Annotated in this window: 58 protein-coding genes, 1 riboswitch and 1 other annotated feature (1 of these 60 only partly in view); of the genes, 17 read left to right on the forward strand and 41 right to left on the reverse strand. The window is 44.9% G+C overall.

Going from position 1 to position 56,220, the window contains the following annotated elements:
• The 4 genes from ACQCVE_RS07635 to pepV all read right to left on the reverse strand — a co-directional run.
• A protein-coding gene (locus tag ACQCVE_RS07635; RefSeq protein ID WP_426862326.1) for an acyl-CoA dehydrogenase crosses the window boundary here: on the reverse strand, positions 1–591 show its 5' portion. It extends 636 nt beyond the left edge of the window; only the first 591 of its 1,227 coding nucleotides appear in the window; it begins with the start codon at positions 589–591; the stop codon falls past the left edge of the window.
• A gap of 162 nt (positions 592–753) precedes the next feature.
• On the reverse strand, positions 754–1,215 hold the full coding sequence (locus ACQCVE_RS07640; protein ID WP_426862374.1) for a GNAT family N-acetyltransferase: 462 nt from the start codon (positions 1,213–1,215) through the stop codon (positions 754–756).
• 166 nt (positions 1,216–1,381) lie between these two features.
• On the reverse strand, positions 1,382–3,394 hold the full coding sequence (locus ACQCVE_RS07645) for a penicillin-binding transpeptidase domain-containing protein (protein WP_426862328.1): 2,013 nt from the start codon (positions 3,392–3,394) through the stop codon (positions 1,382–1,384).
• Positions 3,395–3,537: 143 nt separating this feature from the next.
• Positions 3,538–4,926, reverse strand: coding sequence for a dipeptidase PepV (gene pepV / locus ACQCVE_RS07650; protein WP_426862330.1), 1,389 nt, complete (start codon positions 4,924–4,926; stop codon positions 3,538–3,540).
• A gap of 175 nt (positions 4,927–5,101) precedes the next feature.
• On the opposite strand from pepV, the gene ACQCVE_RS07655 reads away from it, so the two are divergent.
• Together ACQCVE_RS07655 and ACQCVE_RS07660 are read left to right on the forward strand one after the other, a co-directional pair.
• Positions 5,102–6,400: an NCS2 family permease gene (locus ACQCVE_RS07655; protein WP_426843474.1), complete on the forward strand. Its 1,299-nt coding sequence runs from the start codon at positions 5,102–5,104 to the stop codon at positions 6,398–6,400.
• 350 nt (positions 6,401–6,750) lie between these two features.
• Positions 6,751–6,972 (forward strand): DeoR family transcriptional regulator, encoded by a 222-nt coding sequence (locus ACQCVE_RS07660; RefSeq protein ID WP_426843473.1) that lies wholly within the window; start codon positions 6,751–6,753, stop codon positions 6,970–6,972.
• A gap of 113 nt (positions 6,973–7,085) precedes the next feature.
• On the opposite strand, the gene ACQCVE_RS07665 is transcribed toward ACQCVE_RS07660, so the two are convergent.
• Positions 7,086–7,814: a pseudouridine synthase gene (locus ACQCVE_RS07665; RefSeq protein ID WP_426862331.1), complete on the reverse strand. Its 729-nt coding sequence runs from the start codon at positions 7,812–7,814 to the stop codon at positions 7,086–7,088.
• Positions 7,815–7,846: 32 nt separating this feature from the next.
• On the reverse strand, positions 7,847–9,472 hold the full coding sequence (locus tag ACQCVE_RS07670) for a putative polysaccharide biosynthesis protein (protein WP_426862332.1): 1,626 nt from the start codon (positions 9,470–9,472) through the stop codon (positions 7,847–7,849).
• A 152-nt stretch (positions 9,473–9,624) separates the two neighbouring features.
• On the opposite strand from ACQCVE_RS07670, the gene ACQCVE_RS07675 reads away from it, so the two are divergent.
• Positions 9,625–10,908, forward strand: coding sequence for an NAD(P)/FAD-dependent oxidoreductase (locus ACQCVE_RS07675; RefSeq protein WP_426862334.1), 1,284 nt, complete (start codon positions 9,625–9,627; stop codon positions 10,906–10,908).
• A gap of 70 nt (positions 10,909–10,978) precedes the next feature.
• On the opposite strand, the gene ACQCVE_RS07680 is transcribed toward ACQCVE_RS07675, so the two are convergent.
• From ACQCVE_RS07680 to ACQCVE_RS07695, 4 genes are all read right to left on the reverse strand, one after another.
• Positions 10,979–11,158 (reverse strand): sporulation protein Cse60, encoded by a 180-nt coding sequence (locus ACQCVE_RS07680; protein ID WP_426843469.1) that lies wholly within the window; start codon positions 11,156–11,158, stop codon positions 10,979–10,981.
• A gap of 4 nt (positions 11,159–11,162) precedes the next feature.
• Positions 11,163–11,399, reverse strand: a complete 237-nt coding sequence (locus ACQCVE_RS07685) for a DUF2553 family protein (RefSeq protein WP_426843468.1) — start codon at positions 11,397–11,399, stop codon at positions 11,163–11,165.
• 281 nt (positions 11,400–11,680) lie between these two features.
• Complete coding sequence (locus tag ACQCVE_RS07690; RefSeq protein ID WP_426862335.1) at positions 11,681–11,896, reverse strand: hypothetical protein; 216 nt, start codon at positions 11,894–11,896, stop codon at positions 11,681–11,683.
• 163 nt (positions 11,897–12,059) lie between these two features.
• Complete coding sequence (locus ACQCVE_RS07695) at positions 12,060–12,368, reverse strand: rhodanese-like domain-containing protein (RefSeq protein ID WP_426843466.1); 309 nt, start codon at positions 12,366–12,368, stop codon at positions 12,060–12,062.
• 130 nt (positions 12,369–12,498) lie between these two features.
• On the opposite strand from ACQCVE_RS07695, the gene ACQCVE_RS07700 reads away from it, so the two are divergent.
• Positions 12,499–12,732 carry a hypothetical protein gene (locus ACQCVE_RS07700; RefSeq protein ID WP_426843465.1) on the forward strand — a complete coding sequence of 78 codons (234 nt, stop codon included), beginning with the start codon at positions 12,499–12,501 and terminating at the stop codon, positions 12,730–12,732.
• A gap of 55 nt (positions 12,733–12,787) precedes the next feature.
• Here ACQCVE_RS07700 and leuS read toward each other — a convergent pair whose 3' ends face one another.
• The 11 genes from leuS to ACQCVE_RS07755 form a co-directional block, all read right to left on the reverse strand.
• Positions 12,788–15,202, reverse strand: a complete 2,415-nt coding sequence (gene leuS / locus ACQCVE_RS07705; protein WP_426862336.1) for a leucine--tRNA ligase — start codon at positions 15,200–15,202, stop codon at positions 12,788–12,790.
• Between the two features lie 75 nt (positions 15,203–15,277).
• Positions 15,278–15,496, reverse strand: a binding site (T-box leader).
• 87 nt (positions 15,497–15,583) lie between these two features.
• Positions 15,584–15,916, reverse strand: coding sequence for a DUF4257 domain-containing protein (locus ACQCVE_RS07710; RefSeq protein WP_426862338.1), 333 nt, complete (start codon positions 15,914–15,916; stop codon positions 15,584–15,586).
• Between the two features lie 207 nt (positions 15,917–16,123).
• Positions 16,124–17,323: an MDR family MFS transporter gene (locus ACQCVE_RS07715; RefSeq protein WP_426843463.1), complete on the reverse strand. Its 1,200-nt coding sequence runs from the start codon at positions 17,321–17,323 to the stop codon at positions 16,124–16,126.
• A gap of 565 nt (positions 17,324–17,888) precedes the next feature.
• Positions 17,889–19,199, reverse strand: a complete 1,311-nt coding sequence (locus tag ACQCVE_RS07720) for an ABC transporter permease (RefSeq protein ID WP_426862340.1) — start codon at positions 19,197–19,199, stop codon at positions 17,889–17,891.
• On the reverse strand, positions 19,189–19,887 hold the full coding sequence (locus ACQCVE_RS07725) for an ABC transporter ATP-binding protein (RefSeq protein ID WP_426843461.1): 699 nt from the start codon (positions 19,885–19,887) through the stop codon (positions 19,189–19,191). The genes ACQCVE_RS07720 and ACQCVE_RS07725 overlap by 11 nt, the downstream gene beginning before the upstream one ends.
• A gap of 15 nt (positions 19,888–19,902) precedes the next feature.
• Positions 19,903–20,847, reverse strand: a complete 945-nt coding sequence (locus ACQCVE_RS07730) for an ABC transporter permease subunit (protein ID WP_426862342.1) — start codon at positions 20,845–20,847, stop codon at positions 19,903–19,905.
• A complete protein-coding gene (locus ACQCVE_RS07735) occupies positions 20,841–21,719 on the reverse strand; it encodes an ABC transporter ATP-binding protein (RefSeq protein WP_426843459.1) in 879 nt (292 codons plus the stop codon). Before ACQCVE_RS07735 ends, ACQCVE_RS07730 begins: the two co-directional genes overlap by 7 nt.
• Entirely contained in the window at positions 21,712–22,101 is a 390-nt protein-coding gene (locus ACQCVE_RS07740; protein WP_426862344.1) for a GntR family transcriptional regulator, read from the reverse strand. The genes ACQCVE_RS07735 and ACQCVE_RS07740 overlap by 8 nt, the downstream gene beginning before the upstream one ends.
• A gap of 505 nt (positions 22,102–22,606) precedes the next feature.
• The gene (locus ACQCVE_RS07745; RefSeq protein WP_426843457.1) at positions 22,607–22,780 is read right to left on the reverse strand and encodes a hypothetical protein; all 174 of its coding nucleotides are present in this window, start codon (positions 22,778–22,780) and stop codon (positions 22,607–22,609) included.
• A gap of 60 nt (positions 22,781–22,840) precedes the next feature.
• Positions 22,841–23,002 carry a glycogen biosynthesis protein GlgD gene (locus tag ACQCVE_RS07750; protein ID WP_426843456.1) on the reverse strand — a complete coding sequence of 54 codons (162 nt, stop codon included), beginning with the start codon at positions 23,000–23,002 and terminating at the stop codon, positions 22,841–22,843.
• A 12-nt stretch (positions 23,003–23,014) separates the two neighbouring features.
• Entirely contained in the window at positions 23,015–23,278 is a 264-nt protein-coding gene (locus tag ACQCVE_RS07755; protein WP_426843455.1) for a YtzC family protein, read from the reverse strand.
• Between the two features lie 143 nt (positions 23,279–23,421).
• Between ACQCVE_RS07755 and ACQCVE_RS07760 the strand changes: the two genes are divergently transcribed.
• Entirely contained in the window at positions 23,422–24,387 is a 966-nt protein-coding gene (locus ACQCVE_RS07760; RefSeq protein ID WP_426843454.1) for a TIGR01212 family radical SAM protein, read from the forward strand.
• A complete protein-coding gene (locus ACQCVE_RS07765; protein WP_426862345.1) occupies positions 24,384–24,956 on the forward strand; it encodes a class I SAM-dependent methyltransferase in 573 nt (190 codons plus the stop codon). The genes ACQCVE_RS07760 and ACQCVE_RS07765 overlap by 4 nt, the downstream gene beginning before the upstream one ends.
• Positions 24,957–25,105: 149 nt before the next feature.
• On the opposite strand, the gene ACQCVE_RS07770 is transcribed toward ACQCVE_RS07765, so the two are convergent.
• Together ACQCVE_RS07770 and ACQCVE_RS07775 are read right to left on the reverse strand one after the other, a co-directional pair.
• Complete coding sequence (locus ACQCVE_RS07770) at positions 25,106–26,182, reverse strand: tetraprenyl-beta-curcumene synthase family protein (protein ID WP_426843452.1); 1,077 nt, start codon at positions 26,180–26,182, stop codon at positions 25,106–25,108.
• Positions 26,179–26,991: an alpha/beta hydrolase gene (locus ACQCVE_RS07775; RefSeq protein WP_426862347.1), complete on the reverse strand. Its 813-nt coding sequence runs from the start codon at positions 26,989–26,991 to the stop codon at positions 26,179–26,181. Before ACQCVE_RS07775 ends, ACQCVE_RS07770 begins: the two co-directional genes overlap by 4 nt.
• A gap of 110 nt (positions 26,992–27,101) precedes the next feature.
• Between ACQCVE_RS07775 and ACQCVE_RS07780 the strand changes: the two genes are divergently transcribed.
• From ACQCVE_RS07780 to ACQCVE_RS07790, 3 genes are all read left to right on the forward strand, one after another.
• Positions 27,102–27,623, forward strand: a complete 522-nt coding sequence (locus ACQCVE_RS07780) for a gamma carbonic anhydrase family protein (RefSeq protein WP_426843450.1) — start codon at positions 27,102–27,104, stop codon at positions 27,621–27,623.
• Between the two features lie 281 nt (positions 27,624–27,904).
• A complete protein-coding gene (locus ACQCVE_RS07785; protein ID WP_426843449.1) occupies positions 27,905–28,465 on the forward strand; it encodes a phosphatase PAP2 family protein in 561 nt (186 codons plus the stop codon).
• A gap of 36 nt (positions 28,466–28,501) precedes the next feature.
• Positions 28,502–29,644 carry a glycosyltransferase family 4 protein gene (locus tag ACQCVE_RS07790; RefSeq protein WP_426843448.1) on the forward strand — a complete coding sequence of 381 codons (1,143 nt, stop codon included), beginning with the start codon at positions 28,502–28,504 and terminating at the stop codon, positions 29,642–29,644.
• 168 nt (positions 29,645–29,812) lie between these two features.
• Here ACQCVE_RS07790 and ACQCVE_RS07795 read toward each other — a convergent pair whose 3' ends face one another.
• The 10 genes from ACQCVE_RS07795 to metK form a co-directional block, all read right to left on the reverse strand.
• A complete protein-coding gene (locus ACQCVE_RS07795; protein WP_426843447.1) occupies positions 29,813–31,225 on the reverse strand; it encodes a dihydrolipoyl dehydrogenase family protein in 1,413 nt (470 codons plus the stop codon).
• Positions 31,226–31,237: 12 nt separating this feature from the next.
• Positions 31,238–31,819, reverse strand: coding sequence for a CDP-alcohol phosphatidyltransferase family protein (locus tag ACQCVE_RS07800; RefSeq protein ID WP_426843446.1), 582 nt, complete (start codon positions 31,817–31,819; stop codon positions 31,238–31,240).
• The gene (locus ACQCVE_RS07805; protein WP_426843445.1) at positions 31,812–32,474 is read right to left on the reverse strand and encodes a TVP38/TMEM64 family protein; all 663 of its coding nucleotides are present in this window, start codon (positions 32,472–32,474) and stop codon (positions 31,812–31,814) included. The genes ACQCVE_RS07800 and ACQCVE_RS07805 overlap by 8 nt, the downstream gene beginning before the upstream one ends.
• Entirely contained in the window at positions 32,471–33,406 is a 936-nt protein-coding gene (locus ACQCVE_RS07810; protein WP_426843444.1) for an ABC transporter ATP-binding protein, read from the reverse strand. The genes ACQCVE_RS07805 and ACQCVE_RS07810 overlap by 4 nt, the downstream gene beginning before the upstream one ends.
• A 4-nt stretch (positions 33,407–33,410) precedes the next feature.
• A complete protein-coding gene (locus ACQCVE_RS07815) occupies positions 33,411–35,063 on the reverse strand; it encodes an ABC transporter permease (protein WP_426862348.1) in 1,653 nt (550 codons plus the stop codon).
• Positions 35,044–36,276, reverse strand: coding sequence for an ABC transporter substrate-binding protein (locus tag ACQCVE_RS07820; RefSeq protein WP_426862349.1), 1,233 nt, complete (start codon positions 36,274–36,276; stop codon positions 35,044–35,046). Before ACQCVE_RS07820 ends, ACQCVE_RS07815 begins: the two co-directional genes overlap by 20 nt.
• 124 nt (positions 36,277–36,400) lie before the next feature.
• Entirely contained in the window at positions 36,401–37,567 is a 1,167-nt protein-coding gene (gene msrB / locus ACQCVE_RS07825) for a peptide-methionine (R)-S-oxide reductase MsrB (RefSeq protein WP_426843441.1), read from the reverse strand.
• 3 nt (positions 37,568–37,570) lie between these two features.
• Positions 37,571–38,614 (reverse strand): sensor histidine kinase, encoded by a 1,044-nt coding sequence (locus ACQCVE_RS07830; protein WP_426843440.1) that lies wholly within the window; start codon positions 38,612–38,614, stop codon positions 37,571–37,573.
• Positions 38,611–39,306 carry a response regulator transcription factor gene (locus tag ACQCVE_RS07835; RefSeq protein WP_426843439.1) on the reverse strand — a complete coding sequence of 232 codons (696 nt, stop codon included), beginning with the start codon at positions 39,304–39,306 and terminating at the stop codon, positions 38,611–38,613. Before ACQCVE_RS07835 ends, ACQCVE_RS07830 begins: the two co-directional genes overlap by 4 nt.
• A gap of 302 nt (positions 39,307–39,608) precedes the next feature.
• Complete coding sequence (gene metK, locus ACQCVE_RS07840) at positions 39,609–40,805, reverse strand: methionine adenosyltransferase (protein WP_426843438.1); 1,197 nt, start codon at positions 40,803–40,805, stop codon at positions 39,609–39,611.
• Between the two features lie 208 nt (positions 40,806–41,013).
• A riboswitch (SAM riboswitch) is annotated at positions 41,014–41,142 on the reverse strand.
• 564 nt (positions 41,143–41,706) lie between these two features.
• Here metK and pckA point away from each other — a divergent pair.
• Together pckA and ACQCVE_RS07850 are read left to right on the forward strand one after the other, a co-directional pair.
• The gene (pckA, locus tag ACQCVE_RS07845) at positions 41,707–43,293 is read left to right on the forward strand and encodes a phosphoenolpyruvate carboxykinase (ATP) (protein WP_426843437.1); all 1,587 of its coding nucleotides are present in this window, start codon (positions 41,707–41,709) and stop codon (positions 43,291–43,293) included.
• A 276-nt stretch (positions 43,294–43,569) separates the two neighbouring features.
• Positions 43,570–44,763: a dicarboxylate/amino acid:cation symporter gene (locus ACQCVE_RS07850; protein ID WP_426843436.1), complete on the forward strand. Its 1,194-nt coding sequence runs from the start codon at positions 43,570–43,572 to the stop codon at positions 44,761–44,763.
• Positions 44,764–45,348: 585 nt separating this feature from the next.
• Here the strand turns inward: ACQCVE_RS07850 and ACQCVE_RS07855 are convergent.
• From ACQCVE_RS07855 to ACQCVE_RS07865, 3 genes are all read right to left on the reverse strand, one after another.
• Positions 45,349–47,820 (reverse strand): heparinase II/III domain-containing protein, encoded by a 2,472-nt coding sequence (locus ACQCVE_RS07855; protein WP_426843435.1) that lies wholly within the window; start codon positions 47,818–47,820, stop codon positions 45,349–45,351.
• 117 nt (positions 47,821–47,937) lie between these two features.
• Positions 47,938–48,180 carry a DUF2584 domain-containing protein gene (locus tag ACQCVE_RS07860; protein WP_426843434.1) on the reverse strand — a complete coding sequence of 81 codons (243 nt, stop codon included), beginning with the start codon at positions 48,178–48,180 and terminating at the stop codon, positions 47,938–47,940.
• An 82-nt stretch (positions 48,181–48,262) separates the two neighbouring features.
• Entirely contained in the window at positions 48,263–49,051 is a 789-nt protein-coding gene (locus tag ACQCVE_RS07865) for an alpha/beta hydrolase family protein (RefSeq protein ID WP_426843433.1), read from the reverse strand.
• 136 nt (positions 49,052–49,187) lie between these two features.
• On the opposite strand from ACQCVE_RS07865, the gene ACQCVE_RS07870 reads away from it, so the two are divergent.
• From ACQCVE_RS07870 to ACQCVE_RS07880, 3 genes are read left to right on the forward strand one after another with little or no spacing between them, the layout of a single operon-like run.
• On the forward strand, positions 49,188–50,177 hold the full coding sequence (locus ACQCVE_RS07870) for an ABC transporter substrate-binding protein (protein WP_426843432.1): 990 nt from the start codon (positions 49,188–49,190) through the stop codon (positions 50,175–50,177).
• Between the two features lie 12 nt (positions 50,178–50,189).
• Positions 50,190–50,963 (forward strand): ABC transporter ATP-binding protein, encoded by a 774-nt coding sequence (locus ACQCVE_RS07875; protein WP_426843431.1) that lies wholly within the window; start codon positions 50,190–50,192, stop codon positions 50,961–50,963.
• Positions 50,908–51,762, forward strand: coding sequence for an ABC transporter permease (locus ACQCVE_RS07880; RefSeq protein WP_426843793.1), 855 nt, complete (start codon positions 50,908–50,910; stop codon positions 51,760–51,762). Before ACQCVE_RS07875 ends, ACQCVE_RS07880 begins: the two co-directional genes overlap by 56 nt.
• A 28-nt stretch (positions 51,763–51,790) precedes the next feature.
• Here the strand turns inward: ACQCVE_RS07880 and ytkD are convergent, their stop codons facing one another.
• From ytkD to ACQCVE_RS07895, 3 genes are all read right to left on the reverse strand, one after another.
• Complete coding sequence (ytkD, locus tag ACQCVE_RS07885) at positions 51,791–52,264, reverse strand: RNA deprotection pyrophosphohydrolase (RefSeq protein WP_426843430.1); 474 nt, start codon at positions 52,262–52,264, stop codon at positions 51,791–51,793.
• A 68-nt stretch (positions 52,265–52,332) separates the two neighbouring features.
• Entirely contained in the window at positions 52,333–52,668 is a 336-nt protein-coding gene (locus ACQCVE_RS07890; protein ID WP_426843429.1) for a hydrolase, read from the reverse strand.
• A 63-nt stretch (positions 52,669–52,731) separates the two neighbouring features.
• A complete protein-coding gene (locus ACQCVE_RS07895) occupies positions 52,732–53,109 on the reverse strand; it encodes a phage holin family protein (RefSeq protein WP_426843428.1) in 378 nt (125 codons plus the stop codon).
• Between the two features lie 142 nt (positions 53,110–53,251).
• Here ACQCVE_RS07895 and ACQCVE_RS07900 point away from each other — a divergent pair, with 142 nt between their 5' ends.
• Positions 53,252–53,452 carry a hypothetical protein gene (locus tag ACQCVE_RS07900; RefSeq protein WP_426843426.1) on the forward strand — a complete coding sequence of 67 codons (201 nt, stop codon included), beginning with the start codon at positions 53,252–53,254 and terminating at the stop codon, positions 53,450–53,452.
• A gap of 84 nt (positions 53,453–53,536) precedes the next feature.
• Here the strand turns inward: ACQCVE_RS07900 and ACQCVE_RS07905 are convergent, their stop codons facing one another.
• The gene (locus tag ACQCVE_RS07905; protein WP_426843425.1) at positions 53,537–53,977 is read right to left on the reverse strand and encodes a Dps family protein; all 441 of its coding nucleotides are present in this window, start codon (positions 53,975–53,977) and stop codon (positions 53,537–53,539) included.
• A 131-nt stretch (positions 53,978–54,108) separates the two neighbouring features.
• Between ACQCVE_RS07905 and ytzI the strand changes: the two genes are divergently transcribed.
• Together ytzI and ACQCVE_RS07915 are read left to right on the forward strand one after the other, a co-directional pair.
• Complete coding sequence (ytzI, locus tag ACQCVE_RS07910; protein WP_426843424.1) at positions 54,109–54,267, forward strand: YtzI protein; 159 nt, start codon at positions 54,109–54,111, stop codon at positions 54,265–54,267.
• 332 nt (positions 54,268–54,599) lie between these two features.
• Positions 54,600–54,743, forward strand: a complete 144-nt coding sequence (locus ACQCVE_RS07915; protein WP_426843423.1) for a lmo0937 family membrane protein — start codon at positions 54,600–54,602, stop codon at positions 54,741–54,743.
• Between the two features lie 321 nt (positions 54,744–55,064).
• Here ACQCVE_RS07915 and ACQCVE_RS07920 read toward each other — a convergent pair whose 3' ends face one another.
• Positions 55,065–56,003 carry a manganese-dependent inorganic pyrophosphatase gene (locus tag ACQCVE_RS07920; protein ID WP_426843421.1) on the reverse strand — a complete coding sequence of 313 codons (939 nt, stop codon included), beginning with the start codon at positions 56,001–56,003 and terminating at the stop codon, positions 55,065–55,067.
• Between the last annotated feature and the right edge of the window lie 217 nt (positions 56,004–56,220).

Consider the following 56,220-nt stretch of genomic DNA (forward strand, 5'->3'; position numbering starts at 1 on the left):
CTGCTGCTCATATTTCGGAGCATCCGGATCGTTCTTTCCCATAACAATTGCAATTGTGCAGCGCGGATCTCCAGCACCCGACGACCACCACTTTCTGCCGTTCACAACATACTCATCGCCATCTTTTGTAATGCTGCAGGAAATATTCGTAGCATCAGAGGACGCAGCTTCCGGTTCGGTCATGGAAAAGCAGGAGCGTATCTTTCCTGACAGCAGCGGTTCAAGCCACTGTTTCTTCTGCTCTTCCGTTCCATAGCGCACAAGCACCTCCATATTCCCTGTATCCGGGGCTCCGCAATTAAAGATTTCCGGAGCGATGAGCGATCTTCCCATAATCTCGCATAACGGAGCGTATTCAAGATTTGTAAGACCAGCACCGTATTCGCTGTCTGGCAGAAATAAATTCCACAAATCCCGCTTCTGTGCTTCTTTTTTAAGCATTTCCATCACTTCCGGCACCCTCGTCCAGCGCGATTCCTGCTCATTCAATTGCTCTTCATACCGTTTTTCGTTCGGATAAACCCATTCATCCATAAAATCATTCAGCTTTTTCTGCAAATCCTGGACCTTTTCTGAGTAGGAAAAATTCATAGTGCTGTTCCTCCTTTATTTCCGCTAACTGACCGGTTGGTATGTAACTCCCTCTATCATATACTAAATATTCTAAAATTTCCAATAGCAGTTTTGCAGAATCTCATTGAATGGTTTAAAAGCATTGATTTAAAGGACCTTAAAGCTAACGTTTAAAAACCATCATACATACTCCATCTTTAAAAATTCATATGTACCGCCATTTGTATTCTGCGCAAACGTCCCAGAATCCTTAAATCCAACTTTTCTGTAAACTTTTATCGCTCTTTGATTAAAGGCAGCCACTGATAATGTTAATTTCTCGGGATCATAGTTATTTTTCACAAACTCTATGCCGGATTTTAGAAAAGCCACTCCCTCACCTTTGCCGGTAAAGTCCGGTCTCAATCCTAGGCTTATATCAAAAATGTGATCGTTTACTTTATTCAAGCTAAAAAACCCGATCAATTCATTGCAAATAGTAACAGAATACGTGTATTTCCCACGCGTTTCCGCGTTTACAAATCCCTCCAAATCCTCTTTATCCGCTTCCATATTATAAAAAGAATAATCTCCATCATAATGCCAGTTAAAAGCGATTTCCTCTGCTTGTTCCTGGGTCATTATTTCAAACGTATAAGACATCAGTATCCCCTCTAACCCTGCTTCTTTTTGGAAACCTATATTAGATTTCATCTCTTTACAATGGACACACTCGCTATCTTCTTCTGCGCTAAAAGCGCCAGCATCAGACAAGTATAGGCTTGCGGGAAACCGCTGGGTTCCTGCAAGCCTTCATTAAAGAGTTCGTTCAATTCTGTTTCAAATACTCGCTCATCGCACTTTTCACCTTAGGGACAACATAATGGCTGCCGCCCCGCTCCTTAACATCCTCAATCATCATTGCAACGAGCAATCTCGGATTCTCTGTGTTTGAGGCAACAAACCATCCATTTTCCTTTCCTTCTTCCCCTTTTGCCAATTTCAGCTCGGCGGTTCCGGTTTTACCGGCAAGCTCAATCCCTTTCGCCTCGGGTATATGCCCCGTTCCATTAGGATCGCTGATAACAGCCTTTAAATCTTCCATTATTAGAGCGGCATTTTCAGGCGTTGCGCTTTCTTTTTTCCAATAAGACGGTTCAGCTTTTTCTCTTTTTTCCAAATACGGCTGAATCATGTCTCCCTGATTATGAAAAACTGTATAGGAGGCTGCCGCATGCAGCGGGCTCATCAGCACTTCTCCCTGTCCAAATCCAGAATCTGCCAGCTGACCTTCGGACTGGATTCCGTTATTGGATACGGATGAGGGCTCGGTCGGAAACGGATAGAAATCAAGCTCTTCTCCAAAGGCAAACCGTTCTTCAAGCTCTGATTCAAAGGTTTCTGCACCGATGGAAAGGGCTGCTCTTGCAAAATAAATATTATCTGAAGTGACAAGGGCATCCTTTAAGTTCACCTTTGATAGGCGTTCAGAAACACGCGTCACTTCATAGCTCCCCCAGCCATCCTTAGACCAGGTCAAACCGCTGATGTCTTCCTGCTTTACAGGATCCAGCTTGCCTGTTTCCAGCCCAATCACAGCCGTCAGAGACTTCATTGCAGATCCAGGTGAATAGAGCTTGTTAAAACGGGCCACAGCCGCTCCCTGTTCTTCATTGTTATAGGCGTCCCATTCTTCTTTCGTCCAGCCAAAAAGAAAGTTGTTCGGGTTATAGGAGGGCATACTGACAAGCGCAAGTGTCTCCCCTGTAAGCGGGTGAATAGCTGCAGCTGTTCCTTTATCCTTTTTCAATTGGCTGGAAAGGCTTGTCTGCAGGGTGCTATCAATCGTTACGTGCAGATCACGGCCATCCTTTGCAGGTTTTTCTGCAATGACTTCCTCCCCTTCGCTTGTCTGGATCCTCCAGCCTGCTTCCCCGCGCAGTTCATTCTCATACACTTGTTCAAGCCCTCTCGTTCCAATCATTGAGTTAGCGGAGTATCCATCACCCTTTTGCTCTTCCAGCTGTTCAGCGGTTATAGGGCGAACATATCCCACTAAATGCGCTGCATGTTCGCCCAGCGGATAATAGCGCGATTGGACCTCTCTTTTTTGAACCCCGGGCAGTGCCAATAATTCTTTGAGCACTTCTTTATTCGCAGGATTGACTTTAGCAATTGGAACAAAATCGCTTTCCCTGACCCAATCCGCTCCCAGAGCCTGTTCAACATTTTCCTTTGAAACAGGAAGCAGCTCTGTCACTTTTGACAGGACCTCCTCTTTCTTGTCCTTTATTCCCTGCGGAACTATGCCTATTTCATTAACGGCTGCGTTCACTGCCAGACCTTCTCCATTACGGTCAAACAGCTGGCCCCGCTTTGGAGACGAAGAAATGACCCGTACTTCTTCCCCTTCTTTCAGCTGTGGAAAGATAAAAGAAGGGTCCCATTGCACGAACCAATCTTTGCCCTTCTCCTTCTCCTCCTGGACAAGCGATGCTTCATGCTCAAATTCAACCGGGCCCGCCAACGTTTCCATTGAAGCGGAAAATGAGAGCTTTACAGGCTCGCCTTCTTTAACCTCCACTTTTTCCTTCGTTTTATTAACGCTTATTTTCAGGTTTTCCACTCCAAGATCCTCATAAATGGTTTTATACCGCTTTACAAATTCTTCTTCAGAAATTTTTTCTTTGCTGTCAGCTGTCAGCTGATCATACATTTCATTAAATTCCTTATCATTCCACTTTTTTATGTACTGGCTCATTCGTTCTTCAGGTGCCGGCTCGTTTGAACAGCCAGCCAGCAAGAGAAAGAACAAGGTAATCATCCACACAGCCGATCTCAAGAAAACAGCCCCCCCTGTTATTATTTACCTCATCCATTGTATCATATGGAACGTTTTTACAATGACATTTCGCTTTACCCCTTTGCTGCCGTTTGCAACAAAAAGAAGGACCGGCTTAGTTTGCCGGTCCTTCTTTCCAATGATTATTTCGCCAGCTCATAAATGGCCTGAGCGTATATGGCTGTAGCCCGGATCAGATCTTCAATTTCAATGTACTCGTCCTTTTGATGAGCAATGTCTGGCCTTCCCGGGAAAAGCGGACCGAACGCGACTCCTGCTTTTAGTGAACGGGCATAAGTGCCGCCGCCAATCGAGATCAGGCTTGCCTTTTCTCCTGTCTGTTCTTCATAGACACCTGCTAACGTTTTGATAAGCGGGTGGTCGGCTTCCACATAGTGGGACGGCGAGTCGCTGAACAGTATCAGCTCAGCCCCATCGATGGATTCAAGTGCATTCCTAACCGGTTCCGGGCTGGAAGTAACAGGATAACGCACATTGACTCCGAGCTCGCCCGTCCCTTCCCCGTATTGCATCGTGCCAAGGTTGACGGTCAAGTCTCCGCTTACCTCATCATTTGTTTCAATGCGGAGCGCTTTGCCTCTAGTATCTTGGTAGAAGTGTTCTTTAATAAAGGCGGCAAATTTTTTCCCGGCACCATCAAGATTAATTGAAGCAAGGAAGGCTGCAAGACTTACACCGGCATTCTTCCCGTTATTTGGCTCCATTGCATGTGCAGAGACCCCCTCAATCTGAAGCTTCGTTACTCCGCTGCCTCTCTTTATGCTGCCCTGTACTCCATCTTTCTTTAGCCAGGCATTGAACTGAGCCTCCAGTTCATCTGCCCCCTTTAGTTCTGCTTCAGCGAAATCAGGGACCATATTAAAGCGGCGTCCGGAAGAGAAAGTTATAAGGGTCATTGAGGCATCTTCAGCTGAATGCGGGGTTTTGAACCGAAGTTTCGCATCAATAATCCCCTTTTCGGCATGAATGATCGGAAAATCAGCATCTGGAGCAAAGCCAATGTCCGGCATTTTTTCATGTTTGAAATAGTGGTCCACACAGCGCCAGTCGCTCTCTTCATCGGTACCAATGATCATGCGCACTGTCTTATTCAGGCTGACCCCTGAATCCTTCACGAGCTTCATTGCATGATACGCAGCCATCGTCGGCCCTTTATCATCCAGTGCTCCGCGTGCAAAGATTTTTCCGTCGCGGATTTCCGCCCCGTAAGGATCTGAACTCCATCCGTCTCCTTCCGGAACAACATCTATATGACAAAGAATTCCGACAATCTCATCCCCGCTGCCCATTTCGAGATGACCGGCATACCCATCCAGATTTTTCGAATCAAAGCCATCCTGCTCCCCTTTGTTTAAAAGATGCTCGAACGCTTGTTGAATGCCTTCACCAAACGGAGCCCCCTTTTTTCCCCCTTCTTCATCCAATACACTTTTGATTTTCAAAAATTCCCGGGTATCCTGAATAATCTGGTCACGTCTTTTCTCTGTTTCTTCAATCCAATTAACCATCATAATCCCTCTCTTCTCAGATATGTATGAAAAACCTGTATATATGTTAAGATACCAAACGGGATGCTTGTATGAAAGAATTGCAGAAAAAAACAATCAGACCGCTTGCATTTTTAGCTAAAAACGAATATTATTAATAAGGTTTTGAAATAATGTTCGTATTATTTGGAGGTTTCTCATGTTTAAATTAAAAGAAAACCAGACCACTTTAAAAACAGAAATCATTGCTGGCTTTACGACCTTTCTTACCATGGTTTATATTGTGGTAGTTAATCCGCAAATACTTTCTGCTGCAGGAGTCCCTCCCCAGCAAGTATTTGTCGCAACCATCATCGCATCGATTATCGGAACGCTGTGGATGGCACTATTCGCTAATTATCCGATTGCCATTGCACCGGGGATGGGCCTGAATGCTTACTTTGCTTTCTCCGTTGTAGGAGGACAAGCGAACATCTCTTATGAAGTAGCCTTCGCTTCTGTATTTGTTGCCGGTATCATATTTGTAATTCTGTCTCTTACGCCATTTCGAAAACAGCTTATCGAGGCCATTCCATCAAATTTAAAAAACGGAATCACCGCTGGAATTGGATTGTTTATCGCATTTATCGGACTTCGTACGTCAGGAATCGTCGCAGATCACCCTGAAAACCTTGTATCCCTGGGCGACCTTCACTCCGCACCCGTTGTTTTGACACTTATCGGCCTTGCCATCACACTTGTCCTTATGTCACTGAACGTGAACGGAGCGATTTTCATCGGGATGATCGTTACCGGCCTGATCGCTTATTTCACCGGCCAGCTTGACATTAAAGAGGTGGTAGCTGCCCCTCACCTTCCTGAGGGAATCATCATTAACCCGATAACAGCTTTTGCTGACGTCATTCACTATGGTTTATATGCGGTTGTCTTCTCCTTCCTTCTCGTTACTATTTTTGATACGACCGGAACCATGATTGGAGTAGCGCAGCAGGCAGGTTTAATGAAGGGGAAAGAGCTTCCTAATGCGAGAAAAGCGCTTCTGGCTGATTCATCCGCTACAACAGTTGGAGCCATGTTCGGAACAAGTCCGACGACGGCTTACATCGAGTCTTCTGCCGGTGTGGCAGCCGGAGGGAGAACCGGACTTACAGCATTGGTTGTCGCCATTCTGTTCGCCATATCCTCCTTTTTCTTCCCGCTCGTCAGCGCCGTTTCCGGCATACCAGCCATTACGGCCCCAGCTTTAATCATCGTCGGAAGCTTAATGATGGGCGCAATCGCCAACATCAATTGGGGCGAACTGGACGAAGCTTTTCCAGCCTTTCTCGTGGTCCTGAGCATGCCTCTTACATCAAGCATCGCAACCGGAATTGCGCTCGGATTCATATCCTATCCGCTGATGAAAGCAGCTAAAGGAAAATGGAAAGAGGTTCATCCATTTGTATACATCTTTGCTGTCTTGTTCTTTATTCATCTTGTCGTGATTGGTTCACATTAACTGTAAAAATCATCCTTACAAAAGCCAGCATCTGCTGGCTTTTTATGTTTCTAAAGAACTATCAGCAAGTCGAAAAATAGCAGGTATGAATTCCTTGTTTAATACAGTCATAATTTTCTGAACTTAATACATATAGTAAAGCAAAACCGTGATTTTTTATAAGGCAAAATGTTAATATTGTGTAAATTCAAGGCTCAAGGTAGAATCTTCTCGCTTGTTTCGTGTAAAATATGATTGTAGCTTCAACTATACCAATTAAATAGGCTAACACAGGGACATCATTAGTGGTTGACATCCTAGATTGCTGCAGGTCTTTAGACCTGTTCGATCAAAAAATAAGGAGTGGTTTTTTGAAACCTTCAACTAACCGTATGCTAAACCGTATCAAATCTGTTTACATGTTCATCATGGAAAGAGGTACCGTTACAACTCAGCAGCTTGTCGACGAATTTGGTATTACACCAAGAACGATTCAGCGTGATTTAAATGTGTTAGCATACAACGAGCTTGTCAAAAGCCCTGCAAGAGGTAAGTGGACGACTACAAAGAAGAAAGTAAAACTCACATCATAAGCAAGAATGGTTGAACACCTATACATAAAAAGGAACCTGTTCTGAACAGGTTCTTTTTTTTATAGCTCTTATCCGTTTTTTTCAGAAAGCAAGCTTTCCGGATCCCCGGCCGTTTATACAAAATCAGCAGGCTTGCTGTTTCGCAGCACCTCTACCTCTTCATCCGTCAAATCACGGTACTCCCCAGGTTCGAGATCCGCATCCAGCTCTAAATCACCCATCGTCAGCCTTTTTAAAAATGTGACTTTTTTTCCGACCGCCTCAAACATCCTTTTCACCTGATGAAACTTGCCTTCTGTAATGGACACCTTAATTTCAGAAGGATCCCCTCCAGTCAGAATCTCCAGTTTTGCGGGCTTTGTCAGATAGTCATCATCAAGGGTAACTCCTTTTTTAAAGGCAGCCACATCCTCGTCCGTAACAGTTCCATCTATAATCGCAAAATATGTTTTCGCTACATGCTTTCTCGGTGACAGCAGCTGATGGGACAGCTGGCCGTCATTTGTAATGACAAGCAGCCCTTCCGTATCTTTATCCAGTCTGCCTACCGGAAACGGATCCCGAACAGCATCCTCCGGCGTTAAAAGATCAATGACCGTCGGCTGGGACAGATCCTCTGTTGCGGAAAGGACACCGGGCGGCTTGTTCATCATCAGATAAATAAACTCTCGGTATTCAATCTTTTCTCCATGAACGGTCACCTCCTGTGTTTCAGAATCTACATGGGTCTTTCCATCCTTAATTACCACTCCGTCTGCAAGAACAGCACCGGTTTTCAGGAGCTGCTTTACCTCTTTCCGGCTGCCATAGCCGATCGTGGAGAGCAATTTATCCATTCTCATGACCATTCACCTCATACTGAAAGGAAAGGCTGTCACGCCTTCCCTTTCTTCCTTCTGTTTAAAAATGAAAAACGCGAGCCAAGGAGCTTTTCCAGCAAATGCGTCTTATGCGCGGTGTAAAGATAAACCGCAGCCCCGCCCCCGACAGTCAAAACAAGCATAAGTGCCGATGAAACTTTGCCCTCTTTAAAATGAATAAAGATCTCAGCGATCGATTGAATCCCCGATACAAACACACTCATGACCACCGTAAGCATAAGGATCAGGATCGTCCTCTTGAAAAACTGCCTGAAATGGAAGTGTGCATGCCTCTTTATCATCGCAAAACCGTAAATGATCGAGACAATGAACCCGAGTGCTGTGGCGATGATTGACCCTTGCGCACCTAACCATACGATGAGCGGATAATTCACCGCTGCCTTAATAATAAGTCCTATTGCAAGGCTGATCACTGCGAGCTTTTGCTTGTTGACCCCCTGCAGGATGGCCGCATTCACTGTAAAGTAGCAAAACAGCAATGCAGACGGAGCCTGCCATTGCAGAAGAAGTGCCGCCTCTGAAGAATATCCGAAAAAGAATTCATAAATTGGACCAGCGAGCACCATCATGCCGGCAGCAGCGGGCATAACCAGAAACATGATAATCTGGAATGCCTGGTTAATCTGGCGGTGTACCTGGCGCATTCCCCCTGTTGAAAATGCCCTTGTTATGGATGGAACTAAAGTCAATCCGAACGCGGTCGCAAGTGAAACTAGAATCATTATTAGGGAGCGCCCTTCAAACTGAACGTGGGAAAAGAGAGCTTTTGCTTCCTCATCAGTCTTTCCGATTTCTCTTAAAGCCCCGTACATCGTTCCTTGATCAATAAGCTGATATAGCGGAATCGCTAAGCCGATAAAAATAAATGGCAAGGAATAGGTGAGAAGCTCTTTAAAAAGCTTTCTCATTTTCACATCTGAGGGCGGTACGGTATTTTCCTGCATGGCTTCAAGGCGGTTTTTATACTTTTGCCAATAAACATACAGAACGAGCAGCCCGCCAACTGCACCCACTGCAGCGGCCAAAGTTGCGTATCCTATCGCTTCTACTAAAGGACCTTCAAATTCGATGTAGACAAGGTATACAGATGCAAGCAGAAAAACGATTCGGAAGAGCTGTTCAACCACCTGTGAAACTGAGGTTGGCGCCATCATCTGATGGCCCTGAAAAAAGCCGCGCAAAAGCGCCATAATTGGCACAACAATAAGGGCCACACTCAGCATTTTTATCACGTATTCCACTTCTGCAATAGAACTGGATGGGGTATCTTCTGAGCTAAGAGACCATGCTGCAAGCTCAGGAGCGAGCAAATACATCGCAGCAAATGAAGCAAGTCCGGTTAAAAGCATGACGATCATTCCATTGCGGAACATTCTCAGGCTTGTCTGATAATCTCCCATCGCATTGTACTTCGCTACAAATTTTGATACAGCCATTGGAAAACCGGCCGTGGCTATACTTAAGAATATAACGTAAGGGGTATAGCCCATCTGATAGAGTGCCGTCCCCAGAGTGCCTACCAATGCTGTAAACGGAATGATATAAATCATACCGAGCAGCCTGGAAATGTATGTACCAAGCGTTAAAATAAACGTGCCTTTTAGCATTTTATCTGACATATCTTTTATCACCGTTCTTGTGAAATTAGGTTCAACTTTATTAGTTTAACATAAGCAGGCATGGAGAGGAAAAAGTTGTGGAATTTAGCAGTTTTTCTTGAATGCAGATTTCGGCTATAATGAATGAAGGTTAAAAAGAAGGTTGTGACACAATGAAGTACGATGTAATTGTAATTGGGGGCGGTCCTTCGGGACTGATGGCAGCCATCTCGGCCGGAAGCAGGGGTGCGCGCGTACTCCTGCTTGATAAAGGGAGCAAGCTTGGACGTAAGCTCGCCATATCAGGCGGAGGCCGCTGCAATGTAACGAACCGCCTTCCCGTTGAAGAAATCATCAAACACATTCCCGGCAACGGCCGATTTTTATACAGTGCCTTTTCTGAGTTCAGCAACGAGGATATCATCTCTTTCTTCGAGGGACTTGGTGTTGGACTAAAGGAAGAAGATCACGGAAGAATGTTTCCGGTTTCCGACAAAGCCCAGTCAGTTGTCGAATCTCTCCTGAACGAGCTGAAAAGACTGAATGTGCAAATCCGTGTGAACGAGCCGGTTAAACGGATTGACTATGAAAACCAGCAGGTTAAAGGCATCACACTTAAAACTGGTGAATGCATTGAAGCAGACGCTGTTGTAGCTGCGGTAGGAGGGAAGAGCGTTCCCCACACAGGCAGCACAGGGGATGGCTATGCATGGGCGGAAGCTGCGGGCCATACCATTACCGACCTTTTCCCGACTGAGGTTCCTGTTACATCCAGCGAACCATTCATAAAAAACAAATCTCTTCAGGGTCTGGCACTGAGAAGTGTGGCACTAAGTGTCCTGAATCCCAAGGGCAAGACCGTAATCACCCACAAAATGGACATGCTCTTTACCCATTTTGGCATCTCCGGTCCTGCTGTACTGCGGTGCAGCCAATATATCGTGAAAACGATGAAGAAATACAACGCTCAATATGTAAGAGTCACCATCGATGCCCTTCCCGGCCGCAAGGAAGAAGAATTGTTCCAGGAATTGATTAAAGCTGGAAAAGAAGAGCCGAGGAAAGCATTAAAGAACCTGTATAAAGGGCTGCTGCCGGAAAGATACTTGCTTTTCCTCCTTGAGCAGCAGGAAATCGATCCAAGTGAGCCTTATTCACAGACCTCCCATGAAAAACTGAGGGGATTCGCAAGATCATGCAAACAATTTGAATTTAAGGTGGACGGCACCCTTCCGCTGGACAAAGCCTTTGTAACCGGAGGAGGAGTTTCTGTTAAAGAAATCCACCCTAAAGAAATGGCTTCAAAATTTATGCCTGGCTTGTACTTTTGCGGGGAAATTCTGGATATTCACGGTTATACCGGTGGATATAATATTACAGCCGCCCTCATTACAGGGAGGCTTGCTGGCGGTAATGCCGCTGAATACGCATTGTCCAAAGAAGAAAACCCGGTTTAACCTAGACCGGGTTTTTTAGAATCATCCTCTCTCACTCCCCTTGAGAATTGAAAAGCAGGCATGCTGCTCTTCAGGACCGGTATAAAACCATGGCCGAAAAACAGTAGACCTGCTCACCTTCTGCATCACATGAAGCAGCGACGGAGAATTTAATATCCACAAGCTGCTCATCATCCAACTCGGCCAGAAAACAGTTGATTTCTTTTTCTAAATCCTTTTCATGCTCTTCATCAAACAGCACAACTTTCATTCAATCAGCACCACCCTAAATCGCAGGCCTCCCCGTATTGCTGCTGCCCGCCGTTTCGTTCATATAATTTATAGATCCGTCCATTCTCGATGACAAATCCTTCAATTAAATCATATTGCTTGCCCTCTTCGTTTATGACAAGCCAGCCGATGGAATTCTTTCCGCAAAACAATTCAATGAGGTCGTCACTAACCTTCGCTGTTACGCGCCTTGTGATATCGAGCCTATGAAAATCCTCCATCGCCCATCCCCTCCTTAACACAATGTATGAGAGCAGGGGTTATTTATGTTAACGCTTTCATAATTGGCGACTGACTCTTTTTTATAAGGAGACGCTGAGTTTCACCAAGTACGTTCTAAAATACAGGAATGCAGGTGGTTATAACATAGGATCGCTGTTTACGTATAGCGGATGGATCGTTCATTTGCTTACCTTTTATCAGCGAAAACAGAAACTTGAGAACATCGTATTCAGCGGACATAGAATCTTAAGGGAATATTGACATTCTTCAGCATGCTCCCTTACTTTTTCTTCTTTTTGGACTGGTCTGCTGCCGCTTTACTTTTACTGACACTCTCAAAGGCAACAAGGATTCGGGCATTTTTTTCGTCGATGGAGACAATTTCTGAAACTTTTCCTATTCGGCCTTTAATTTTTATATCTTCTCCAATGGCTGGAACTCTTTTCACCATCTGGCTCAGTACGATGCTTTTCCCATCAAAAAAATGAACGGTCATCACCATGATATCACCTGTTTCTTATGAAATGGATACAGAGAAAGCATCTCTGCCTCTCATAAAAATTATCGGTTTGCTGCAGTGTTTAGAACGAAATATTTTGGATTTATGTGTATGCAGCAAAAAGACCATGCACCTGTCACGATGCATGGTCTTTTACCGGTTATTGCTTCGGTACGGTCTCGCCCTTCCATTCTAGCATTCCGCCTGTCATATTGACGACTTTGTAGCCCTGCTCCTGAAGATAGGCCGCCACATTTTCGCTGCGGCGTCCTGAGCGGCAAATAAAGATGTACTCTTTATCCTTATCCAGTTCGCCGGCTCTTGCAGGAATGTCACCCATTTTTATATGTTTTGCTTTTGAGATCATCCCTTCTTCGACTTCTTCATCTTCGCGTACATCAACAAGCTCAATATTCTCTCCATTTTTAAGCTTTTGCTCTACTTCTTCTGCTGAAATTTCTTTAATCATCGTTTAATCAGCTCCCTGTTTTCATCATACTTTTATTATATCAGGCGGGCAGGCGGGTTGCGAATCGCAGGATTATGCAGGAATCCTGCAGGTTACTGGTGAATAGACGTTCTATACAGGAGGGGATGATGTGAGAGAAATAGACAAACGAAACCGTTTGGATAAAAAGCCCTTCAGCTTTCAGATTGCAAAAAATCAGTCAGTTTTTCTATTGTACAAAGGAAAGCAGGTGAAAATAGTAAAGGACGGAGAGGCGGAGAAGTTTTTAGCAAGAATAAATCTAGCTAAGGATGAGCATGAGATTCAGCTGATTCTGGCAAAAGCTACAGGTAACTTTAAACGGGGAAACGAACGCAGGCAATAATATCTATAGTAAAAAAAGCTTGCAGAAGTATCTCTGCAAGCTTCTATCAGGTTATTCAGTTCGCCACAATATTAATCAACTTCCCAGGAACTGCAATCACTTTGCGGATGGTTTTCCCATCAAGCTGTTCTTTCACTTTCTCATCTTGAAGCGCAATCTGTTCCATCTCTTCTTTTGAGGCTTCGGCCGGAACAAGAAGTTTTGCTTTTACCTTGCCGTTAAATTGAACGACTACTTCCACTTCATCTTCCACAAGCTTGGACTCATCATACTGCGGCCATTTTTCGTAGGCAATGGTATCAGAGTGACCAAGTTTTTCCCAAAGCTCTTCTGCAAGGTGGGGAGCGATTGGAGAAAGAAGCTTTACAAAGCCCTCCATGTATTCTTTAGGAAGCTCCGTCGCTTTATATGCTTCGTTAATGAACACCATCAGCTGGGAAATCGCGGTGTTGAAGCGCAGCCCTTCGATGTTCTCAGTTACTTTCTTCACAGTTTCATGGTAGACCTTCTCTAAAGACGGATTTCCGCTGTTTGTAACCTTCGAAGTCAAGTTTCCGTCATCTTCAATCAGCAATCTCCATACGCGGTCAAGGAAGCGTCTTGCTCCATCCAGCCCTTTTTCAGACCAGGCGATGGAAGCTTCAAGCGGTCCCATGAACATTTCGTAAAGACGAAGCGTATCAGCACCATGGCTTTCCACAACTTCATCCGGATTCACAACGTTGCCCTTTGATTTACTCATTTTTTCATTATTTTCACCAAGGATCATTCCTTGGTTAAACAGCTTTTGAAACGGCTCTTTCGTTGGAACCACGCCGATATCATAAAGAAACTTGTGCCAGAAACGTGCGTATAGAAGGTGGAGCACCGCATGCTCGGCCCCTCCGATGTACGTATCAACCGGCAGCCATTGTTTGATTTTTTCCGGATCCGCTAAATGGTTTTCGTTCGCTGGATCGATGTAGCGCAGGTAATACCAGCAGCTTCCCGCCCATTGCGGCATCGTGTTCGTTTCTCTGCGTCCTTTTTTGCCCGTTTCAGGATCTGTTACATTCACCCATTCTGAAATATTGGCAAGCGGCGATTCACCCGTACCGGATGGTTTGATTTCTGTCGTTTTCGGAAGGACAAGCGGAAGCTGATCTTCAGGAACTGCAGACATGGTGCCGTCCTCCCAATGAATGATTGGAATCGGCTCACCCCAGTAGCGCTGGCGGCTGAATAGCCAGTCACGCAGGCGGTACGTTACCTTCTTTTCGCCTTTGCTGTTTTCTTCCAGCCGTTCAATCATTTTTTGAATCGCTTCTTCTTTTCCTAATCCGTTCAGGAATTCCGAGTTTACGTGCTCTCCGTCACCGGAGTAAGCCTCTTTCGATACATCGCCGCCTTGAACGACTTCTTTAATCGGAAGCTCGAATTTCACAGCGAATTCATAATCGCGTTCATCATGGGCAGGCACCGCCATAATCGCCCCGGTACCGTAGCTGATTAGGACGTAATCTGCCACCCAGATCGGCATTTTTTCGCCGCTCACAGGGTTAATGGCATATGCACCCGTGAAGACACCGGTTTTATCCTTTGCGAGATCTGTTCTTTCCAGGTCAGACTTGGATTTCACTTGATTGATATAAGCATCTGCCGCTTCTTTTTGATCCGCTGATACAATCTTGCTCACCAGCTCATGCTCAGGAGCAATCACCGCATACGTTGCACCGAAAAGAGTGTCCGGTCTTGTCGTGAAAACGGTGAAGCTCTCCTCGTGTCCATCTACTTCAAAATGAACGTGAGCTCCCTCTGAACGGCCAATCCAGTTGCGCTGCATTTCTTTAATGCTTTCCGGCCAGTCTACTTCATCCAAATCTTCTATCAGACGATCTGCATAGGCTGTAATTTTCAGCATCCATTGCTTCATCGGACGGCGTTCGACCGCATGTCCGCCCCGCTCGCTTTTCCCGTCAATGACCTCTTCATTGGCAAGAACGGTTCCAAGTGCCGGACACCAGTTCACGGCTACCTCATCAATATAGGCTAAGCCTTTTTCATAAAGCTTGAGGAAAATCCATTGTGTCCATTTATAGTAGTGAGGATCGGTTGTGTTGACCTCGCGATCCCAGTCATAAGAAAAGCCAAGTGCCTGAATTTGGCGCCTGAAATTGTTAATGTTCTTTTCCGTAAATTCTGCCGGGTCATTTCCTGTATCCAGGGCAAACTGCTCAGCAGGAAGTCCGAATGCATCCCATCCCATCGGATGAAGCACATTGTATCCCTGCATCCGTTTCATCCGGGAAAGAATGTCTGTCGCTGTAAATCCTTCCGGGTGCCCGACATGAAGACCTGCTCCTGACGGATACGGAAACATATCAAGCGCATAAAATTTAGGGCGGTTCGGTTCCTCACCTGTTTTAAATGTCTTGCTGGCAAGCCAATGCTTCTGCCATTTCTGTTCGATTTTCTTATGACTGAAACTCATAAACATCCTCCTTGTTTTCGCTGAACGGACATCGAGTACGCGGCCGTGAAATATAAAAAAAGCTCCGTCCCTGTAAAAAGGGACGAGAGCTTTCTCCCGCGGTACCACCCAAATTAGTGTACACAAACTACACTCGCTTGACATTCGTAACGTGAATGCACGGCAGACACTACTGTTTTCTTTCGCATCTGCAAACTCAAAGGCGAGTTCATGAACATTTGCTGCTGACTTGCACCTTCCGTCAGCTCTCTATGGTGCATCCTGTTCACTACTGCTCCTTATCACCGTTCGACTATTTTCTTCTAAAACCATTTTATAAAAAATTTGAGGGATATGCAAGCTGGTTGCAGCGATTTAGGGAAAGCTTCAATGAGGCACTTCTTATGGTAGAGGCGGCTTGTGACTTGGACATTTTTTGGAAGAGGGAACTTCAGGCTGGTCTTGCTGGGTGGAGAAGGTAAAGCTTCGCAGGACAGCTTCACCGCTGTAGCCGGCGATAATCGATAACAGAATGAGCTGCAGTGACGATTGAGGCTCTGAAGAGATGACGAGCATAATCGCTGCAATGGTTCCGATCACAAGGTCTTCATAAAAACCAAGGTAAATAAACCGTTTCGTCATTCTCGGTTTTTCCAGTCGCCCCCTTTTATTCATGTGGCTTACAATCCCCATTAAACCTCCGATGATACTGGCTACCAAAATTTGAGCTGTCATCACACCACCGATCCTTCTTTTTTATTCTGGCAAAGCAGATAAATAAAAAATACAGATTGGCAGTCCCACGGGGATGGGTAAGGCTTTTTATTTTTATTATATATAACCGGTGGACAAGCCGCCTGATTATTTAGAATTATTTTCCATAAATGCCAAACGAACCAATTTCCCAAAGAAAAAGCCTGAGATGGCATAATCTCAGGCTTTTTATCCTTCTGCTGTTTTGGAGGATAATTCTTCCTCCACCGGTAAGTTGATTGAGCGGTCGTAGAATAGTGTCAGGAAGAAACTGACAAACAGCAAACCGATCAGAACGGCAAACATCATGGACATGTTGAACGCATCCACCAGGAATCCTCCCAGTAAGGGACCAATCATTCTCCCTGCAGTTGCCATACTGTTTACAAACCCCTGATAAAAGCCTTCTCTCCCCTTTGGAGCCAGCTGATTGGCAATTGTGGGAACAGCAGGCCAAACCAGCATTTCACCGATGGTCAAAATGACCATCGCTGTTAAAAACCCGGTGAATTCTCCGGCAGCTGCCGCTATGGCAAATGAAAACATAAAGATTCCCATTCCAATGAGCATTTGCGCTTTCAGTGATTTGGCAAAACGTTTAACGAATGCCGAAATGAACGGCTGTCCCAGCACAATCATCAATCCGTTGACCGTCCACAGCAGACTGTATTGCTTCAGGTCAATATTCAGCGTTTGCGTATGTGCAGCAATGGTGGACTGCCATTGAACATACGCGACCCAGCATAGGAGGTATCCTCCTGACAAAACCGACAAGGCTGCAAATTTCGTCCGGTCTTTTTTTTGAGGCTTCTTTGACACAATGGCTGAAGGATGAACGGTTTCGCCTTGAATATTTCGGTAGCCGAGAAATGCCACGAAAAAAAAGACAGCATACAGTAGACCGTTCGCCATGAAAATCCACTGAAACGAAATCGATGCAACCAGCCCACCTAAAGCGGAACCGATGGCTACCCCGGCGTTTTGTGCTACATAAATCGCGTTGAATGACTTTCTTCCGCCTTCAGGCCAGACACTTCCTGCCATAGCATACGTAGCCGGAAATACAATCCCTGATCCAAAACCGACAATCGTAAGCAGGATCACATAGTAAGGCCATCCATGGAAAAACACCATCAGAAGCAATGCAGCGAGCGTGATGGTAATTCCAAGAAGAATCGAACGGTATCCTCCAATCTTGTCAAAAAGGACGCCCCCAGCCAAATTCCCAATTACACTTGCTCCGGCATTCAGCATGAGCACCAGCCCTGCAACCGTCAGCGATTTCCCTAATTCATCGTGAATATATATGGTGTTAAGAGGCCATAAAAAAGAAGCCCCGGTTACATTAATGATCATCCCAATAATGAGAAGCCATAGGGAACGCGGCATACGAACCCCTCCTTTTACACTGACTTTCGTTCCACTAGAGTAGTTTATGGAATTTCACGATGTTTTTCAACTGCAGAATACTGGTTTTACAAATAGATAATAGTTCTGACAATTGTTTTCGCTTCAAAGCATTATGGCTTGGGATGAATGACAGCTTGGAATACAAAGAGATTACACAATACCCTACTCCTTTATTCCAAGAAAAAGAGGCTGGGACAAAAGTATTTTAGCTAAAGGTAAACCCGAACTATTAGATGAGATTTTTACAAAATCTTTCGTCTAAAAGTTCGGGTCTTTATTTGTTGTTAATAGATTTGTGGAACTTACACATATTCTTTAAAAACTAGTGGAATGGAGCGGAGGACACTCGACTCCTACGGGAAATAGAGGAAAGGCTGAGACCCCGCAGGCGAAGCCGAGGAGGCTCAGCTTCCTCCCCGTGGAAAGCGAGTGGCCGTAGCGCAATGAAACGATCTTGTTTTTATTGCTGACGAATTAAAAAATACCAGCATAATATTCGTCTTTAAGCATGGTTAATTTAGTTATGTCCCATCCTCATTACACCTTATATCTCTCTCCTCAATGCGGATAGAACATCAATGTTAGTCGCCTTAACAGCTGGACGAAGGCCTGATAGAATGGCTACTCCGATGCTGATGGCAGATGCGATCAGGACAAGCGAAAGCGGAATGTAGGAAATCTGCATTTCCAAAGGAGCTCCCCCGCCAGCAGTTGATTGAAGAATCATTGGAACAATCTGATTAGCTGCCCAGCCTATGCCGTAGGAAATCACGACACCGATGATAGAGCCTGCTACTCCAATCCAGGCACTCTCCATTAAAAACAGCCTTCTAATCATCTTCGGCTGCGCTCCGATTGCTTTCATAATTCCAATCTGCTGTGTCCGTTCCGTTACGGCCATCGTCATCGTGTTGAAAATTCCGATGGAAGCAATGAGAACCGCTATGGTACCAACAAAAATCAATCCGATCTTAAAGGCATTGAAAAATAAATTCATGCTTTCAAGCTCTTCCGTAATGGAGTAAACAAGGTAGCCTTTTTCTTTTAATGCCTTTGTAAGGCCGTCTACTTGATCAATGGAAGAGGCATAAGCCATCACATTCGAATACGTTATTTCATTCGGGTCGAATTCCGGGTCAACGAGCGGAGCAAGCTCCTTCAGCATATTTTGCCCGATCATCACATTCGTGTCTTCCATAAAATCTCTGGCTGGTTTTTTTGCAATCCCTGTGACTGTAAATTCGTAGTTTTTCTCTTTCCCGTTTTCATCTGTATAGATAAACGCAACTTTTTTATCTAGGAGATCTTCTTTAAATCCCTCAGGCTTTTTTGCTCCGCTTTCAGGATTCGAGTTGAATTGCTCAAGCTGGGCCTGTTCCTTTTCAGTATAGAGCTGTGACCCGAAATGGTAGCCGACCACAATTTCATTTGGTTTTTCCGGCATCCTTCCCCTGTCCAGTGACAAGCTGGCTTTTTTCTCCTGCTCCATGTCTGTGATAATGGAAAGAAAATTCTGGCCTGTCCTTCCTTCAAACTCTGCTCTGGCCGGAACATTTATGACATTTCTCGTAACAACTGCTTTAACATTTTCAGTATTTTTAATATCATTGATCTGCTTGCTCGTAACTGGCCGAGCCTCTTCATCCTTCTTTTGCAGCCCATTTATCGTTACCTCTGTCAACACTTGCTGCTTTTGAATTTCTTCCGTTACACTGCGCTGAAAACCGAACCCGACGGAAGCGAGAACAATCAGAAACGAGCATCCCATTGTTGTGGCAAGAACCGTCGTAAATACCCGCAGACGGTTTTTCTTAATGTTTTGTCTGACAAAATTGATCTGATCCTTAAGCTTCAACCGGAACACCTCCATTCATTAATACGCCGTCGTGAAGATTGAAGCGTTTACGGCTGATGCCCGCCACTTCATCATCATGCGTAATGATAAAAAACGTAATGCCTTTTTCGCGGTTTAATTCCTGAATGAGTTCAAGAATTTCTTTTTCCGTCTCTGAATCAAGACTGCCTGTCGGTTCGTCTGCCAGGATAATTTGAGGATTCAAAATTAATGCTCTTGCGATACTGACCCGCTGCTGCTGTCCTCCTGAAAGCTCATTCGGATAATGATTCGACTGGTCAAGCAGACCGACACGGCTAAGCATCTCGTTCACCCTGATCTTCCGCTGAGAGGCACTGACCCCTTTTAAAGTAAGAGGCAATGCAATATTTTCGAAGGTTGAGAGACTCGGTATTAGCTGAAAATTTTGAAAAATAAAACCAAAATGGTCAAGTCTGAATTCCGCCCATTTTTTTTCGTTAAATTTGGCCACATCCTGCCCTTGGATAAGGATCTCACCTTCTACCGGCTTCATAAAGCCTGAAATTAAATTGAGCAAAGTTGATTTTCCAGATCCGCTTCGGCCGACAATGGTTGCAATATCGCCTTTTTCAATATCCAGGGAGATCCGGCTGAGCACCGGAATCTCCCGCTCTTTTCCCTTTTTTCCGACAAAAAATGAATGTGAAAGCTCTTTAATACGAATCATAATTCAATTCCTCTCTTATTTCGCTTTTTTATAAATCGTTACATATCCTATTGCTGCGCCAGTTCCTGCACCTATTAAAATTCCTGTAATATAGCCTGGAATGGATTCCCCGCCGATTGAGTACCCGAATCCTCCAAACCCAAACATTCCGAGCAGAAGCACAATTAGGAAAACAGGCAAGTTGAACGATTTCCATAGAAAGAAATAGCCGTTTCTTTCAGCGGGATGACGCAAAAATGCAGCGTACCCGATTGCCGTGTAAAGGATGGTCAGACAAAGCGGCGTAATGATCCTTTCAATCATAGTCGTGTCATCATACCAAACGATGTTCAATCCGGAAAAATTGATCAGGATATCCGCAAAGCCTTGATTATAAAGAGCAGAGGCATCCATAAACACGTCCAAATTCATGATGCTCACGGATACGATCAATACCGGCAGCAAAAGCATGCTTCCGCCAACCATGCCCTGCGCGAAAGAAGTACCTGTCAGGCATCCGGCTGCAAAAAGAAGAGAATAGATCATTACAGCTGACAAAGTCAGGTATAAATAATACTGAACCGTGCTCTCTAAAACAAAAGCTCCCGTAATATTGAGAGTAACTGAACTCACACAGAATGAAACAATCAAACTTATCACAATTGTAATTGTGCCGACCAGCCACTTGACCCAAAAAATGGCACTTCGTTTAAAAGGCAGAGCCAGTGTGAAATCCATACTGCCTCTTTGTTTTTCTGACCCAAGCATTCCAATTGCCAGAATGAACGGCATAAGCAGGGTCACTCCATTAAAACTTGATTCAAACATGCTAAACTCAAATTTCCCGTCGCCATACTCTAAATACGAGGAGTACGCATTCATAATCATCCACGGCAAATAGACAATCAACACAGCTGATGCTGTAATCAGGCCGATATATGCCTGCCTGATTTCCTTTAGTATTAGTCCCTTAGCTACCATCTGCGCTTCCCTCCAAACTTTGCAATAAAGACTTCTTCAAGGCTCACAGGGAGTTCATTCCAAATTTTTGGTTCAAGGGATTGAAGCCACGCCCGCTGCTCTTCATTTTTCTTTTCCAGCAAAACGGTATAAAAGACGCCCGTATGATCCAAAACCGGCAATCCCCTCTCTCTGATCTGCAGGTGGCGATCATGCTCGAAAGCAAGCTGAAGCTTCAAATAATCTCCTTTAATATCTTCCATATCCACTAAATCAGACAGCGTATTTCCCTCCAGAAAAGCAATTCGGCTGCATATCCGCTCGATGTCTTCCAACCGGTGGGAAGTAATCACTATGGCTGTATTTCTATGCGCAACTTCATCGATCATCAGCTCGAGCACATCATGGCGTGTCACTGCATCAATCCCATCCGTCGGTTCATCAAGCAAAATGACTTCCGGCCTCATCGCAAACGCGATAATAAGCGAAAACTGCTTTTTCAGCCCCGTAGACAAATCCCGATATTTTTTCGTCTCCGACAAATTATACCGGTTCATCAGCTCATTGGCATAAGTCACATCAAAGTCCGGATACAGCGGCTTTAGAATCCGGATCAGCTGTTTATACGTATAGCGCTCATAAAATCCATTGTGAATCGGAACGTACACAACCTTCTGCTTCACATCCGGATGCTTACTGATCAGCTTTCCGTCATATAGAATTTCTCCTTCATCCGGCAGCAGGATCTGTTCAATTAAACGCAGAAGAGTCGTCTTACCAGACCCATTTCGCCCAAGCAATCCGAAAATCTCTCCGGCTCTAAGAGAAAAAGATACACTCTGCAGGATGCTCTCTCCATTCATCTTCTTAGATAAATTCCGCACTTCAAGCATCTTTATTTCCTCCAACCTCTTTCTTAATCTCATCCAGCCAATCGTGGAGCTGACTCACATCAATTCCTGCATAAGCTGCATCAATAATCAGTGTCTTCAGCTGCTCCTTAAGCATCTCCGTCTTCCCCTCATCCAGTTTGATTTTCACATTCTCTGAGACAAAGGTTCCTCTGCCTCTGAGAGTCTCAATAATGCCTTCACGCTCAAGCTCTTTATATGCCTTGCTCACCGTATTCGGATTCGCAATAATGATCGTGGCCAACTCCCGGACCGAGGGAAGTTTATCTCCGGGCTTCAAAGCCCCTTTCAAGCACAGCTCCTTCATACTCTGAACAACCTGTTCATAAATAGGCGTCGAGCTGCGAGGATCAATTTGTATCATGATCTCCCTACTTTCTCCAATTGAATGAACTGTATCTTGTGTACTACACCAACTAATACACTTATTACAATAAACAGATGTGCTGGGATTGTCAATGGCGGGAAGGTATTTTTTCAAAAAAAGGGGGGTGGGCAAGTGGCTTATCCGCTGTATGGATGGTTTTAGGGGTGTAAGTACGCAATCACGGCGGGTTGCAGGTGCCATACGTTTAGTGGCGGTGGGTGCGATTGGGCTCTTTTCTATTTCTTCCTGATATTCTTTGTTTTACCCCCGCTCGCTTTTCTTGGGTTTCCACGCATCCTTGCCTGTCACTGGAGTCCTCACTCTTCTTGTCCGACATTCCACATTCCCCCCTTGTCTGTTTCCGGTTAAAATCGATTTCCCATCAAAAAACAAAATACCTAACCAAAATGTTTCTTTCAGCTCAAACACGACGCTCTTCCTCCGGCCTCAACAAAAAAACACCCTCAAAATCGGGTGCTTTCCGTCTTTCTCCATCTCTATTCTACTCACGATCCTGCAGGATATCATTTTCGCTTTCAACCAGGACATCTAGATGACCTTTTTCTTCAAGTTCTCTTTGCATTTCCATGGCTTCCGCTTCGCTTCCGAAAGCCGGGCCGTCAAAAACACGTTCCCCTGTTTCCTTGTCCGTGTATTGCACAATGTATGTTCTCATTCAACTCGCCTCCTGGTTTTCTTTTTTCCCTTTTTGAAGGATTAAAAACGCAGAAGAGAATCAGTTTTCAGGATGCTGTTTGGACTTGATGGGCTGGCCTTTTTCGGCATATTTTTGCTTTGCTTTCTTTACTGGGTCCAATTCTTTTGAGAACTCCATTTTGCTTTGTTCCGGAGTTTTCGTTTTTTGCTCGGGATTGTTCTGGTCAGATTTAGTCGCCATCGTGTACCCTCCTTAGTGCCGTTGCAGAATCATTTCATTTTGCAGCTGCTGAAGCTGGAGTCTCATTCTGTACAGCTGCTCTTTTTGCTGGTCGTCGCAGCTTAATGTCAGCTTATTCAGATCATTAACTGCGTTTTCAAGCAAGGATTGCGCTTCGGTGTACTCCAGATCATGGTAGTGCTCTTGCTTTGCACCGCTTTCAAATTGTGCTTTTGCATAGTTGTAAGCTTCTGTGCATTTTTGCATATAATCTTCTACGGATTCCCGAGTAGCCATGTAGATGCCCCTTTCTTCACGTTATTTCGCCTTTATAGGATTTGCCTAAAAAGCAGGTTTAACCCCTAAAAAATTTGTCATTCAAAAAAACGGCATGATAAAATGGCATAATGACAATATTTCTATCAGGAGGCTCATCTGATTTGGTTCAGTCCAACCCTTTTCCGTTTGCAGCGGATACAAAAAGGTATCATACATGGAATTATCATTTGAAAAATACATTTGGCCATAAGGTGTTTAAAGTGGCTTTGGATGGTGGATTTGATTGTCCAAACCGGGATGGAACGGTTGCTTACGGAGGCTGCACGTTCTGCAGTGCTGCAGGTTCCGGTGATTTTGCCGGAAACCGGGCGGATGATTTGAATACACAATTTACAGAAGGTAAATCGAAGATGCATCAAAAGTGGAAAGACGGCAAATATATCGCTTATTTCCAAGCCTATACCAATACTCATGCCCCGCTTGATGTACTCAAAGAAAAATTTGAAACCGTGCTTGGTTTTGATGATGTGGCAGGGTTATCCATTGCTACGAGGCCTGATTGCCTTCCGGATGATGTGGTCGATTATCTTGCTGAATTGAACCAGCGGACGTATTTGTGGGTGGAGCTCGGTCTTCAGACCGTACACGAACGGACTGCTATGCTTATAAACCGCGCCCATGATTACCCTGCTTATGTGGAAGGTGTGAACAAGCTTCGAAAGCATGGGATCCGTGTTTGTACCCATATTATCAACGGACTTCCTCTGGAGGATACCGGGATGATGATGCAGACTGCCCGTGAAGTGGCAAAGCTTGACGTGCAGGGGATTAAAATCCACCTGCTCCACCTGCTGAAAGGGACCCCGATGGTCAAGCAGTTTGAAAAAGGCCTGGTTGAATTTTTATCATTTGATGATTATGTTAAGCTTGTCTGCGATCAGCTTGAGGTGCTTCCGCCGGAAATGATTGTGCACCGGATTACAGGGGACGGTCCAATTGATTTAATGATTGGACCGATGTGGAGTGTGAATAAATGGTCGGTTCTGAATGCGATCGACAGGGAATTGGAGAGGCGCGGAAGCTATCAGGGGAATTTCTTCAATGGGGAAGGAGCAGGCTTGTTATGAAGCTGGCGCGAATCCTTCCATTTTGCCGCGAGCTGCTTGCTTCTGCTGTAGGACCTGGAGATGCAGCTGTTGACGCAACAGCTGGAAATGGCCATGACACTGCCCTTTTAGCTGACTTAGCTGGTGAAAGCGGCAAGGTGTTCAGTTTTGATATACAGGCTGAAGCGATTGCCGCAACTTCAAAGCGGCTTCAGGAACTAAATCTTCATAACCGGGTCACATTGTTTCATAAAGGGCATGAGCATGCGGAACGCTCCATTCCGGAAGTATATCACGGCACCATTGCCGGAGCCGTCTTTAACCTAGGCTATCTGCCGGGAGGAGATAAATCCATTGTTACTTCACCTACCTATACTATAGAAAGCATTAAACAGCTTCTCAGAATCATGAAACCTGAAGGGATAATCGTTCTTGTGATTTATCACGGTCATCCTGAAGGGAAATTGGAAAAAGAAGAAGTAATGGATTTTGCAAAGAACCTCCCTCAGGATGAGGCTCATGTACTGCAATACCAATTTATAAACCAGAAAAACGATCCCCCCTTCATATGTGCCATTGAAAAACGATGAATAAGAAAGAACTTGCAGATATTTTGGGATAAGACGCTCGAAAGTCTGATTGGTCTTATGAACAGAAAAAAAGTGCTCAGAGCATGCTCCGGGCACTTTTTTCTATTGGTTTTACTGGTATGAGCTATTCAGTCTTTTGAACGGCCTCCTTACGTATTCTGCGCCGTCATTTTTTGAAATGTCCGGTAGGCCCTTCCGTTCAGGTAAAAAAACAGGGAGGTGCCTCCTCCTCTTTTTAACAGGGCTCTCGCCAGTTTGTTCAGCTCTTTTCTGGACGTTACCTTTTGATCGGATAAGTAAACACCGAGCAATCCCCTGTTAATCAGCCTGTGAAATCCTTCATGCGGAATCCCTTCTAAACTGCTGTCAGCTTTTTCAATAAAATGCTTAAGACGGCTCATCATGCTTTCTTCCGTCGGATAATAGCTGCAGAAATTCAAATCTCCTCCTGCCCGGTCTTCTTCCTGATCGATTAAATAATCAAGCAGAATGTGGAGACCTTGGACATAGGGGAAATAGCTATCGCGAATCTGTTTAGCCAGCCCCTGGTCAAATGAGTGCTGAAAGCCGTATGCAGTGAGGCAAAAAATGCCGAGTGTCGATCCGCTGCACGCGGAAAACTCATACCATTCCATTTCAGGCAAGGTGCTCCGATGATGTTCAAACCACGTTTCAAGCCGGGGCACCCGCTCATCTTTTTTAACGTGTTTATGTACCTGAAGGTCACAATAATAGCCGGACAGTTCAAGCAGGGTTTCTTTAATGTTCGGGTAGTCTTCAATCCTGCTGAGAATCCGCTGGCAGGTTTGGACGAGTTCATGCAAATATCCGCCATCATCCTGATCTTCACGGTATGCGTAATAATTTTTCAGCTCTGCTCCGCATGTCAAAGCGTCCGGCATCGATTGATGCAGCATTCTGAAATCGTCCGGATCCAGTGACGTGCTTCTGTCGCACAAATTATCCAAATAATCGCTGATCGTCTGATAAGCTACAATAAATTCAATGCATTCTTTCATCCTGGGACCTGCCAGAATCGCTAAAATGCTCCCGCCTTCACAGTGGAAGGACTTATCATTAATGCTTGCCAGTGCCTGGCTTCTTAGCTCCTTATTTGGAATAGCTTCCGCTTTTGTCTTCCACTCTCCCAAATAGGCATGAACAATGGGAAATACATTCTTATATACTCTTTTCATAAGGGAAAAAGGGGATTTAGGGATGGTCATGTCAATTCACTCCAATTTTCGTTAGGCTGCTCCGGCAGATGATACTCCGTAAAGGACAGGGCCATTCTGAATACTTGATCACGCTCGGGTTCATTGAAAATTTCGTGATAAAATCCTTTCCACTCCTTAAAGGACTTTTCGGAAACGTCCAGACGGTTAAACCAGGATTTCACAGCGAGCTTATCCACTATTTTATCATCACCGCCCTGCATAACAAGAAGCGGAACATCGGGAAACACGTGCTGTTTATTATTTGCCTGAATAACGGCATGGACGAGCTCTCTGTACCACCGGACTGAGACCCTGGTTACATACAGTGAGTCATTTTCATCGATTTCAATAACAGATTTGTTTCGGGTCGCCATTTCAATGCTTAAATTCGATTTCAGCAGAAGAGAGGGCAATACAATATTCAGGCCCCTTGAAACCACATCCAATGCCCGGTTTGGTTTATGCATCAACCCGAGGCAAGGGGAAGACAGAATGACACCGGCCAATTTATGTTCTTTTTCCTGAAGAGCTCTGATCGCAATCAGTCCACCCATACTGTGGCCAAGAAGAAAGAGTGGAAGGCCGTATTTGTCCGCTTCCGTCAGCCAGCTGTTCAGTTCAGCGATATACTCATCAAAGGACTGGATGTGCCCGCGCCTTCTCGTTGAAGTCCCCTGTCCGGGCAGATCTCCCATAATGACGTTGTAGCCGGCACATCTCCACATTTCAATCAGCCATTTATAGCGGCGGTGATGCTCTGCAGCCCCATGGATCATCACAATCGCAGCTTTCGGACGGTCAGCTTCCCATTTCCACATGTGAATTCCTCCATTAATCTCAAATCTTATCCTAGAGTCCTTACAACCCGGTTTCAATTTTATTATAATGTACTTAGATTCCCCTAATTACAGGAAAGGATGTTTAGCAATTGATCTATCCCTACAAAGATTCTATCCCTCAAATAGCCGATTCTGCGTTTATAGCCGATTATGTGACCATTACGGGAGACGTAACGATCGGTAAGCAGTCCAGCGTCTGGTACAACACTGTCATACGGGGGGATGTCGCCCCAACGGTCATTGGAGACCGGGTGAATATCCAGGATCAGTGCTGTCTCCATCAAAGTCCAAATCGTCCGCTTATAATTGAGGATGATGTAACGGTTGGACATCAGGTTATACTCCACAGCTCCATTATCAGAAAAAACGCTCTGATTGGCATGGGCTCCCTGATTTTGGACGGAGCAGAAATCGGCGAGGGGGCTTTTATTGGTGCAGGCAGCCTCGTCCCGCCGGGTAAAAAGATCCCCCCTCATACTCTTGCCTTTGGCAGGCCGGCAAAAATCATACGGCCCCTAGAGGAAGCTGATGTAAAAGATATGGAGAGGATCCGCAGAGAGTATACGGAAAAAGCCCAAATTTACAAGCAGGCTGTCCCGTTAAAAAAATAAGGTAATTCATTTTATCATGGCAGGGCGGCAAGGCAAAAGCCATACCTGCCTGCCATGCTGCAAACGCTGGCCGGAATGGCAGCCGGCTTGGCTGATTGGATAAAAAGCTTTGCTTAGTTTACTAAAAAATTCTGGCTGCTGCTGAAGAACTGGAAGAATTTTTTACTGAACTTAAAGGAAATGAAAAAAAAGATTGAATTTCTTTACAAATTCTTATTATTAACTAAATATTTCTAAATTAGAATAGTATAAAAGGCGTTTGTAAAGGAGCATCTGTTTATATGAAAACCAAGCTGATTGCAAACATGTATGATTTTGAGTGCAAGCTTTTCCGAAGCCTCAACCGGCACTTCGACAGAAAGTTTCTCAACATGTATTTTCGGAACATCACGCACGCCGGAGGAGCGACTCTGACCATCGTCATGTGCTTAGCTATAATTTTCTTTACTCAGGGTCCGGTCAGGTGGGTAGCCATCGCCAGTGCCGCTTCCCTTGCGATAAGCCATATACCTGTCGCCATTGTTAAAAAAATGTACCCAAGAAAACGCCCTTACATTGCACTGCTCGAAACGAAGGTTCCGGCTAATCCGCTGGAAGATCATTCTTTTCCATCCGGCCATACGACAGCGATATTCTCAGTCATCATTCCATTTCTTCTATTTATGCCGAGTCTTGCACTGGTCCTGATCCCTTTAGGAATCAGCGTGGGACTGTCACGCATTTACCTTGGGCTTCACTATCCTTCTGACGTGCTGGCAGGCTGTCTGCTCGGCACCTCGACCAGCATCATGACCTTTATGCTGGTCAGCAAGTGGTTTCCGAATTTTCTGCAGTTAACCTAATTGATTCGGTTCGACTTTAATGTCTGGAGGGATTCGATGAAAATCGCATTGTTTACCGATACGTATGCCCCCGATGTAAACGGGGTTGCCCGTACATTAAAACGGTTTACAGACTACCTTGAAGCCAATGGCCATGAATATCGTGTGTTTGCACCCGAAAGCACGAAGGAAAGCCTTTTTTCCAGTCACATTCACCGATTTGCGAGCTTTCCTTTTTTCCTGTATCCAGAGTGCCGCGTAGCGTGGCCGAACATGCTCCAGGTAAAAGGTGAGCTTCAAAAATTCCAGCCTGATCTCGTCCATATTGCTACCCCCTTCAATATCGGGTTCTGCGGCATGCATTATGCAAAAAAGCTGAACATACCCATCGTCGGCTCCTATCATACAGATTTTGATCAGTACCTCGAATACTATGATCTGCAATTCCTGTCTAAAATTTTGTGGAAGTATATGCACTGGTTTCACAGGCCCTTTAAAAAACTGTTTGTTCCATCCCCCGCTACATTAGATCAGCTTAAATTACAAGGCTTTCCCAATTTGAAGATCTGGGGAAGAGGAGTGGATTGCTCTATGTTTTCTCCAAGCCTTGAAGGCTTTGATGTCCATGAGGAATATGGGATTAAAGAGCCTTTCATTCTCTCCTATGCGGGCCGGCTTGCTCCGGAGAAGGACATCGAAACGCTGATGAAAGTCGCCAAGACACTGCCGGCACACTTGAAAGAAAAGGTCCACTTTTTAATCGTCGGCGATGGCCCTTCTAAGCTTGAAATGATGAAGGATGCACCGGACAACATGACATTTGCGGGATATGTAAGCGGTCGAAACCTGGCAAAGATCTATGCGTCCTCTGATTTATTTGTTTTCCCATCCCCGACTGAGACATTCGGCAATGTTGTATTGGAGTCCCTTGCTTGCGGAACCCCGGTCATTGGAGCGAATTCCGGCGGTGTGAAGAACATTATTTCTGAAGGTAAAAATGGACTGCTTTGCGAGCCCCGGAATCCTGAAGCTTTCATCGGGGCGATTACAAGCCTGCTTGAGAACCATAGTCTGCGAGAGCAAATGTCCAGACACGCCAGGGCTTATGCACTTACTCAAACCTGGAGCCAAATCTTTGACGGATTGCTGAACGAGTATGAAGAAGTGGCTGTTCAGCGTGATGAAGTCCGCTACGCATAATCTCCTCAGCCGTGCTTAAACGGCTGATTTTTTTATATTTATATAGTATGGGGGTGGTTTTCAGTACAAAAGTACAGCTGAAAATGTGCACCCTCATTCCTCAAGGATTTTCTATGCCAAATCAAGTTTTTTACAGACAAAAAAAGGGCTGGATACCAGCCCATCCTTTTACCTGAACCACTTAATATAACGTCCTGCCCATTTCTTCAGCGCTCCATCAAACAGCTTTTCTCTCCAGTAAAGGTCAGCTGCTGATTGGATAGCAGCAGCACGGTTTGGATAGGGGTAGACCATTCCTGAGAGGCTTCTCAGCTTTTTCCCGCTGCTTTTCGCAAAAACGACGGTTTGCATCCAGTCTCCTGCCCCTTGTCCGACTGCATGTGCCCCGAGAATATTCCCTTTTTTGTCCATGATCAATTTAACAAAACCGGTCTCTTCTTCTGTTACGAACCGGTCTACTTCCTCCAGTTTCTTTTTGTAGACGGTTATTTCCTCCCCCTGTTCTTTGGCCTCTTTTTCTGTTAATCCGAGGTGGAACACTTCGGGGCGCGTGTATACATTCCATGGCATGTTTTCATAGGAAATTTTGCTCTTCACTCCAAAGACGGCATTTTGGACAATGGTTTTGCCTTCCTGACCAGCTGCATGAGTGAAGATGTATTCCCCGGTCACGTCGCCAGCTGCGAATATATGCTTTTTGCTTGTCTGAAGGTAGTCATTTACTTTAACATGCCCTTTTTCATTCAGCTCAACTCCTGCGCGTTCCGCATGTAAGCTCTTTGTATTCGGCACGCGGCCCATAGCAAGAAGGATGTCGTCCACTTCAAGCATTTCTTCCCGCCCGCCGCTTTTCAGATGGAGAACCTTGCCCTCACCCGAAAGTGTAACCTTTGCAACCTCTGTGCTCGAAAGGATGTCCAATTCCTTTGACAGCTCCTCAGTCATAAAGTCCCTCACATCATCATCTTCTTTTGAGAGGATTTTACCGGAGCGGTCAATGATTGTAACCCGGCTTCCCATTCTTGCAAAGGCTTGCCCCATTTCCACACCGATTGGCCCGCCTCCGATAATCGCTAATCTATTCGGGAACGCATCCATTGTAAAAATGGTTTCATTTGTCTGAAAACCTGCCTCCTTCAGTCCTTCAATGTCAGGAGAAAGCGGGCTTGAACCAACGGCAATTACGATCCGTTTTCCTTTGAGAATTTGTCCATTTACCTTAACCTTATGAGCCCCGGTAAATTCAGCCTGGCCATGGAAAATATGAACGCCAAGCTCTTCAAAGCGTTCATCTGAATCATGATGCTGGATGGTTTCAACTGCCTTTTGAACAGATTGTTTTATCCCATCAAAATCTACATTCAGTTCAGTCCCGTATTTTAGAGCTGTTTTCTTCCCTGTATAAAATTCATTCGCCTGGTGAATAAGGGCTTTGGATGGGACACAGCCGACATGCAGACAATCGCCTCCCAGTGTTTCACGCTTATCGATTAAAGCGACTTTTGCTCCGAAAGATGCTGCACCGGCTGCAGCCGTAAGTCCTCCTGATCCTCCGCCAATCACAATCAAATCATATTTCATCGTCTCTTCCTCCTATTTCAGTATTCGCTTTGCTTCAAATAAACGCTGAAAAGCGGTGAACATCTCAAGTAAAAAGAAGAGCAAGGTGAACCAGATAAGCTGGCCGCTGAGCAGAATCATCAGCGAAAAAAGGATAAATCCTTCTGTCCTCTCTGCGACTCCAGCTTGATAATAAAAGGACTTGACTCCTTGTTTTTCACTCAGCGCACCAACCGTCAAAAAGATCGTCATGGAGATGATAATGGAGCAGCTTAAGAGAAGCAGCGCCCACTGAGCCTCCGGAAAAGCTGCGGCAAGCCCGAGAATGACACTGATTTCTACGACTCTGTCAAAGGTGATATCAAGAACCGTTCCCCATGCAGAAGGCTTCGTTTTCCTTGCCATCGTTCCGTCCACTGCATCCAAAAAGCCTGACAGCCATAGCACCAGTACTGCAAGCAGAGGCTGACTTAAATAAATAAAAAGACCGGAGGAAACACCAATTAAAAAAGCGATTCCCGTTACCTGATTTGCAGAAAGCTTCCACTTTAGCAGAATGGAAGCTGTTCCTTCGATTACCGGCTGGACATATTTCCTGCCATGCGTATCAAGCATCCTTTTCCACCTCTTCATCCTGACCGGGAAACAGCCGCTTTTTTACTCTCTTTCTAAATAAAAGAGGAAGAAGGGCCATTACCGCAAATATTGCAATCGCGATATAGAGCGTTGACCGATTATCCGCTGTAAAGCTTGAACCCAGAAAGTTATAAGCGAACGTTCCAGGTATAATTCCAAGGATGGTAGCCATTAAAAAGGAAAACCAGCGAATGGAAGCAAGTCCTGCTACATAGCTGATTAAATCAAAATTCACAATGGGAAGAAGGCGAAGAAGGAGAACATATAAAAATCCATTCTTCTCTATTGCTTTTTTCACTGTATCGATTCGGCCGGAATCAGGTATGATTTTTCTTCCAAACTGCTTTGAAAGGAAATAGGCCAGCATGGCTCCGCCAGAAGCGCCGGCGAGCGTATATAGGAAGCCGGATACCGGTCCGAATGCAAGCCCCCCCGCCAGCGAGAGGATGGAGGCAGGGAAAAGAATTACCGGCCGGACGGTGTAGATAAGAATGTAAACAACCGGTCCCGCGGCCCCTAATGATTGAATCCAGTTCTTGATCATTTCCGGGTTCAACTTTAAATAGGTCTGATTAAACCAGAGGAGGAAACTGGCTGCTGCTGCAAGGATCAGCAGTCTTACTGTTTTTTTCAATGTCTGGTGTGCTCCTCTCCTGTTTTGCTTACATACACCGTTTGGCCCTCTGTCAGCGGCTCAGCACTATACAAGGTAATTTGCTGACTTTCAACAGAAATTCTGTAGAAAACGCGGCCGTATTTATACACCTCATTCAAAACGGTTCCTTTCCACCCATCTACCGCAGGCTGCTTTAGGATGTCAAGTTTCAATGAGGGAATAAACTCATGATTGATAATCAATCCGTCGCCGTAAAACGCGGCAGCTGTTTCATTAGCCGGATTCAAATAAATATCGCGCGCTTTCCCTTTTTGAAGAATCTCCCCGCCGTGGAGAATGGCCAGCTCGTCTCCTATCATCGCCGCTTCCTCCATATCATGTGTAACAAAAATCGACGTTATGTTTTGTTCCTTGAGCAGGCTCTTGACCCAAATCCGAAGCTTATCTCTAAGGAGTGGATCCAAACTTGCAAACGGTTCATCAAGGAGGAGGAGCTTTGGATCCATGACAAGGGCCCGTGCCAGCGCAGCCCGCTGCTGTTCACCGCCTGAAAGCTGGTCGGGATAACGGTTTGCAGCGTGCAGCATTTCTGTTTTATCAAGCATTGCCTGCACCTTTTTTCTTCGGGTTTCCTTGTTGATTTTTTTCAGTTTTAATCCATATTCTGCGTTTTCAAAGACCGTCATATGCGGAAACAGAAGGGCCTGCTGAAAAACGAGGACGACCTCTCTTCTTCTTGCCGGAACTGCTGTCACGTTCTTGCCGTTTAAAAAAATCTGTCCGGAATCGAGATGTTCCAATCCCGCCAGGCATTTCAGCAAAGTGGACTTTCCAGTACCCGAAGGGCCGATAAGGGAGAGGATTTCACCTTTTTCCATTGTAAATTGTGTCCGTTCCAGGACTGGCTGAGATTTATATTGCTTTGTCCCGTCAAATGTTAGATAGGGCATTCCATCACCTTCCTTTATAAGCAGCGGTCAACCGGAATAAAGCCTCGAAAACCAGCCAGACTCCAATTGGAATAAGGGCGAACAGGAACGAGAAGGCTGCCATTACAGCTGTATCTGCCTGTTCAAAATAAGGGAAATAAACGAGCGCTAAAGTGAGTACATTTCCCCCGCCTATTAAGCTGGTTAAGATATACTGTCCGAGAGAAATAACAAAAACTAAAAACGCAGATGCTCTAAACGATGATATCAGCAGCGGCAAATGAATGGACCGAAAGATTCTCCACTTTGACGCACCAAGTGTTGCTGCTTGTTCCTCCCAGCTCCGGCCCATCTGCTCGAAGCCTGCCCTGAACATTTTAATTGTATAGGGAAGGGTTGGAAGCAGCTGAATCAGCACCACCCCGCTCCATTCATTTGCAAGTCCGAGGCGGATCAGTGAAATATGGAGTCCCATCGCAACCAGCAGCGCAGGAACTAAGAGCGGTGCAAGCAGGACTGTCTCTGCAATTGCTTTGCCCCTGAAATCTTTAAATGCCAGAGCTTTCGCTGCAGGAATGGCAAGCAGAAAATTCAGCAGCACAACTATGACGCCAATGGCAACCGAAGTCCAGACAGACTGAATCAGCAACGGGTCCTCTGCCAGCACACTCCATGCCCTTAGCGACCAAGCGGATTGAAGCAGATTCTGAGGGTCCCTGTTCAGTATACTGCTCGCTAATAAGGCGGCAATCGGCATAAACACCAATGCTAAATAAATGGTTAAAACAGGTGCCGAGCCTTTCTTTTTAAAAGGCGTTCCGCGAAAGGAGTCATTGCGGATCCTTCTCGTTCTTCCCCATAGAATGTAAAACAGGATCGTCAGAAGCAAAATGAGCACGGTGATAGAAAGCATTGCAGTATAAGCAAGCGGTCGCTGAGACCAGTCACCGTTATAAAACCAGTCGAAAGCAAGGACTGAGATCATTTTTGGATAGGTGATCCCGAGCAGCGCAGGTACTTCATAGGCCGTCAGAATAAAGGCAAATAAGATTAGAAAGATTTCACTTATAACCGGAAAAATCACCGGCCATTCTACTGTTGTAAACACATCCCGCTTTGAACCGCCAAGCGTAATAACCAAGTCACGTCTGCGGCCGTCCATATCCAGGTAGACAGGCAGCAGCATCAGAATGACAAATGGAATTTCTTTCGTCACATACGTAAGAATAATTCCAATTCCCCATTCATCCCGGATCAGGACAGGAAACTGTTCCTTCTCAAGCCAGCCAATCTGCTGAAGAATCTGCGGAATCCATCCTGTCTGGTCAAGCAGCAAAAGAAGCATGTAGCCCCATACAAAATGGGGGAACAGCAGCGGAGACCAGGCAAGCAGCTTAAAAAGAGGGCGCCGCAAAAACGGGGCTATCTTTCTTGTAATCCATAATCCTATGAAAATTGAAAGCAAGGACGAGAAAAAAGCAATGAATAAACTGTAAATAAATGACATTGTAAAGCTTTTATCTCTCCAAACTTCAGCATAAGCATGGAAAGAAAAGGTGGTTTCCTCCCTCAGGCTCTCCAAAACAGCAAAGAGAAGGCCTGAGAGGATCATGATGCCCGCTACAAGCAGTGCGGGCATCACGCCGCCTGGAATTTGTTTATTTTTGAACCACTTCATTCGTCCAGTTCTCCTTTAGCCAGTTCACATATTGTGAATCAATCTCAGGCAGGAATGCATCCTCCAGCTCCTCAGGAGACAATACACTTTTCCCCCGATCGATTTCATCGAAGCTTTCTCTCTGTTCCTCTGTCAGCTTTGAGTAATCAAGCGCTGGACTTTCGCCCCAATATTCAGGGGAAAGCTTTTTAATCTGGGCTTCAGGAGAGAGAAGAAAATCAATGGATACTAAAGCTGCTTCTTTATTCGCGCTGTTTGCCGGGACAGCCAGGAAATGCGTGTTTCCAATAGAACCGGATTCGAGGACAAAGGATCGGGTGGTTTCCGGAAAAACCCCTTTCTCTATTAAGCTTTCTGCTCTCGCCTCATTGTACCCCATGGTCATGGCAACTTCCCCATTTGCATACAGTTTATCCAGCTCGGTTAAATCATTTGGATAAAGCTTTCCTTTTTTCCAAAGATGAGGCTCAAGCTTATTCAAGCTTTCCCATAGCTCCTTGCTTCCTGAATTGGCATATTCCTCATCAAATCCCTTATCAAGAAGCGTTTTTGCGCCCCCTGCCGACTCATAAAACAGATGGCGGATGAAAGCATTCCCGGTAAAGTCCTTCGGATCGGGATAAGTAAACTGTCCTGGATTGTCCTTCGCCCATGACAGCAAATCCTCTATTGTTTCGGGAGGATCCTGCACTTTTTCAGAGTCGTAATGAAACACAAATTGAACCTTCCCCCATGGTGCTTCGTAGCCATCCGTTTTAAGGCCGAAGTCATAGCGGTTTTCGAGGGATTTTGTATCGTAGTATTGTTGATAGTTTGGCAGTTTTTCAGTGATTGGTCCAAAAAGCAGATCATTTTGTTTGGCATTTTTAAAGTTTTCTCCGTTTAGCCAGACAAGATCAATTGTTCCCTCTGCCTGTCCTGCACGCTTTTCCGTTTCAAGCTTCTGTAAAATTTCCGGGGTATCCATTGGGATACGCTCCAGAAGTATGTTTTTCTTTTCTTTCAAGACAGGCTTCACATATTCATCGATATAAGCATTGATCCCGGGGTCTCCCCCCCACATATGGAGCCTGATTTTTTTCCCGCCGGCTGCTTTTTCAATATCCGCCCATCCGGCATTGAGAATATCTGTATTTGCTCTTTCCACATTCGCATTAGAAGAACAGCCTGCCAGCAGCATAATTGATAAAAATAATAACAGGAATCGCTTCATCATATATCCCCTTTTTTGTTCATTTCGACCATGATATGTACCCCAAAAGTCCTACTCCGAATCAAATGATTGCACACGCGTTATTATTAACCGGGCTGGCCCTTCCAGAGCCAGCCTCTAAATCCTACTCAAAATCCTGTATGAATTCTTCATATCCTTCTTTTTCTAAATCTTCTTTCGGTACAAATTTTAAAGCCGCGGAATTCATGCAATAACGCAGTCCTGTCGGCTTCGGTCCATCAGTGAATACATGGCCAAGGTGAGAATCGGCATATTTGCTGCGTATTTCCGTCCTTTTCATGAAGAGAGTGTTATCTTCTTTCTCAATTATATTTTCAGGAACAAGCGGTTTTGTAAAGCTTGGCCAGCCCGTGCCGGAATCGTATTTGTCCTTAGAGCTGAAAAGCGGCTCTCCGGAAACAATGTCGACATAGATTCCTTCGTCTTTTAGATCATGGTATATATTATTAAATGCTCTCTCTGTTCCGTCCTTCTGAGTCACTTTGTATTGCTCAGCTGACAGCGTTTTTTTCAGCTCTGCATCTGAGGGCTTCTTGAAGTCCGCGTAATCAGCTGTTTCATTCGATTCTTTTGAAGCCTGCTCTATTTTTACTTCACGGTCCCCTCCCCATACTTTATCAAGAAACTGATCCCGTCCCGAGTTGCTGCGATAAAATTTGTACTGAACGGAGCTTTTTTTGTAGTAGTCCTGATGGTAATCCTCAGCTTGATAAAACGTGCCTGCTTCTCTGATTTCTGTTACGAGCTTCGAGTCAAACCTTTCCGATTGTTCAAGTTCAGTTTTTGATTTTTCAGCAGCCGCTTTCTGCTCTTCACTATGGTAGAAAACGGCGGATAAATACTGATCCCCTCTGTCTACAAACTGCCCGCCGTCATCTGTAGGATCAATCTGTCTCCAAAATACCTGCAAAAGCTCTTCATATGTGACGAGCGACGGATCATACACGACCTGTACTGCCTCTATGTGTCCAGTTGAACCGGAAGATACATCTTTATAGGAAGGATTTTTTGTTTCTCCACCGGTATACCCGGAGATAACCTCGCTTACCCCTTCAAGCTTTTCAAAAGGGGGTTCCATGCACCAAAAACATCCGCCGGCAAATGTCGCAACCGCCTTTTTCCCATCCGTTCCTTTTTCATCGGTTCCGGCTGCTGCAACCGGCTGTGTTTCATGAGAGCGCTTCGTAAAATATTCACCAATATTCGGCATGACCGCAAATAAAATGGCAGCTGCTCCCGCAATGATCAGAATAGGCATCCACATCTTCATTTTTCATTCTCCTTCCAGTATTAAAGGGATGGTGAACCAAAATTCACTTCCCTTGCCTTCTCTGCTGATAACACCGATTTCTCCACGGTGAAGTCCAATAAATTCCTTTGCAATCGCAAGCCCCAGCCCTGAGCCTCCTAATGCCTGGTTTCTGGATTTTTCAGCCCGGTAGAACCGTTCGAAAATCCTTAACTGGTCGGCTTGCCTGATTCCAGGACCCTCGTCCTTGACCGAAAAAAGGATTTGATCCGCTTTTTTTTCTGCTTTTAAGAGGATTAAGCCCTGGTCCGGCGAATGGCTGACTGCATTTTGAATCAGGTTGGAAAGGACTCTCATGATCTGTTCCCGCACCATGAATACCGGGGGCAACCCTTCTTCAAGCTGGAGTTCCAAGCGAAGCTGCTTTTCCTTTAAAATGAGTTCCAATGGCTGAAGAACGTCCAAAATGAGCTGGTCGGCATACACTGGCTCCGGAAGAAACGGAATCATCTGACTGTCCAGCTGAGACAATTCGAATAGCTCCTGAATCAGCTTGCTTAAACGGACAGCCTCTTTCTTTATGGTGGATAGATACTCTTCCTTCTCCCGCTCATCCCTCACCACTCCGTCTTCCAGCGCTTCAACATAGGAGAGAATGGAAGCTATTGGGGTACGCAAATCGTGAGAAACGTTAGCAATCAGCTCTGTCTTATAAGCCTCGGACTTTTTCACTTCCATAAACATCCGATCCAGTTTTTCAGCCATTTCATTAAAATGACTTCCGAGCTCCTTAATTTCGGCCGGTCCCTTTTCGGAAATCCGGACATTAAAATGACCGTCTGACATTTTCTTTGATTCCGATTTTATTTGGTTGACCGCCTTCATGAGCGGTTCTGTCAGGAAAAAGTGGGCCAGAGAAGAAAGAACCCCTGCTGCAAACGTCATAATTGTTAAAATCAGGATGGAATCATTTGGAATCGACATCTCCACAAAACTGATCAGCAAAAAAATCAAAATCAAGGATGTGCAAAGAAAATTTGCTAAAATCAACAGCGTTCTGATTCTCATAAGATGGAACGCTCCAGCTTGTAGCCAATTCCCCAAACCGTCTTAATAAATTGCGGTTCTGCCGGATTTTTTTCCAGTTTTTCTCTCAGTCTTCTGATGTGAACATTCACCGTGTTCCCATCTCCTGAGAAATCGTATCCCCACACCTTCTGAAGCAGCTGGGATCTTGAAAACACTTGGGAGGGATGACTCGCCAGCAGCCATAGGACATCAAATTCCTTAGCAGTCATTTCCACAAGAACCTCACCTGACTTTACTTCTCTTGCAGATGAATCAATGGTAATCGTTCCGAACGTAATAAAATTCGTTTCAGGCCTCTTACCTTTTGAAACCCGTCTAAGCATGTTCTTTACCCGTAAAACAAGTTCTCTCGGACTGAAGGGCTTTGTCAGATAATCATCTGCTCCCAACGTGAGGCCCAGAATTCGGTCTCTTTCCTGACCAAGGGCTGTCAGCATGATAATTGGGACATCCTCATCCTCCGCCCTGATTTCTTCTGCTGCAATCCACCCGTCTTTTCCGGGCATCATCAGATCCAGAATGATTAAGTCCGGCCGGCCCGAACGCCACTTTTCTACCGCTTCATATCCATTTACTGCTGATTCCACCATGTATCCTTCCCGCTCCAAATACCGTCTGCATACATCAAGGATGGATGGTTCATCATCAACAAGCAAAACCTTCTGCATCAATCCCGGCTCCTTTTACGATCTTTCCTATAACTATATCCCAGCATCGGCATTATGGGTACTAATCATGCTCTCGGCTGTATGAATAGAGTACCCGCTGAAAATTATAAAAGAATAAGCAAAAGATTAAATTTCTATGAATTAATTTTCGAAAAGATCCGCTCCCTAAGAAAACGGATGAAAGCGTAAAAAAGATCAATGCAAAAATTGGCAGCAAAAAGGCCCGAAACCAATTGGTTCCGGGCCTTGCTTTTCGGTTCAGGATCAATGAAGCACTAAATCAGATGCAGGCCCATTTATACCTTCTATGAAAGAATGGTACGAAGCGCTTCTGCTTTGTCTGTCTGCTCCCAAGGCAGTTCTACATCTGTACGTCCAAAGTGGCCGTAAGCTGCAGTTTGTTTGTAGATTGGACGGCGAAGATCAAGCATTTTGATAATCCCTGCCGGCCGAAGATCAAAGTTTTGGCGCACTGCGTCAACTAGAGCTTCTTCACTTGCTTTGCCTGTGCTGAATGTATTGATCGAAATGGACACAGGCTGGGCAACACCGATCGCATAGGCAAGCTGGACTTCACATTTCTCTGCAAGGCCTGCTGCTACAATGTTTTTAGCCACATAACGGGCAGCATAAGCAGCAGAGCGGTCAACCTTCGTCGCGTCCTTACCGGAAAACGCACCGCCGCCGTGGCGTGCATAACCGCCATACGTATCAACAATGATTTTACGTCCAGTCAAACCAGCATCACCTTGAGGTCCGCCAATAACAAAACGGCCTGTCGGATTTATGAAGTATTTGGTGTTTTCATCGATAAGTTCAGCAGGAACCACCGGCTTAATCACATGCTCTTTCAGGTTGCGCTGAATCTGCTCCAAAGAAATTTCCGGGTGATGCTGGGTGGAAATAACAATGGTATCAACGCGAACCGGTTTATCGTTCTCGTCATACTCAACTGTTACTTGCGTCTTTCCATCCGGGCGAAGGTAAGGCAGAATTTCTTCCTTACGCACTTCTGCCAATCGGCGGGAAAGCTTATGTGCAAGAGAGATTGGAAGAGGCATAAGTTCTTTTGTCTCATTGCACGCAAATCCGAACATCAAACCCTGGTCCCCAGCACCAATTGCATCAATTTCCTCATCTGTCATGGTTCCTTCACGGGCTTCAAGTGCCTGATCGACACCCATTGCAATATCTGCAGACTGCTCATCAATGGATGTAAGCACTGCACACGTTTCAGCATCAAAACCATACTTGGCCCGTGTATAGCCGATATCTTTAACTGTTTCACGGACAATTTTCGGAATATCGACGTAAGTTGAAGTTGTAATTTCTCCAGCAACCAGGACAAGACCGGTTGTTACGGATGTTTCGCAGGCAACACGTGCATTCGGATCGTTAGCAAGAATCGCATCCAGGATTGAATCGGAGATTTGGTCACAAATTTTATCCGGGTGTCCCTCCGTTACGGATTCTGAAGTGAATAGATGGCGTTTAACTGACAATGTAATTCCTCCTCTGAATTTTCGGCTGTTCTATTGGCAAGGTTCAGTTATGTACTTCCCCTCTTTGTTTGAGACGGAACTCGTTCCCTTTTCTTATCTTTAGCTTTATGTTAAGAATCTTTCCCTATAAAATCGGAAAAAGATTCCAGACTGCATAAAAAAACCCTTCCTTCTTAATAGAGGAAAGGAGTTATTATTCAGCCTTTCACTCTTATCGCTCAAGGACTACAGCCTTGCGTCAGGTTAGCACCTTTGCATGAGAGAAAACCGAAGTCTTCCGACCTTGCAGGTTGCTGGGCTTCATAGGGCCTGTCCCTCCGCCAGCTCGGGATAAGAGAATCCGTTCAAGGACATATAATACCTCAATTTTCCCGTAAATGTCAACAAAAACTGAAAGGATGTTTTTGAACGAAAAAGCATTTTTGTATGCGCTCTCCCTTAAAACAGAGGTATAATGTTGGTAGAGCTGGACATGGTATGGAATTGAGAGCCATTTCCCGCCTTATCCGGGAGGACTGGCTGCGGATGCCGGCCCGCGAACCTCCGTCCAACAGCTTGACTGGATTTCGGCATATTTTTGCAAACGCATTCAATACCCGGCTGGCGGTACAGGCTTTAAGCGGGTAAATGCCCTTGTCGAAGCGCTCCGCCGGATTTACGGACGCTGCAATCAGCTTCATCTTGTTTACGGGCGGGGACGGCACGGTTTCGAGCGGTTCCTTAATCTATTTTTTCATGACCATACAAGTTCAGCCAGCTCCGCTAAACATTCATTTTTCAGCTGAGCACTGGCATTTCGTAAGGTGGAGCGTAAAATACATTAATTAGTATAGACTATTACCTTAAATGTGTTATACTAATTATAGAAATGACTTTATTACGAGCAAAGGAAGGTATGGGGATGAATTCACTTGCCGCAACAAACGAGCTTTCGCTTTTACTTGAAGGGGAAAATGTTTCATTAAACTTATCAGTACCGCAGCTAGTTGAAAAAATTCTGTCAAGGAACGAAGCCGTTTTAACATCAACCGGTGCCATCCGCGCAACGACCGGTGCCTATACAGGCCGTTCGCCTAAAGATAAATTTATTGTTAAGGAAACGAGCGTTGAAAACAAAATTGATTGGGGCGCTGTTAATCAGCCTATTTCAAGCGATGCTTTTGAAAAGCTTTACCAGAAGGTCCTTTCATACTTAAAACAGCAGAATGAATTGTTTGTTTTTGATGGATATGCCGGAGCCGATGAAAGATACCGTCTGCCCATCAAAGTGGTGAACGAATATGCATGGCATAATCTTTTTGCGAATCAGCTTTTCATAAGACCGGATGGTAAACCGGATCACTCGGGCACGGAGCCCTTCACCATTGTATCTGCTCCAAATTTCAAAGCGGATCCGGCTTTAGACGGCACCAATTCAGAAACCTTCATCATCATTTCCTTCGAAAAAAGAACCATCTTAATTGGTGGAACGGAATATGCCGGAGAAATGAAAAAATCAATTTTTTCCATTATGAATTACTTGCTCCCTGAGTCTGGAATTTTCCCGATGCACTGTTCTGCTAATGTTGGCAGGGAAGGGGACGTAGCATTGTTTTTCGGACTTTCCGGAACAGGCAAAACGACTTTGTCAGCGGATCCGAAACGGAAGCTTATTGGAGATGATGAGCATGGCTGGTCTTCTAGCGGAGTATTTAATATCGAAGGCGGATGCTATGCAAAATGCATTAATCTCTCAGAGGAAAAAGAGCCGCAGATCTTTAATGCGATTCGTTTTGGGTCGGTTCTTGAAAACGTAGTGGTCGATGAAACGACGAGAGAGCCTGATTACGATCATGCTTTTTATACTGAGAATACGAGAGCCGCATATTCACTGGATGCAATGGAGAACATTATTCTCCCAAGTATTGCAGGTCATCCGGATACCATTGTTTTCCTGACAGCGGATGCCTTTGGAGTACTGCCTCCGATCAGCAAGCTGACGAAAGAACAAGCCATGTACCATTTCTTAAGCGGATACACAAGCAAGCTGGCAGGCACGGAACGCGGCATTACCTCGCCGCAGGCAACTTTCTCAACCTGTTTCGGATCACCTTTTCTCCCGCTTCCTGCTCAAGCTTATGCGGAAATGCTCGGACAGAAAATTGAAGCGCACAATGCGGACGTGTATTTAGTCAACACAGGATGGACGGGTGGCGAGTATGGTACCGGCAAAAGAATGAAGCTTGAATATACTAGAGCAATGGTTCAGGCGGCGCTGGAAGGAGAACTGGCTTCCTCTGAAATGTTGATGGATGACATTTTTGGGCTGCGCATTCCGGCTCATGTTCCAGGCGTACCGGATGAGGTACTCATTCCTTCCAGAACGTGGTCAGACAAAGAAGCTTATAAAATGAAAGCAAGACAGCTCGCAGAGAAGTTCAAGCATAATTTCACGAAATTCACTTCCGTCAGACAGGAGATCTCTGATCTGGGAGGTCCTCTCGTTTAAAAATTGATAAGTGATTCCCCTTGTACGCTTCACAGCGTTTAGAGGGGAATTTTTTTTAGGGGCAGATTAATCCCTGCATGCGTCTAAGTCGGCTGCAGCATAGCATCCTGCTTTAACATATGACTCAAGGAAAATTTGCCTTTCCAGCCATACATAAGCTTCGTCATTAAATTCTGCAATAATAAATTTTGAAATTTCTCTTAAAATTTGAGACAATCTGTGGTATCTTATTATTATCTTCTTTAGACGCACACTTGTATATATAAGGAGGACACTATGAAAATACGTCTAGGACTTCTCCCGAAGATTGCGGCAGCGATTATTCTCGGTATTCTGGCAGGAAAAATTATGCCGGAAGAAGTAATCCGTTTTTTCGCAACGTTTAATGGCATTTTCGGGAACTTTATTAATTTTGTAATTCCGCTCATTATTATAGGTTTTATCGCACCTGGAATCGGACAGATAGGGAAAGGTGCGGGACGGCTGCTGGGTCTGTCTGCCGGAGTAGCTTATGGTTCCACCGTAGCTGCGGGTCTCCTTGCTTACTTTGCAGCGTCCATGCTGCTGCCGGGATTCACAGAGGGGTATACCTTAAATAAGATGGGAAACCCTGAGGAATTTCTTCAAAAGCCATTTTTCACAGTGGAAATGCCGCCGTTTATTGATATTGTAGGCGCCCTGTTGCTCGCTTTCACACTTGGAATTGGCATGGCCTCTATTAAAGGAAATGCTCTGAACCATGTCATGGAGGATTTTCGGCAAATCGTTGAAAAGGTAATTGCCGTCGTTATCATTCCCCTTCTCCCATTCCATATTTTCGGAATTTTTTCCAATATGACGTTTGGCGGTCAGGTTGAATCCATTATCTCTGTCTTCGCAAAAGTATTTGCGATGATTATTGCATTGCACCTGATTATGCTCGTCCTGCAGTATTTGGCGGCAGGTGCTGTTTCAAAAGCAAATCCGTTCAGGCTTCTAAAATCCATGATGCCCGCTTATTTTACGGCACTTGGAACGCAATCCTCGGCTGCAACGATTCCGGTTACGCTGGAACATGTAAAGAAAACCGGAAAAGCGGATGATAAAGTAGCGGACTTTACAATTCCGCTTTTTGCAACAATTCATCTTTCGGGGAGCACGATTACTCTCGTAAGCTGCGCGATGGGGGTCATGCTGCTAAGCGGAGCAGAGATCTCTTTTCAAACACTCTTTCCATTTATTCTGATGCTGGGCGTAACCATGATTGCAGCACCCGGTGTTCCTGGAGGTGCTGTAATGGCAGCGCTTGGACCCCTAAAGTCTATACTCGGGTTCGATGCTACCATGGTTTCCCTCATCATCGCGCTATACCTCGCTCAGGACAGCTTTGGAACAGCTGCCAACGTAACAGGAGACGGTGCTTTAGCCATCTTCCTGAGCAAAATCGGAGTGAAAAAGAAAAAGCCCGCTTCAGCGAAGCAAGCTTCTTAATAAGATTTCCGCTCCAGCTTTTAAACAGTGCCATTCACCTAAAACCCCCGGCAAGCACGGGGGTTTTTTCAGATGGTAAAAGGTATAGCATTCAAGAGCATCCTGTTATTAATGAAAGCAGCCAGATACGATTACGTTCAAGTGAGTTAACGGGGGATTAGCGAACTTTGTCGAAAAGTCATTATATCGAAAGTACGGACAATAAAATAAAAGTTAGGACAATAAAAAGAGAGTTAGGACAATAAATCTAAAATTAGGACAATAAATCAGAAGTTCGGACAATATCCTGACCAACCGGCTCCGATTCAGCTTTAAAAACTTCTTATACAGCCATAAGAGTGCCCTTCCAGGAAAGGTTGACTGGTGGATGCGCTCCAATCAGCCCTCCAAGGTGAAAATGAAGCGCTTCCAAGCGCATTTTCCCTTCTATTTATTCACGTTAAGGCTTACCTGGTCCGGCCCACTGACCCATACCCACTCGATCCTTTGTTAATGAAAATAAAAAAAGGCTGCACAAGAAAGCAGCCTTCCCCCATTCTAATTGTTCCCCCTCAGGACTTTCTGGCAGCAGCCCCTTCTTTATCCTTATTCCGGCTGATAAGCAAGAATGTACGTTCCCTGAATAGCTGTTTTCCATTTCACTCCGTTTACAGAAACTGATTCAGCTTGGCCTCTATTAAGCACAATGGTTATACCTTTTAGATGGCCGGCGTTTTTCATGGTGACATTTATGGTTTTTCCCTGTACTTTGCCTGCTGTCACATTCTCTCCAAAATCATAATCCGATCGAACATTTGAAGAAGCCTTAGCTGCTGCGAGCACCCCTTCTGTTTTCTGCTGATGATTTTGGAAAAAATGGTAGGTGCCTGTTTGGCTGTCAGCACGTAAACCGAACTGCCCCACTCTTTTTCCCGTGACGGCAGGAGCATTTTGATCGGTATAAGGCTGAAGGATGGTCACAAATTGTGCTTCCTTTCCTGTCACCCGCTGAAGCATGACTGGAGTCAGCTCTGATGGGCTGCTGGAAGGACCCGGTCCATCCGCAGCAAACACTGAAGATTTTTGAAAAGGAATGGAATAGGTCCGAAGCCCTTTTCCATTTTGATCCCACCTGCTGCTCCATCCAGAATCAATTCCCCCGGCTCCTTTCGGATTTTTCAAATGCTCATATCCATTTCCGTTTCCAATCGCGCTGGAAAGCCGCTGAAGATGTAAGTCTGTCTGATACGCTCCTAATCCGTGAAGGGCAAGATCATATTGATGGGTTCTTGAATCATCTTTTACATAAAACCAGTCCAGCATAAATTCATCTTCCATCCAGTAGCTTCTTTCATAAGCCACTCCTGGATACGCACCGTTTGCCTTGGCATACATGTATTTGAATGCAGGATTACTTGAAAAAATCGGCATTTCTCCCTTTGTTTCACTCTGGGATTTGCCATCAACTGTTACTGTATTATGAGAAACTGTGTGCTTGTACCAGCCCCTGTATAGCGGATGGGTATAACCCGGCGTTCCAAAGTCCGGAGCAAGCAGGGTCCCCGCTCCGTACAGGTCGATGTTCAGCTTATCATAGTGTCCGTGCGAGCCGCCATGATCACCGTAATCCAGCAGAACATACGACTGCTGATCTCTTGAATCAGGATGTCTTAAAATCGCCTGTCCAATGCTTGTCAGATGCAGGCTTTTTGTAGGAATCCCGGCTGCTTCTTCAATGCTGTCACTTCCAAAGAAAAGCGCAAAATCCCCTGTCCGGCTCAGCTTTTCATATTTTGTATGGAGAAACCACGCATATCCCGGATCTTTATATTTCGTATAAGCCAGCTCATAGTCGTTGTAGCCTCGGGATGATGTATAGCCGGTAATGCTGCTGCCATATTTTCCTCCGTCATTATTCGTCGGCTGAATGAAATTCGGGTAGCTGTAAAGCAGCGGAATATCAAACATTTTTTTAAACTTTTCATGGCTGTATAAATCATAGCCCCAGTGGGAGGCTGTTTGAGCCAAAATGCTGAGCGGGGCAAGGGCATAGGTGTGATACGCCATTGACCCTTCCCACCAGAACCCATCCTCCAGAACAGCCTCATCCATTAAATAATAGAAACCTCTTTGCCCATTTACAGCAAATTCGAGCAGCTCCTTCTTGTCTGCTGCTGCTCCAATCATTCCAATGGCGGCATTGTGCCATGCCTGCCAGTTTGATTTACTGTATGGGTTCTGCTTCAAAGTCTCCGCAATCGGAGCAAGTAAATCATCCTCTATTTTCTTTTTTTCTGCCTGCGTAAACGAGGGGCTGCTGTATAGAAGGTCATAGCTTGAAGCAAGATCGACCGCGCTTACAGCTTCATCCAATGACTGATAGTACCATTTTCCGCCTTTCGTTTGCTTTGAAAATCCTTTATACATATCTGCATATTGGAGCAGCAGACCCCGTGCAGCCTTGGAATAGGTTTCGCTGCCGTTTAAGGCATAGGCTGTCGAAAGAATCCGGATTTGGCGGACCCGTTCATTATGCTCGTAGGCAAGCCAGCCGGCTTCAATTTTTTCGCCGTTGTAATTTTTCTTATCACTTGGACAATAGTGCTCTCCATTCTTGTTCTGAAGCGGTGTGCCATCGCTGCACACATACCATGAGGCATAGCCTGCAGGCTTTTTCGGAATCGTTTGATCTAACTTAAGAAATGAGTTTGCTTCGCTTTCCAATCGCTTTAAATAGTTTTTAGCCCATGGCTCTCGAACAGTTCTCGATTTTGCTTTTTGAAGTTCCTGTACCCCGATGAACGAATGCGGTCTTGGTTTGGATAGCTGATTATTCATATTTGGAGTATACCCCGGGGCTGGTGAAGTTGAACCGGTCCGTTTTACTGATTTTATGCGCTCCTCCGGCATGAATTTGTAAGGATTTGCTCTGGACTCTACTAAAGACTTATAAGCGGAAGATTGCAGGAAGGGTTCATTCAGACGTTTCATTGATGGGCTGGAAGCACTGGAAACGGACGTCAGCGGGAGCAGAAGAAGGACAAAAAGAAGAACACCCTTAATGGGATGGGAATTCAATGTGATAACCTCCGAAATTTTTATAAGTATTTCTCACTAGTACTTATCGACTAATACCCTCTAATGTTTCACCAATTTCTAAAAAAATATTAAAAAAAGAAGCCCTGCCAGGACTTCTTAATTTGTGGAATTCAGTTTAATCAGCTTGTATGTAAGAATCGTCTTGCTGGTCTGCCATTCGACTTTCGTAATTACCGCTCTTCCGCTTACATCCCCGTCCTTCGTTTTTTTCACTTCAACCGGAAGATCAAGCGGGTACAGGCGATAACCGTCTTTCTGAAGAACAAATACATTTTCTTCAAGCCTCTTTTCGTTGCCCTTTGTTACAATCATCGTATTCAGCTCAAGGGGCATTCCCATCGCCATCTCTCCTTTATCAAAATCCCATTCCGCCCGGGCACCGCCACGCCCGGCCAATGGAGTTTTCCTTTATTTTAGCATATCAGCCGGACTGCCGCTTCATCCAACTGGTCAGTCTCTGCACCGTTTCCCTGTTTACATGTGGAGGGAAGTAATGGGTGTACTCTTCAAAAAACCATGATTCAACATTAAGGCCAAGCTCTTTTGCCCGCGCTTCAAGCTTAAGTGAATGCTCCAGGGAAACGTTCTGATCCTTCGCTCCATGAATAATGAGAAGGGGAGCTTTCATTTTATCCAGCTCATGAAGCGGAGTCCTCCAGCTGTATTGGTCCGGGTATTTATTCGGACTTCCTCCGATTACTCTTTTCATCATTCTGCGTAAATCCTCCCGTTCTTCATACGTCAGGACCATGTCAGAAACCCCTCCCCATGTAACGACCGAGCATAAATCATTCCGCTCATTTCCAGCAATAAGCGCCATCACCCCGCCTCTGGAAAAGCCAAATGCATGGATTTTCCCTGAATCCGTTTTCGGGTGGCTGGACAGAAGATCAATGGCTGACAAAGCATCCTCGCGATCTTCACCAGCAAAATCTTCATTTCCTTCACCGCCTTGATTTCCTCTATAAAAAGGAGCCATTACGACGAACCCTTCAGAAGCGAATTGAACAATTCTTCCGGGACGGACCATTCCCACCCCTTTAATGCCTCCGCGAAGATACAAAAATCCATCATAGGTCCCTTCTTTTTTAGGCTCTGCAAGAAGCCCTTTTACCTTAAGCCCTGCAGAAATGTAAGTAACAAGCTGCAAATCAATATCAGGGTGGGGAGAAGGGTACTTTTGCCGTTCAATAATTTGTCCGTTACTCATTAAAATCCCTCTTTCATCTTTCATTCAAATTGGGCATTCACACATTTTTCCCGATTTTCATACGTTACTGTTAGAGCAGAAATTTCCGGTATGCGGCCTGTCTGTTCCGCATCCGATCACGAAGGAGGACCCGCTCATGAAAAAATGGTTCATCAGCTTCATGGTGCTTATTTTATTAGCCATACCACTTTCGGCATGTAATCAAAACGCAGTTACGAAGATTCGTGTAGCAGAAGTCACCCGCTCCATCTTTTATGCTCCTCTTTATGTTGCCCTTTCGAAAGGGTTTTTTAAGGAAGAGGGCCTTGAGGTCGACTTGAAGACCACCTTTGGAGGGGATAAAACAATGACGGCCCTTCTATCCGGAGGGACAGATGTTGCGCTTGTGGGCTCTGAAACCTCCATTTATGTTGAGGCTCAAGGCTCAAAGGATTCGGTTATCAACTTCGCCCAGCTTACCCAGACAGACGGCACCTTCCTTGTAGCAAGAGAGAAAACGGATTCATTTGACTGGGAGGATCTTAAGGGAAGCACGTTTCTTGGCCAGCGCAAGGGCGGCATGCCTCAGATGGCCGGTGAGTTTGTATTGAAAAAGCATGGCATTGACCCTCAAAAGGATTTGGAGTTAATTCAGAACATTGACTTTGCGAATATCGCCAACGCCTTTGCATCTGGAACAGGTGATTACGTTCAGCTCTTTGAACCGACAGCCAGTATCTTTGAAAAAGAGGGAAAGGGCACAATTGTTGCATCCTTTGGAACAGAGTCCGGAATGATCCCCTATACAACGTTCATGTCAAAGGAAAGCTATATTAACCAAAACGGGGAGACCGTCCAAAAATTCACCAATGCCATTCAAAAAGCACAAACCTGGGTGGAAGAGCATTCAGCAGCAGAAATTGCTGAATCGATCACCTCTTATTTTGAGGATACAGATCCGTCTTTAATTGAGACGGTTGTAGACCGGTATAAAGAGCAGGGCTCCTTCGCAGTAAACCCGGTCCTTGATGAAGCGGAATGGAAGAATCTCCAGAACATTATGGATGAAGCGGGTGAACTCCCTGAACGCATTGAACATAGCCGTCTTGTAAATACCGAATTCGCCGAAAAGGCTTCGGAAAACTAAGGAGTGTCAACAATGGCTTTCCTTTCCATACAAAACCTGTCGCATTCTTATTTCACAAAAGAAACGATTACTAATGCGTTAGAAGGCGTCAGCCTGACCGTTGAGGAAGGGGAGTTCATCTCCTTCCTTGGCCCAAGCGGATGCGGGAAAACGACTTTATTATCCATTACGGCCGGTTTGCTTTCACCTGCAGAAGGAACGGTATTAATCCGGGGAGAGCCGATTGAGCAGATGCGGAAAAAAATCGGCTATATGCTGCAGCAGGATTATCTTTTCCCATGGAAAACAATAAAAGACAACGTACTGATTGGCTTGAAGACGTTAAACAAACTCACTCCGGACTCAGAAAAAAAAACCATGCATCTGCTGGAGGAAATGGGTCTTAAAGGGGTAGAAGAAAAATACCCCCGTCAGCTGTCAGGCGGTATGCGCCAGCGCGCTGCATTAGTCAGAACCTTGTCAGCAGACCCTGAATTGCTGCTATTGGATGAGCCTTTTTCAGCATTGGACTACCAAACAAAGCTGAGACTCGAAGACCTTGTCCACCAGACCCTTCACGACTTTGGCAAAACTGCATTGCTTGTTACCCATGATATCGGCGAGGCCATTGCAATGAGCGACCGGGTTTTTCTTTTTTCAGCTGGTCCGGGGAAAATCGCCAAATTATTTCCTATTCCCCGGGAAATTCGAGAGCTCTCTCCTTTTGATGCAAGACAGCATCCATTATTTAATGAGCTGTTTCAAACGATATGGAAGGAGCTCGATCAGCTTGAGCAAGAAAAATAAAACCCATTTAGAAGAGCTTCATCACCATTACCTTGACCGGATCAAAAGGGAAAAAATGATTGTCTTGCTTTACCAGCTCCTTATTTTCGCTGCTTTCTTCAGTTTGTGGGAAATCGCCAGCAAGAATGGCTGGATTGATCCGCTGATTTTTAGTGCCCCCTCAAAAATATGGGCCCTGTTCCTGGATAAATGGAGCGATGGGACACTGGCGGCTAATGCGGGTGTAACCATTTTTGAAACGGTGCTCGGATTTATTCTTGGAACGCTGGCCGGGATCATGCTTGCCGCCATTCTTTGGTGGTCTCCAAGATTATCAAGAATCCTTGACCCTTACCTCGTTATTTTAAATGCCATGCCAAAGGTTGCACTTGGCCCCATTTTAATCGTTGCAATAGGACCCGGGTTTTTCTCCATTGTAGCGATGGGAGCCATCATCTCTGTTATCATCACCACAATTGTTGTTTATACTTCCTTTAAAAGCATAGATCCGAATTATTTAAAAGTCATGCAAACCTTCGGAGCAACAAGGTTTCAGCTCTTTAGAGAAGCCGTTCTTCCCTCTTCATTTCCCGTCATGATTTCTACACTTAAAGTAAACGTCGGGCTTTCATGGGTCGGAGTGATCGTGGGAGAATTTCTTGTTTCCTCAAAAGGCTTTGGGTACATGATCATATATGGCTTCCAAGTATTCAACTTTACCCTTGTGTTCTTGAGTCTCTTTCTCATTGCCGTTTTCGCCACAATTATGTACCAGCTCGTAGACTGGCTGGAACGAAAAATCATCAAACACTCTGATTAAAAAGGCTTGCCTCAAACGGCAAGCCTTTTTAATCCTGTATATGCTCCATAATCCGCTTCAGGGACTGCTGCAGCACTTCATCCTTCATAATAAAGCTGAATCGCCTGTCCTGCTGGATATTATCAGGTATTTCGTCCAAAAGAACAGGTCCTTTTGTTTCCATGTAATCATCCAGCTGAATCATTTCGTTTACCGCTGCAAAATAAATGTTTTTAATAATGATTTTCTCTTTACCGGAAACACGGTATTGCCCCATATACTTAAGGGAAGTTACAATCCCGCCCGTTTCCTCTTTTACTTCTCGGATGGCAGCTTCATCTGCTGTTTCATTCATTTCCACCTTGCCTCCGGGAAATTCATACCCCCGGTCTCCATGATCGGTCAGCAGCCATTTGTCCTGGTAGCGGCAGACGACCCAAACATGCTTTGGAAAGTTTGAAAATGGATTTTTTTCAAATGAAAGCTGCACCTGATTATGATAATAATCTTTAAAACGATACATGTGATCCCTCTATTTTCGACTTTTCCAATCCTATCTTATCACAATGGGATTACATTGTATAAGTTCAACTATGTTTGATCTTCAATATTATTCAGAATCTTCTGGTCTTCTATATGCTGTTTCGCTTCAGCATCTCCCAGCTCATGGATCATTTTATAAATGTTTAGATTCGCCTGATCGACTGCATCGTTAGGGTGGTCAAAATGATAAGGCAAGTAAGGAACATGCGTCCTGAAAAATCCTTTCCAATCGGAAGCATACTGCTCATCAAAATAGGATCTTAATTCCACAATCTGATCATCCGTGGCCTCAATCCGGTAATCCCAGACAGATGCATCAGCCAGCTTGGAAATTTCCCCGCTGCCGACGGTCACATAGTAGGTTTTCTTATCTTGATTTTCCATATTCGTCACACCCTCAGGCTTTTCTGCTTATTTTGCAGCCCGCAGCCAGTATTTATGCGGATATTACTTTTTAATTCTGTTTTTCAGCTCATTAAGCGCATCCCGGATAAATTGCGGAACCGGAAGTCCGGAATTGGAAACGTGCGTAATAATGGAGAGCAATTCGAAGAAAATATAAAAAACAACCGTAAAATCTCTGATAGATAACCCTAATGGTATAATCTTGTCCAATAAATTGGCAACAGCAACCATTATTAATACGAGCAGCTTTTTTAAGAGCTCAATTATGATGTCCCGCAATGTTACCTGACCGGTGATTGCTTTGGAGATCGCAAAACTAACGAATCCAATTACCATTAATGCAAAAAGAACATACAGCATTTCCTCCATTTCCCCAAGTAAAAAGGTCAGTACGGTCATACTAAGTGAATAGAGGGCCATAGCATCTGCATCCTTGCTTATGTTAATCATCCTTTCTTAGAAGGTATAGATTATGCTATGGGACGCAGAATCAAAATGTATGGACAGTCATACAGTCCAGTAATAAAAAGGCTAATCTGCAAAAAATCAGGAGGCTTGCAGCATGAATTGGAAGGAATATTTTACAAATGATATTGAAATGAACTTCAGAACGGATACTGTGGACCTGGAGGCAGCCATCGAAAGTTACGTAAACTCGCTGTCAGAGGAGGAGGTACTCCAGCTAACGAAAAGAATAGATGCTGAGGAGCTGCGCGAGGTATTAGCGGAAGCGATGTTAAAAAAACTGGAAAACTTCGAATAAGGCTTTTGTGTTTCTGCGTCAAAAAATAGACAACCGGTGTAAGGAACGAAAGAAAAAACGGAGCCAGCAGGCTCCGCTTCCCCATCATTTTCCGAGATAGGCTTTAAGCATCCAATTATGCTTTTCCAGACTCTGATGAATGGCCAGGAGCATGTCGCCGGTTGTTTCATCCCCAACCTCAGCTGCCAGATCCATGCCTTCCTTCAGCTCATCTGCCACTGTTGTAAAATCGGTGTGCAGCTGCTGCACCATTTGCTCAGCTGTTTCTCCGCCATCTGCTTCCTGTATGGAAGAGAGCTCCAGGCAGCCTTTCATCGTAGCTACTGGTTTTCCTTCCAGGGCAAGCAGTCTTTCAGCCAGCTCATCGACATTGGTTCCTGCCTCATTGTAAAATTCCTCAAATTTTTCGTGAAGGGTGAAAAAGTCTTTTCCGGTTACATACCAATGGTAACTATGTAGCTTCACATACAATACGGTCCAATTTGCTACCTGCTTATTAACTGTGTCTAATAATTTTTGAGACATTGAAATCCTCCTCTAATGATAAGTTAAAATTAAAATTCCCTTTTTATGTTGTCTTCAAACTTGATTCAATATCCGTCTTCAGTGTTAAAATAGAAGAAAGCGCTATACATACACCAAAAGGGGGCTATCCCGTGTACTGGTGGATCCTTGCCATCTGTATTGCCATTGTCTTGATCGTTTTAGCTTTAAGTGTCATTACGACTAACAAAGCCTATAAATTCAAACATACGGTTGACCGGCTTGAGGAAGATCCTTGTACCAAAAGCAAACATCAAAACCCTGATGAATAGCAGGCATCCTCTTCAAACATCGCTGATTAGAACAGGACTCTTCAGCCTGAATTTTTCCAATCAAGTCACCTCTCGGTACGGTTGGTCCATATCCTGGTCCATATCCCTGTCCTGAAAACCTCCGGGCACGCTGATTGCCATCGTTGCCGCAGCCTGCCTGCGGGAGCTCCATGTCCGGCTCCCACCACCTCTTATATCCATTTATCGAAATCAACCATCCTTAAGAAAAGAACGTATTGAAACATTTTGCCTTAAGTAGGCTCCATCAGGTTTTATTTTTAGCAGTCCGGGGAATCTTATCTATACAGTAAGGTGACAAAGGAGAATGCATGATGCTTTGGACCATTATTTCAATACTGTTAGTTGTATGGCTGGTCGGATTAATATTTAAACTGGCAGGCGGAGCAATCAATTTGATTCTTATTATTGTAGCAGCATTGTTTGTCGTTAAATTTGTAAAGCGAAAAAGACTTTAGCTGCCATTGCAAACGGGGGCACTTATTCAACTGGCGCAGCTTCGGGGCTGCAAGGGTGTTTGAGAGGAAGGGCTAACACTGTATAGGTGCTACATAATTGATTTTTATTCTCAGAACCGGCTCAGATCGGTTCTTTCTTCGTTAAATAGACGAAAGGTTTGAAGCCAGAATCCTGCGAGATTTTGCTTTTTATTCTTGATGTAGTACAGAATTTAAATAAACAGCCAATAAGGCTGGTGCCAGCTTAAAATTAGCCGCACCTTAAAAAAATCCTATTTACATAAAAACCGGCAGATTCAATTGGAATCTGCCGGTTTTTGCTTAGCTGTTTGTGCTGCTTAAGGTTTCCGTTAAGATCGGTACAATTTGTTTCTTGCGGGAAACAACCCCTTTTAGAAGGGCTCTGCTGTCTTCCATTTTTACGTTATAGGCAAGCTCAACAGCCGCCGTATCTCTTCCTGCTGCAAGAGCAATCGAATCACTTTCCAGAATATCTGTCACAACAAACAGAAACAGATCCAATCCTTTTTCAGAAACAGCGTTCGCAATGGCCGCTTCTATCTCTTTTTGACGCACAAGGATATCATTAGGATCGACAGCATTGACTTGTGCGATTTCCACACGGCGTGTTCCCATTTGAAATTCTTTAGCATCCAGAGAAATCAGCTCATCCACTGTTTTGCTGCTTAAATCTGCACCTGCTTTAAGCATGTCCAAACCGTAGCTTTCCAGATCTACACCGGCGATTTCAGCAAGTTCTTTCGCTGCTGCAATATCCTGTTCCGTGCAGGTAGGCGATTTGAAAAGAAGAGAATCTGAGATGATTGCTGAAAGCATCAAACCAGCAGTATTCTTTTCAATCTGTATTCCATTCTCTTTATACATCTTATTTAAAATCGTTGTCGTGCATCCAACCGGCTCTGCCCGGTAGTACAAAGGATCGCTTGTTTCAAAGTTGGCAATACGGTGATGATCGATTACTTCAATAACCGTTACTTCCGTAATATCATCAGCGCTTTGCTGACGCTCGTTATGGTCAACAAGGATGACTTCGTTTGCCTCCGCTGAAACCTTTTCCACTAAACGGGGAGCCTGCGTATGAAACGCATCCAGAGCAAATTGAGTCTCACCGTTGATCGCACCCAGACGCACCGGCTCAGCATTCATACCTAGCTTGTTTTTAAGCTCTGCATATGCAATGCTTGAACAAATCGTATCTGTGTCTGGATTTTTATGACCGAATACCAATACTTTTTCCATCGTATCCTGCTCCTTGCTATAAATAGAATTGTTGCAGAGTCAGCTGTTCCTCCCTGCTTTCGAACTCTATTTTATCATATTCCGAACATTTTAACGGCAAAATCAAAAGACCTTAGCTATAGAGACATCTTACAGAAGAAAATAGAGCAGCTAAACTCCCTGTTCACTGCGCTTTAGGTACAATTGCTGTAGGATTTACAGCTTTTTACACATATCC

The sequence above is a fragment of the Metabacillus sp. 113a genome (genome assembly GCF_050107635.1).
GTDB lineage: Bacteria > Bacillota > Bacilli > Bacillales > Bacillaceae > Metabacillus_B.

Excerpts from the sequence above, each read along its gene's own strand:
- ACQCVE_RS07640 (WP_426862374.1), bottom strand. The coding sequence starts at position 1,215 with ATGTCTTATACGTTTGAAATAATGACCCAGGAACAAGCAGAGGAAATC.
- pepV (WP_426862330.1), bottom strand. The coding sequence starts at position 4,926 with ATGATGGTTAATTGGATTGAAGAAACAGAGAAAAGACGTGACCAGATT.
- ACQCVE_RS07655 (WP_426843474.1), top strand. The coding sequence starts at position 5,102 with ATGTTTAAATTAAAAGAAAACCAGACCACTTTAAAAACAGAAATCATT.
- ACQCVE_RS07665 (WP_426862331.1), bottom strand. The coding sequence starts at position 7,814 with ATGAGAATGGATAAATTGCTCTCCACGATCGGCTATGGCAGCCGGAAA.
- ACQCVE_RS07670 (WP_426862332.1), bottom strand. The coding sequence starts at position 9,472 with ATGTCAGATAAAATGCTAAAAGGCACGTTTATTTTAACGCTTGGTACA.
- ACQCVE_RS07675 (WP_426862334.1), top strand. The coding sequence starts at position 9,625 with ATGAAGTACGATGTAATTGTAATTGGGGGCGGTCCTTCGGGACTGATG.
- ACQCVE_RS07680 (WP_426843469.1), bottom strand. The coding sequence starts at position 11,158 with ATGAAAGTTGTGCTGTTTGATGAAGAGCATGAAAAGGATTTAGAAAAA.
- ACQCVE_RS07685 (WP_426843468.1), bottom strand. The coding sequence starts at position 11,399 with ATGGAGGATTTTCATAGGCTCGATATCACAAGGCGCGTAACAGCGAAG.
- ACQCVE_RS07690 (WP_426862335.1), bottom strand. The coding sequence starts at position 11,896 with ATGACCGTTCATTTTTTTGATGGGAAAAGCATCGTACTGAGCCAGATG.
- ACQCVE_RS07695 (WP_426843466.1), bottom strand. The coding sequence starts at position 12,368 with ATGATTAAAGAAATTTCAGCAGAAGAAGTAGAGCAAAAGCTTAAAAAT.
- leuS (WP_426862336.1), bottom strand. The coding sequence starts at position 15,202 with ATGAGTTTCAGTCATAAGAAAATCGAACAGAAATGGCAGAAGCATTGG.
- ACQCVE_RS07710 (WP_426862338.1), bottom strand. The coding sequence starts at position 15,916 with ATGACAGCTCAAATTTTGGTAGCCAGTATCATCGGAGGTTTAATGGGG.
- ACQCVE_RS07715 (WP_426843463.1), bottom strand. The coding sequence starts at position 17,323 with ATGCCGCGTTCCCTATGGCTTCTCATTATTGGGATGATCATTAATGTA.
- ACQCVE_RS07725 (WP_426843461.1), bottom strand. The coding sequence starts at position 19,887 with ATGATTCGTATTAAAGAGCTTTCACATTCATTTTTTGTCGGAAAAAAG.
- ACQCVE_RS07730 (WP_426862342.1), bottom strand. The coding sequence starts at position 20,847 with ATGGTAGCTAAGGGACTAATACTAAAGGAAATCAGGCAGGCATATATC.
- ACQCVE_RS07735 (WP_426843459.1), bottom strand. The coding sequence starts at position 21,719 with ATGCTTGAAGTGCGGAATTTATCTAAGAAGATGAATGGAGAGAGCATC.
- ACQCVE_RS07740 (WP_426862344.1), bottom strand. The coding sequence starts at position 22,101 with ATGATACAAATTGATCCTCGCAGCTCGACGCCTATTTATGAACAGGTT.
- ACQCVE_RS07745 (WP_426843457.1), bottom strand. The coding sequence starts at position 22,780 with ATGAGAACATACATTGTGCAATACACGGACAAGGAAACAGGGGAACGT.
- ACQCVE_RS07750 (WP_426843456.1), bottom strand. The coding sequence starts at position 23,002 with ATGGCGACTAAATCTGACCAGAACAATCCCGAGCAAAAAACGAAAACT.
- ACQCVE_RS07755 (WP_426843455.1), bottom strand. The coding sequence starts at position 23,278 with ATGGCTACTCGGGAATCCGTAGAAGATTATATGCAAAAATGCACAGAA.
- ACQCVE_RS07765 (WP_426862345.1), top strand. The coding sequence starts at position 24,384 with ATGAAGCTGGCGCGAATCCTTCCATTTTGCCGCGAGCTGCTTGCTTCT.
- ACQCVE_RS07770 (WP_426843452.1), bottom strand. The coding sequence starts at position 26,182 with ATGACCATCCCTAAATCCCCTTTTTCCCTTATGAAAAGAGTATATAAG.
- ACQCVE_RS07775 (WP_426862347.1), bottom strand. The coding sequence starts at position 26,991 with ATGTGGAAATGGGAAGCTGACCGTCCGAAAGCTGCGATTGTGATGATC.
- ACQCVE_RS07785 (WP_426843449.1), top strand. The coding sequence starts at position 27,905 with ATGAAAACCAAGCTGATTGCAAACATGTATGATTTTGAGTGCAAGCTT.
- ACQCVE_RS07790 (WP_426843448.1), top strand. The coding sequence starts at position 28,502 with ATGAAAATCGCATTGTTTACCGATACGTATGCCCCCGATGTAAACGGG.
- ACQCVE_RS07795 (WP_426843447.1), bottom strand. The coding sequence starts at position 31,225 with ATGAAATATGATTTGATTGTGATTGGCGGAGGATCAGGAGGACTTACG.
- ACQCVE_RS07800 (WP_426843446.1), bottom strand. The coding sequence starts at position 31,819 with ATGCTTGATACGCATGGCAGGAAATATGTCCAGCCGGTAATCGAAGGA.
- ACQCVE_RS07810 (WP_426843444.1), bottom strand. The coding sequence starts at position 33,406 with ATGCCCTATCTAACATTTGACGGGACAAAGCAATATAAATCTCAGCCA.
- ACQCVE_RS07815 (WP_426862348.1), bottom strand. The coding sequence starts at position 35,063 with ATGAAGTGGTTCAAAAATAAACAAATTCCAGGCGGCGTGATGCCCGCA.
- ACQCVE_RS07820 (WP_426862349.1), bottom strand. The coding sequence starts at position 36,276 with ATGAAGCGATTCCTGTTATTATTTTTATCAATTATGCTGCTGGCAGGC.
- msrB (WP_426843441.1), bottom strand. The coding sequence starts at position 37,567 with ATGAAGATGTGGATGCCTATTCTGATCATTGCGGGAGCAGCTGCCATT.
- ACQCVE_RS07830 (WP_426843440.1), bottom strand. The coding sequence starts at position 38,614 with ATGAGAATCAGAACGCTGTTGATTTTAGCAAATTTTCTTTGCACATCC.
- pckA (WP_426843437.1), top strand. The coding sequence starts at position 41,707 with ATGAATTCACTTGCCGCAACAAACGAGCTTTCGCTTTTACTTGAAGGG.
- ACQCVE_RS07850 (WP_426843436.1), top strand. The coding sequence starts at position 43,570 with ATGAAAATACGTCTAGGACTTCTCCCGAAGATTGCGGCAGCGATTATT.
- ACQCVE_RS07860 (WP_426843434.1), bottom strand. The coding sequence starts at position 48,180 with ATGGGAATGCCCCTTGAGCTGAATACGATGATTGTAACAAAGGGCAAC.
- ACQCVE_RS07865 (WP_426843433.1), bottom strand. The coding sequence starts at position 49,051 with ATGAGTAACGGACAAATTATTGAACGGCAAAAGTACCCTTCTCCCCAC.
- ACQCVE_RS07870 (WP_426843432.1), top strand. The coding sequence starts at position 49,188 with ATGAAAAAATGGTTCATCAGCTTCATGGTGCTTATTTTATTAGCCATA.
- ACQCVE_RS07875 (WP_426843431.1), top strand. The coding sequence starts at position 50,190 with ATGGCTTTCCTTTCCATACAAAACCTGTCGCATTCTTATTTCACAAAA.
- ACQCVE_RS07880 (WP_426843793.1), top strand. The coding sequence starts at position 50,908 with ATGAGCTGTTTCAAACGATATGGAAGGAGCTCGATCAGCTTGAGCAAG.
- ytkD (WP_426843430.1), bottom strand. The coding sequence starts at position 52,264 with ATGTATCGTTTTAAAGATTATTATCATAATCAGGTGCAGCTTTCATTT.
- ACQCVE_RS07890 (WP_426843429.1), bottom strand. The coding sequence starts at position 52,668 with ATGGAAAATCAAGATAAGAAAACCTACTATGTGACCGTCGGCAGCGGG.
- ACQCVE_RS07895 (WP_426843428.1), bottom strand. The coding sequence starts at position 53,109 with ATGGCCCTCTATTCACTTAGTATGACCGTACTGACCTTTTTACTTGGG.
- ACQCVE_RS07900 (WP_426843426.1), top strand. The coding sequence starts at position 53,252 with ATGAATTGGAAGGAATATTTTACAAATGATATTGAAATGAACTTCAGA.
- ACQCVE_RS07905 (WP_426843425.1), bottom strand. The coding sequence starts at position 53,977 with ATGTCTCAAAAATTATTAGACACAGTTAATAAGCAGGTAGCAAATTGG.
- ACQCVE_RS07915 (WP_426843423.1), top strand. The coding sequence starts at position 54,600 with ATGCTTTGGACCATTATTTCAATACTGTTAGTTGTATGGCTGGTCGGA.
- ACQCVE_RS07920 (WP_426843421.1), bottom strand. The coding sequence starts at position 56,003 with ATGGAAAAAGTATTGGTATTCGGTCATAAAAATCCAGACACAGATACG.